The sequence below is a fragment of the Streptomyces sp. NPDC006487 genome (assembly GCF_042870555.1).
Taxonomy (GTDB): Bacteria; Actinomycetota; Actinomycetes; order Streptomycetales; family Streptomycetaceae; genus Streptomyces.
This window is the reverse complement of the sequence record NZ_JBIAHN010000004.1, coordinates 230,687-285,270: the sequence shown is the minus strand read 5'-3', so window position 1 is coordinate 285,270 and position 54,584 is coordinate 230,687. Positions and strand designations below refer to the sequence as shown.

The 54,584-nt window shown below is 72.5% G+C and carries 54 protein-coding genes (2 of these 54 running past the window's edge); 31 read left to right on the top strand and 23 right to left on the bottom strand.

The window, feature by feature from the left end:
- From ACFYM0_RS08750 to ACFYM0_RS08720, 7 genes are all read right to left on the bottom strand, one after another.
- A protein-coding gene (locus ACFYM0_RS08750; RefSeq protein WP_388498231.1) for a UDP binding domain-containing protein crosses the window boundary here: on the bottom strand, window positions 1-57 show its 5' portion. Its footprint begins 1,332 nt before the window's first position; only the first 57 of its 1,389 coding nucleotides appear in the window; the start codon lies at window positions 55-57; its stop codon lies off the left edge, out of view.
- Between the two features lie 89 nt (window positions 58-146).
- Window positions 147-812 (bottom strand): PIG-L deacetylase family protein, encoded by a 666-nt coding sequence (locus tag ACFYM0_RS08745; RefSeq protein WP_388498228.1) that lies wholly within the window; start codon window positions 810-812, stop codon window positions 147-149.
- Complete coding sequence (locus ACFYM0_RS08740) at window positions 809-2,236, bottom strand: pentapeptide repeat-containing protein (protein WP_388498225.1); 1,428 nt, start codon at window positions 2,234-2,236, stop codon at window positions 809-811. Before ACFYM0_RS08740 ends, ACFYM0_RS08745 begins: the two co-directional genes overlap by 4 nt.
- Window positions 2,233-3,075: a sugar phosphate isomerase/epimerase family protein gene (locus ACFYM0_RS08735; protein WP_388498223.1), complete on the bottom strand. Its 843-nt coding sequence runs from the start codon at window positions 3,073-3,075 to the stop codon at window positions 2,233-2,235. Before ACFYM0_RS08735 ends, ACFYM0_RS08740 begins: the two co-directional genes overlap by 4 nt.
- Entirely contained in the window at window positions 3,072-4,646 is a 1,575-nt protein-coding gene (locus tag ACFYM0_RS08730) for a class I adenylate-forming enzyme family protein (RefSeq protein WP_388498220.1), read from the bottom strand. Before ACFYM0_RS08730 ends, ACFYM0_RS08735 begins: the two co-directional genes overlap by 4 nt.
- The gene (locus ACFYM0_RS08725) at window positions 4,610-6,316 is read right to left on the bottom strand and encodes an amino acid--tRNA ligase-related protein (protein ID WP_388498217.1); all 1,707 of its coding nucleotides are present in this window, start codon (window positions 6,314-6,316) and stop codon (window positions 4,610-4,612) included. The genes ACFYM0_RS08730 and ACFYM0_RS08725 overlap by 37 nt, the downstream gene beginning before the upstream one ends.
- A complete protein-coding gene (locus ACFYM0_RS08720) occupies window positions 6,313-7,206 on the bottom strand; it encodes a hypothetical protein (protein ID WP_388498215.1) in 894 nt (297 codons plus the stop codon). The genes ACFYM0_RS08725 and ACFYM0_RS08720 overlap by 4 nt, the downstream gene beginning before the upstream one ends.
- Window positions 7,207-7,774: 568 nt before the next feature.
- Here ACFYM0_RS08720 and ACFYM0_RS08715 point away from each other — a divergent pair.
- The 7 genes from ACFYM0_RS08715 (at window position 7,775) to ACFYM0_RS08685 (ending at window position 15,128) form a co-directional block, all read left to right on the top strand.
- A complete protein-coding gene (locus tag ACFYM0_RS08715) occupies window positions 7,775-9,001 on the top strand; it encodes a M16 family metallopeptidase (RefSeq protein WP_388498213.1) in 1,227 nt (408 codons plus the stop codon).
- Window positions 8,998-9,906, top strand: coding sequence for a hypothetical protein (locus tag ACFYM0_RS08710; protein WP_388498210.1), 909 nt, complete (start codon window positions 8,998-9,000; stop codon window positions 9,904-9,906). Before ACFYM0_RS08715 ends, ACFYM0_RS08710 begins: the two co-directional genes overlap by 4 nt.
- A gap of 40 nt (window positions 9,907-9,946) precedes the next feature.
- A complete protein-coding gene (locus ACFYM0_RS08705) occupies window positions 9,947-11,137 on the top strand; it encodes a hypothetical protein (protein ID WP_388498207.1) in 1,191 nt (396 codons plus the stop codon).
- A gap of 5 nt (window positions 11,138-11,142) precedes the next feature.
- Window positions 11,143-12,081, top strand: coding sequence for an ABC transporter ATP-binding protein (locus tag ACFYM0_RS08700; protein WP_388498204.1), 939 nt, complete (start codon window positions 11,143-11,145; stop codon window positions 12,079-12,081).
- Window positions 12,078-12,839, top strand: coding sequence for an ABC transporter permease (locus ACFYM0_RS08695; protein ID WP_388498201.1), 762 nt, complete (start codon window positions 12,078-12,080; stop codon window positions 12,837-12,839). The genes ACFYM0_RS08700 and ACFYM0_RS08695 overlap by 4 nt, the downstream gene beginning before the upstream one ends.
- A gap of 103 nt (window positions 12,840-12,942) precedes the next feature.
- Complete coding sequence (locus ACFYM0_RS08690) at window positions 12,943-13,704, top strand: ABC transporter permease (RefSeq protein ID WP_388498199.1); 762 nt, start codon at window positions 12,943-12,945, stop codon at window positions 13,702-13,704.
- Between the two features lie 29 nt (window positions 13,705-13,733).
- Entirely contained in the window at window positions 13,734-15,128 is a 1,395-nt protein-coding gene (locus tag ACFYM0_RS08685) for a DUF6421 family protein (protein WP_388498196.1), read from the top strand.
- 62 nt (window positions 15,129-15,190) lie between these two features.
- On the opposite strand, the gene ACFYM0_RS08680 is transcribed toward ACFYM0_RS08685, so the two are convergent.
- Window positions 15,191-15,478, bottom strand: a complete 288-nt coding sequence (locus ACFYM0_RS08680) for a response regulator transcription factor (RefSeq protein ID WP_388498194.1) — start codon at window positions 15,476-15,478, stop codon at window positions 15,191-15,193.
- Window positions 15,479-15,761: 283 nt separating this feature from the next.
- Between ACFYM0_RS08680 and ACFYM0_RS08675 the strand changes: the two genes are divergently transcribed.
- Entirely contained in the window at window positions 15,762-16,205 is a 444-nt protein-coding gene (locus ACFYM0_RS08675; protein ID WP_388498191.1) for a hypothetical protein, read from the top strand.
- A gap of 58 nt (window positions 16,206-16,263) precedes the next feature.
- Here the strand turns inward: ACFYM0_RS08675 and ACFYM0_RS08670 are convergent, their stop codons facing one another.
- Window positions 16,264-17,337: a LuxR C-terminal-related transcriptional regulator gene (locus ACFYM0_RS08670; RefSeq protein WP_388498189.1), complete on the bottom strand. Its 1,074-nt coding sequence runs from the start codon at window positions 17,335-17,337 to the stop codon at window positions 16,264-16,266.
- A 162-nt stretch (window positions 17,338-17,499) separates the two neighbouring features.
- Between ACFYM0_RS08670 and ACFYM0_RS08665 the strand changes: the two genes are divergently transcribed.
- The 4 genes from ACFYM0_RS08665 to ACFYM0_RS08650 all read left to right on the top strand — a co-directional run bounded on the left by ACFYM0_RS08665 (window position 17,500) and on the right by ACFYM0_RS08650 (window position 21,888).
- Entirely contained in the window at window positions 17,500-17,673 is a 174-nt protein-coding gene (locus ACFYM0_RS08665; RefSeq protein WP_388498186.1) for a hypothetical protein, read from the top strand.
- A gap of 557 nt (window positions 17,674-18,230) precedes the next feature.
- Window positions 18,231-19,856: a peptidoglycan-binding protein gene (locus tag ACFYM0_RS08660; RefSeq protein ID WP_388498185.1), complete on the top strand. Its 1,626-nt coding sequence runs from the start codon at window positions 18,231-18,233 to the stop codon at window positions 19,854-19,856.
- Window positions 19,853-20,617, top strand: a complete 765-nt coding sequence (locus tag ACFYM0_RS08655; protein WP_388498182.1) for an ABC transporter ATP-binding protein — start codon at window positions 19,853-19,855, stop codon at window positions 20,615-20,617. The genes ACFYM0_RS08660 and ACFYM0_RS08655 overlap by 4 nt, the downstream gene beginning before the upstream one ends.
- Window positions 20,614-21,888 (top strand): ABC transporter permease, encoded by a 1,275-nt coding sequence (locus tag ACFYM0_RS08650; RefSeq protein ID WP_388498180.1) that lies wholly within the window; start codon window positions 20,614-20,616, stop codon window positions 21,886-21,888. The genes ACFYM0_RS08655 and ACFYM0_RS08650 overlap by 4 nt, the downstream gene beginning before the upstream one ends.
- Here ACFYM0_RS08650 and ACFYM0_RS08645 read toward each other — a convergent pair.
- Complete coding sequence (locus ACFYM0_RS08645; protein ID WP_388498177.1) at window positions 21,885-23,240, bottom strand: NAD(P)-binding domain-containing protein; 1,356 nt, start codon at window positions 23,238-23,240, stop codon at window positions 21,885-21,887. The two genes, ACFYM0_RS08650 and ACFYM0_RS08645, sit on opposite strands and share 4 nt — an antisense overlap.
- Before the next feature lie 167 nt (window positions 23,241-23,407).
- On the opposite strand from ACFYM0_RS08645, the gene ACFYM0_RS08640 reads away from it, so the two are divergent.
- The 3 genes from ACFYM0_RS08640 to ACFYM0_RS08630 all read left to right on the top strand — a co-directional run bounded on the left by ACFYM0_RS08640 (window position 23,408) and on the right by ACFYM0_RS08630 (window position 26,178).
- Window positions 23,408-23,773, top strand: a complete 366-nt coding sequence (locus tag ACFYM0_RS08640; RefSeq protein ID WP_388498174.1) for an ArsR/SmtB family transcription factor — start codon at window positions 23,408-23,410, stop codon at window positions 23,771-23,773.
- On the top strand, window positions 23,770-24,264 hold the full coding sequence (locus ACFYM0_RS08635) for a GNAT family N-acetyltransferase (RefSeq protein ID WP_388498171.1): 495 nt from the start codon (window positions 23,770-23,772) through the stop codon (window positions 24,262-24,264). The genes ACFYM0_RS08640 and ACFYM0_RS08635 overlap by 4 nt, the downstream gene beginning before the upstream one ends.
- A 318-nt stretch (window positions 24,265-24,582) precedes the next feature.
- Complete coding sequence (locus tag ACFYM0_RS08630; protein WP_388498168.1) at window positions 24,583-26,178, top strand: hypothetical protein; 1,596 nt, start codon at window positions 24,583-24,585, stop codon at window positions 26,176-26,178.
- A gap of 40 nt (window positions 26,179-26,218) precedes the next feature.
- On the opposite strand, the gene ACFYM0_RS08625 is transcribed toward ACFYM0_RS08630, so the two are convergent.
- Together ACFYM0_RS08625 and ACFYM0_RS08620 are read right to left on the bottom strand one after the other, a co-directional pair.
- Window positions 26,219-26,947 (bottom strand): tyrosine-protein phosphatase, encoded by a 729-nt coding sequence (locus ACFYM0_RS08625; protein ID WP_388498166.1) that lies wholly within the window; start codon window positions 26,945-26,947, stop codon window positions 26,219-26,221.
- A 64-nt stretch (window positions 26,948-27,011) separates the two neighbouring features.
- Window positions 27,012-28,787, bottom strand: a complete 1,776-nt coding sequence (locus tag ACFYM0_RS08620; protein ID WP_388498165.1) for a PucR family transcriptional regulator — start codon at window positions 28,785-28,787, stop codon at window positions 27,012-27,014.
- A gap of 268 nt (window positions 28,788-29,055) precedes the next feature.
- Between ACFYM0_RS08620 and ACFYM0_RS08615 the strand changes: the two genes are divergently transcribed.
- Window positions 29,056-29,313: a WhiB family transcriptional regulator gene (locus ACFYM0_RS08615; protein ID WP_388498163.1), complete on the top strand. Its 258-nt coding sequence runs from the start codon at window positions 29,056-29,058 to the stop codon at window positions 29,311-29,313.
- 21 nt (window positions 29,314-29,334) lie between these two features.
- Here the strand turns inward: ACFYM0_RS08615 and ACFYM0_RS08610 are convergent, their stop codons facing one another.
- The 3 genes from ACFYM0_RS08610 to ACFYM0_RS08600 form a co-directional block, all read right to left on the bottom strand.
- A complete protein-coding gene (locus tag ACFYM0_RS08610) occupies window positions 29,335-29,814 on the bottom strand; it encodes a RidA family protein (RefSeq protein WP_327253253.1) in 480 nt (159 codons plus the stop codon).
- Window positions 29,811-30,779 (bottom strand): zinc-binding dehydrogenase, encoded by a 969-nt coding sequence (locus ACFYM0_RS08605; RefSeq protein WP_388498160.1) that lies wholly within the window; start codon window positions 30,777-30,779, stop codon window positions 29,811-29,813. Before ACFYM0_RS08605 ends, ACFYM0_RS08610 begins: the two co-directional genes overlap by 4 nt.
- A 398-nt stretch (window positions 30,780-31,177) precedes the next feature.
- Complete coding sequence (locus ACFYM0_RS08600) at window positions 31,178-32,458, bottom strand: M6 family metalloprotease domain-containing protein (RefSeq protein ID WP_388498157.1); 1,281 nt, start codon at window positions 32,456-32,458, stop codon at window positions 31,178-31,180.
- Between the two features lie 274 nt (window positions 32,459-32,732).
- Between ACFYM0_RS08600 and ACFYM0_RS08595 the strand changes: the two genes are divergently transcribed.
- From ACFYM0_RS08595 to ACFYM0_RS08575, 5 genes are all read left to right on the top strand, one after another.
- Window positions 32,733-33,554: a TetR/AcrR family transcriptional regulator gene (locus ACFYM0_RS08595; protein ID WP_388498155.1), complete on the top strand. Its 822-nt coding sequence runs from the start codon at window positions 32,733-32,735 to the stop codon at window positions 33,552-33,554.
- A gap of 85 nt (window positions 33,555-33,639) precedes the next feature.
- Entirely contained in the window at window positions 33,640-35,175 is a 1,536-nt protein-coding gene (locus ACFYM0_RS08590; RefSeq protein ID WP_388498152.1) for an MFS transporter, read from the top strand.
- A 135-nt stretch (window positions 35,176-35,310) separates the two neighbouring features.
- Window positions 35,311-36,105, top strand: coding sequence for a dioxygenase (locus ACFYM0_RS08585; protein WP_388498149.1), 795 nt, complete (start codon window positions 35,311-35,313; stop codon window positions 36,103-36,105).
- Window positions 36,098-36,490, top strand: coding sequence for a hypothetical protein (locus tag ACFYM0_RS08580; protein ID WP_388498147.1), 393 nt, complete (start codon window positions 36,098-36,100; stop codon window positions 36,488-36,490). The genes ACFYM0_RS08585 and ACFYM0_RS08580 overlap by 8 nt, the downstream gene beginning before the upstream one ends.
- Before the next feature lie 535 nt (window positions 36,491-37,025).
- Entirely contained in the window at window positions 37,026-38,003 is a 978-nt protein-coding gene (locus tag ACFYM0_RS08575; protein ID WP_388498144.1) for an RNA polymerase sigma factor RpoD/SigA, read from the top strand.
- A gap of 251 nt (window positions 38,004-38,254) precedes the next feature.
- Here the strand turns inward: ACFYM0_RS08575 and ACFYM0_RS08570 are convergent, their stop codons facing one another.
- Window positions 38,255-39,220, bottom strand: a complete 966-nt coding sequence (locus ACFYM0_RS08570; protein WP_388498142.1) for a helix-turn-helix transcriptional regulator — start codon at window positions 39,218-39,220, stop codon at window positions 38,255-38,257.
- A gap of 248 nt (window positions 39,221-39,468) precedes the next feature.
- Between ACFYM0_RS08570 and ACFYM0_RS08565 the strand changes: the two genes are divergently transcribed.
- From ACFYM0_RS08565 to ACFYM0_RS08550, 4 genes are all read left to right on the top strand, one after another.
- The gene (locus tag ACFYM0_RS08565; protein WP_388498515.1) at window positions 39,469-40,872 is read left to right on the top strand and encodes an MFS transporter; all 1,404 of its coding nucleotides are present in this window, start codon (window positions 39,469-39,471) and stop codon (window positions 40,870-40,872) included.
- A gap of 143 nt (window positions 40,873-41,015) precedes the next feature.
- On the top strand, window positions 41,016-41,777 hold the full coding sequence (locus ACFYM0_RS08560) for a DeoR/GlpR family DNA-binding transcription regulator (protein WP_388498139.1): 762 nt from the start codon (window positions 41,016-41,018) through the stop codon (window positions 41,775-41,777).
- Window positions 41,774-42,727, top strand: a complete 954-nt coding sequence (pfkB, locus tag ACFYM0_RS08555; RefSeq protein WP_388498136.1) for a 1-phosphofructokinase — start codon at window positions 41,774-41,776, stop codon at window positions 42,725-42,727. Before ACFYM0_RS08560 ends, pfkB begins: the two co-directional genes overlap by 4 nt.
- Complete coding sequence (locus ACFYM0_RS08550; RefSeq protein WP_388498133.1) at window positions 42,724-44,877, top strand: fructose-specific PTS transporter subunit EIIC; 2,154 nt, start codon at window positions 42,724-42,726, stop codon at window positions 44,875-44,877. Before pfkB ends, ACFYM0_RS08550 begins: the two co-directional genes overlap by 4 nt.
- Window positions 44,878-44,889: 12 nt before the next feature.
- Here the strand turns inward: ACFYM0_RS08550 and ACFYM0_RS08545 are convergent, their stop codons facing one another.
- Window positions 44,890-45,660: a DUF6227 family protein gene (locus ACFYM0_RS08545; protein WP_388498131.1), complete on the bottom strand. Its 771-nt coding sequence runs from the start codon at window positions 45,658-45,660 to the stop codon at window positions 44,890-44,892.
- Between the two features lie 192 nt (window positions 45,661-45,852).
- Here ACFYM0_RS08545 and ACFYM0_RS08540 point away from each other — a divergent pair, with 192 nt between their 5' ends.
- Window positions 45,853-46,494, top strand: a complete 642-nt coding sequence (locus ACFYM0_RS08540; RefSeq protein ID WP_388498129.1) for a vitamin K epoxide reductase family protein — start codon at window positions 45,853-45,855, stop codon at window positions 46,492-46,494.
- Between the two features lie 151 nt (window positions 46,495-46,645).
- On the opposite strand, the gene ACFYM0_RS08535 is transcribed toward ACFYM0_RS08540, so the two are convergent.
- A complete protein-coding gene (locus ACFYM0_RS08535) occupies window positions 46,646-47,056 on the bottom strand; it encodes a rodlin (RefSeq protein WP_327306285.1) in 411 nt (136 codons plus the stop codon).
- A gap of 279 nt (window positions 47,057-47,335) precedes the next feature.
- Here ACFYM0_RS08535 and ACFYM0_RS08530 point away from each other — a divergent pair, with 279 nt between their 5' ends.
- Both ACFYM0_RS08530 and ACFYM0_RS08525 read left to right on the top strand, forming a co-directional pair.
- Window positions 47,336-47,878, top strand: coding sequence for a hypothetical protein (locus ACFYM0_RS08530; protein WP_388498126.1), 543 nt, complete (start codon window positions 47,336-47,338; stop codon window positions 47,876-47,878).
- Window positions 47,879-48,040: 162 nt separating this feature from the next.
- Entirely contained in the window at window positions 48,041-48,280 is a 240-nt protein-coding gene (locus ACFYM0_RS08525; protein WP_250737633.1) for a chaplin, read from the top strand.
- Window positions 48,281-48,365: 85 nt separating this feature from the next.
- Here the strand turns inward: ACFYM0_RS08525 and ACFYM0_RS08520 are convergent, their stop codons facing one another.
- From ACFYM0_RS08520 to ACFYM0_RS08500, 5 genes are all read right to left on the bottom strand, one after another.
- A complete protein-coding gene (locus tag ACFYM0_RS08520) occupies window positions 48,366-48,713 on the bottom strand; it encodes a hypothetical protein (protein ID WP_388498123.1) in 348 nt (115 codons plus the stop codon).
- 166 nt (window positions 48,714-48,879) lie between these two features.
- Entirely contained in the window at window positions 48,880-50,043 is a 1,164-nt protein-coding gene (locus ACFYM0_RS08515; RefSeq protein WP_388498120.1) for a chaplin, read from the bottom strand.
- Window positions 50,044-50,164: 121 nt separating this feature from the next.
- Window positions 50,165-50,398 (bottom strand): chaplin, encoded by a 234-nt coding sequence (locus ACFYM0_RS08510; protein ID WP_388498117.1) that lies wholly within the window; start codon window positions 50,396-50,398, stop codon window positions 50,165-50,167.
- A gap of 251 nt (window positions 50,399-50,649) precedes the next feature.
- Window positions 50,650-51,060 carry a rodlin gene (locus ACFYM0_RS08505; protein ID WP_112451357.1) on the bottom strand — a complete coding sequence of 137 codons (411 nt, stop codon included), beginning with the start codon at window positions 51,058-51,060 and terminating at the stop codon, window positions 50,650-50,652.
- 117 nt (window positions 51,061-51,177) lie between these two features.
- The gene (locus tag ACFYM0_RS08500) at window positions 51,178-51,432 is read right to left on the bottom strand and encodes a chaplin (protein WP_327253214.1); all 255 of its coding nucleotides are present in this window, start codon (window positions 51,430-51,432) and stop codon (window positions 51,178-51,180) included.
- 102 nt (window positions 51,433-51,534) lie between these two features.
- On the opposite strand from ACFYM0_RS08500, the gene ACFYM0_RS08495 reads away from it, so the two are divergent.
- The 3 genes in view from ACFYM0_RS08495 to ACFYM0_RS08485 are tightly spaced (at most 19 nt apart) and all read left to right on the top strand, a layout consistent with a single transcriptional unit that may run on beyond the window.
- Window positions 51,535-52,737, top strand: a complete 1,203-nt coding sequence (locus ACFYM0_RS08495) for a DUF3344 domain-containing protein (RefSeq protein WP_388498112.1) — start codon at window positions 51,535-51,537, stop codon at window positions 52,735-52,737.
- Window positions 52,738-52,756: 19 nt separating this feature from the next.
- Window positions 52,757-53,959, top strand: coding sequence for a glycosyltransferase (locus ACFYM0_RS08490; RefSeq protein WP_388498110.1), 1,203 nt, complete (start codon window positions 52,757-52,759; stop codon window positions 53,957-53,959).
- Window positions 53,956-54,584 carry the start of an exopolysaccharide biosynthesis polyprenyl glycosylphosphotransferase gene (locus ACFYM0_RS08485; RefSeq protein WP_388498107.1) on the top strand. It continues 961 nt past the right edge of the window, so only the first 629 of its 1,590 coding nucleotides appear in the window; the start codon lies at window positions 53,956-53,958; its stop codon lies off the right edge, out of view. The genes ACFYM0_RS08490 and ACFYM0_RS08485 overlap by 4 nt, the downstream gene beginning before the upstream one ends.

The window sequence follows — 54,584 nt, the reverse complement described above, 5'->3', positions numbered from 1 at the left end:
GGGAACGGTGCCGGGGCCGCCCCGGGTCGGCAGCTCCTCGATGGTCAGCATGGTCATAGCGGTGACTCCCTTGGTGTGAAGGGTCGGGCACTCGGAGCCGGGCACTCATGGCCGGGCACTCGGAGTCGGAACTCAGAGTCGGGAACTCAGAGGAGCGGACGGCCGGGGGTGAGGCAGTGGCGGACGAGACGCAGTCCTTCCGCCGCGGCCAGCCCCACGGCGGCCCCGCGGGCCCGGTCGAGGAGCTCGACCGCGTCGGGGTCCAGGGCGCGGAATCCCTGCCCGGGGTAGGCGTAGCAGGCCAGCGCGCGGAGCTTGCGGGGCAGCTGGGCAGCGGTGGGGACGTAGAGGGTGGGGACGAACTCCGCGTGGCGCACGGTGCGGTGCTCGTTCGGGCCGAACTGCAGCAGAGCGGTCCGCGGCCAGCGGCGCGACGACGCGATCGCCGCGCGGGCGACCCGGACGTGGTCGCCGTGCGAGTCGCCGTCCCAGTGGGTGAGCAGGGTGTCGGGCTCCATCTCGGCGACCAGGTCGTCGAGCAGGCCGACGGCTCGGTACTCGGGGATGTCCTCGACCTGGTCGTACCGGCCGTCCCCGAGCCAGTGCAGGCGGTGTCCGAGCGTCTGCGCGGCGGCCTCGGCGGCGGCGATCCGCCGGGCGCGCCGGTCGCGGTCCTGCGTGCTCGCGGTCTCGGACACCGTGAACAGGGCGACGGTGACCTCGTCCCCGCGCTCGGTGAGCTGGGCGATCGTGCCGCCGAGCGCGAGTTCGGCGTCGTCCGGGTGGGCCGCGACGATCAGTACGCGGGTCACGTGGAGCCCTTGCGGCCGGCTGCCAGAGCGGCGTCGAAGCCCTCCAGGAAAGCGGTGAACTCGGCCGCGGCCGGTCCGTCGGCGCGGTGCAGCGCCTCCGCCAGGCCCGGGCAGCGGTTGGCGAACACGGGGGCCCGGACCCCGGTGAGTACGGCGTCCCTGACCGGGACCTTGATCCAGGTGGACTGGTACATGTTCGCGCCGTCCAGGCGCGCCCCGCTGAGGTCGGACTGGCTGAACCGGCTGTAGGCGCAGTTGGCGTTGCGCAGGTCGGCCCCGCGCAGATCCGCGGCGAGGTACGCCTGGACGAGCGTGGCGCCCTCCAGGACCGCGCCGCGCAGGCTCATGGCACGCGGCGGGTCGCCGGTGATCATGGCGCGGTAGAGGTTCGCGTGGCGCAGGTTCGCGCGGGCCAGGTTGACGTCGCGGGCGGTCAGGCAGCGCCCGGTGAATCCGCTCAGGTCCGCGTCGGACAGGTCGCTCTCCACCAGGCGCAGGTTCTCGCCGTGCCCGCCGCGCAGGACGGCGCCGCGCAGGCTGCTGGAGCTGACGGACGCGCCGGTGAGGTGGGCCTCGGTCAACCGCGCGCCCGGCAGGTCGCAGCGGTGGAACCGGGCTCCGGTGAGATCGGCGCCGGTCAGTTCGGCGCCGGTCAGCACGACGTCGGCGAAGTCGGCGTCGCGGGCGGCCAGCGCTGCCGCGTGCACGGTGTCACCGCGGACCTCGGACAGGCGCAGCCCGGGGAGCGCGGCGCCGGCCAGGACCAGGCCGTCGGCAGCGGTGAGGCGCTGCAGGACCAGTCCCTGTCCGCTCGCGTTGCGCAGCGACGCCTCGCGCATCGACGACTTGGTGATGGTGAGCTGGTCCACCAGCGCACCGTCGAAGAAGGCGTCGTCCAGCAGGCACTCGTTGATCAGCGCGCCCTGGAGGTTGGTGGCGCGGGCGGACCCGTCGGAGAAGTCGCACTGGTAGAAGAAGGACGCGGCCAGGTGGGCTCCGTCCAGGTGGGTGCCGCGCATGCTGCACCCGTGGAAGAGGGTGCCGGTGGCGTCCCGCAGGCCGGTCAGGTCCGCACCGTCGAAGTTGCAGGTCTGCGCGGCCAGGGCGTGGACGTAGGCGGAACGCAGGCTCGCGTCCCGCAGGTTGGTGCGCTCCATGCCCGGGCAGACCATGGTGACCTCGGCGAGGTCGGCCGCCACGAGCAGGGTGCTGTGCAGGACCGCCCGGCTGAGCGTGGCCCGGCGCAGGTCGGCGCCGCTCAGGTCGAGACCGGTCAGATCGGCCTCGACCAGGTCCAGGCCCCGGCCGGTGGTGTCGATCAAGTGCTGGGTGATCTCCGACAGTTCCTTCAGGACCGTCGTCCGGTGCGCGTCCTTGCTCTGCGCCAGGCGGGTCATCAGCTCCAGATGCGTGCTGTTGCTCATACGGTTGCTCCTGCGTCGTGATGGTGGATCAGTTCTCTCAGCCAGGTGGCGGTGCCGTTGGCCTGAGGTGCGCCCGGGGCGGGCGGGCCGTGCTCCATGACCAGCACCGCCGGCCGGGTCAGGCGCAACAGGTCGGGCAGCAGCCCGGCCAGCCCGATGAAGCCGTCGGCTCTCGAACGGTCGGCGGTGGCGGGCTCGTGGCCGTGCCGGGGGTAGCGCTCGGCCGTGGTCTCGTACACGTGCATGCTGCGGACCCGGCTCCCGAAGGCGGACGCGAATCCGAGCGGTGTCCCCAGCTCCGCTCCGAGCAGGTGCGCATGGCCGAGGTCCAGGCAGAGGCCGAGGTCGCGGTGGGCGGCCAGGGCGCGCTGGTACTGCTCGGGGGTACGCATCAGCGGGTGCGCCGAGAGGTTCTCGACGAGGACGGGAACCCCGTAGCGACGGACCAGCGCGGCCGTGGCCGCCAGGAACTCCTGGCCCGCTTCCTCGAATCCGGCCTCGTGGAAGGGCGGGTAGGGGCTGGGGAAGTGCACCACGACGTGCAGGGCGTCCAGGTCCGCCGCGCACCGCACGGTGGCCTCCGTCAGCCGCAGCGCGGCCGCCGCCTGCCGCGGGTCGGGGCCGGTGGGCGCGAAGCGGCGCAGTGGTGTGCCGAGGTCGTACGGGACCGGGGTGTGCAGGGCGGGCCGGATGCCGTGGTCCGCGCAGAACCGTGCGATCCGGGGCAGCGCCGAGCCGGGGTAGCCGTAGAACTCGATCACGTCGGGCCGGTAGGCGAGCAGGGCTTCGAAGTCGTTGCGGTCGGCCAGGGCCGCGGTCGAGACGCCGAGCAGGGTCATCGGGTCACCTGCGGCTCGGCCGCCGGGATCGGGGCCGCGGTCCCCGCCGGGTGCATGGTCCCCGCCGGGCGCACGGTGTCCGCCAGGTGCGCGGCCTCCGCCAGGTGTGCGGCGGCGGCCCGGTCGGCCTTGCCGGTACGTCCCAGCGGAAGCTCCGCCACCAGGTGGACGCGCTCGGGCGCCTTGTACTCCTCCAGCCGCTCGCGGCCGTAGGCGCGCAGTTCGTCCTCGGTGGGGTTGCTGCCGACGGCGGGGACGAAGAGCAGGTGGACGCGCTCACCCAGCATCGGGTCCGGGACGCCGACGGCCAGGCAACCGCCGCAGTCCGGATGCCGGGAGTAGACGTTCTCCACCTCCAGCGGGGCGATCTTGACGCCACCGCGGGAGATCAACTGCTTCTTCCGTCCGACCAGTCGGACCAGGCCGTCGGCCTCGCGGACGGTGGCGAGATCGCCGGTGCGCAGCCAGCCGCCGGCGGTCGCCTCGGCCGTGGCCGACGGATCGTCCAGGTAGCCGGTCATCAGGTACGGGGTGCGCAGGCACAGTTCGCCCGTGACGCCGGGGGCCGCCGCGTCCAGGCCCTCGTCGGGGACGATCCGGAACTCCACCCCGGGGCCGGGCCGGCCGATGGTGCCCGCACCGGCCTCGTACTGATCCGGGGTGAGGATGAAGTCGGAGGTCGAGGTCTCGCTGAGCCCGTAGACGTCGGCGATGCCCGTGCCCGGAAGGGCCGCGCGCAGCCGCCGGCCGAGTCCCGCGGGCAGCGGTTCCCCGCCGGTGATCCACAGGGCCGGGGAGCCGGCCTCCCGGAGAGCCGTACGCAGGGACGGTCCCGTGCCGGGGGCGTCCAGTTCGCGGTTGATCAGCCGCAGCATGCTGGGCACCACGGCGATCCGCTGCACGGACCGCTCGGCCAGGCGCCGCAGGACGGATGCCGCGCCGAACTGCTCGACCAGCTCGAGGGTGCCGCCGGTGGCCAGGGTGAGCAGGGACGTCCACTGGCCGAAGGTGAAGTTGAGCTGCAGCACCTGCACGGCCCGGTCGCCGGAGCGGAACGGCAGCACCTGCGCGATGGCCCGCAGCTTGGCGGTGAACGCGCGGTGGGACAGGACGACGCCCTTGGGCCGACCGGTGGACCCTGAGGTGAAGGCCACCAGCGCCTGGTCGGCGTCGAGTTCGCGGGGCGCGGGGTGCGTCGGCAGGTCCAGGCGGCCGACCCGGTCGGCGGGGCGGTCCTGCTCCGGGCGCACCAGCAGGCGGGCGCCGGTGCGCAGCGCCGTTTCCCGCAGCACCGTCCGCGGCACTCCGTGGTGGACCGGGACGACGATTCCGCCGGCCCGCCAGATCGCGAGCTGGGCCGGGATGTCCGCGCAGCGGTTGCCGACCGAGAGCAGCACCGGCTCCCCCGACCGGTGGCCGGCGGCGGCCAGGCCGACGGACATCTCGGATGCCGTGGCCGCCAGTTCGGCGTAGGTCAGGGACTGCGTGCCGCTGGTGAGCGCGGTCTGCCCGGAGAACCGGTCGCAGGCCTCGGTCAGCAGGGTGTCGAGTCGCTGGTGGCTGGTGTCCACTCCGTTGCTTCCTTCCGGTCCGTGGTCGGGTGGGATGGGGATGGGGCTGTGGTTGGGGTGGGGGCTGTGGTTGCGGCGGGGGCGATGGGTGTGGCCGGGGCTGTGGGTGTGTCCGGGGCCGGTGCCGGGCGCACGATCGGATGGCACTGGTGATCGCGCAGCCGTCCGCCACCGCCGAGCGCGGTGATCAGGCGGTCCACCCCGAACATCAGTCCGCCCAGCGGCGGCAGTCCGTGTTCCAGAGCCGCCAGGAACTCCTCGTCCAGCTCGGTGACGCCGAGCTGCCGGCCCTCGCGGGCCAGCGCCTGCTCGGTGAAGCGGCGCCGCTGTTCCACCGGGTCCGTCAACTCGCTGCAGCCCTGTCCGACGTCGAGGCCGCCGATCACCAGGGTCCAGGCCTCCACCAGCGCGGGGTCCCGGCGGTGCGGGCGGGCCAGTATCGCGCCCTCCAGCGGGAAGTCGAGGACGAACGTCGGCTCGCGCAGGCCCGGTTCCACGAGCTTGCGGTAGAGCAGCACGGCCAGGGCGCCGGCCCCGGATCCCGGCGGGACGGGGAGGCCGTGGCGCTCGGCGTGCCCGGCCAGTTCGGCCTGCGAGGTGGCGCTGTCCACCGGCGTGCCCAGTACCCGGCCGAGCAGGTCGTGCAGCCGGTGCCGGGCGAAGACCGGGGCAGTGCTCCCCGGGCCGTTCAGGGCCACCGCCGCGGCGGCCACCAGCTGCTCGGCCAGATCGGCGGTGGCCAGGTAGTCGCTGTGGACCAGATAGGCCTCGCAGGCGCTGAACTCGGGGAAGTGCGTGGCGTCGACGCCTTCGTTGCGAAAGGACCGGCCGATCTCGAAGACCCGGTCCATCCCGCCGACCATCAGCCGCTTGAGATACATCTCGGCGGTGCCGCGCAGGTGTAGCGGTATGCCCCAGGCGTTCATCCGTGCGGTGAAGGGACGGGCGGTGCCGCCGTGCACCGGGTGCAGCAGCGGGGTGTCGGCCTCGGTGAACCCGCGGGCGTACAACTCCTCCCGCAGGACCCGCAGAACGGCGCCCCGGCGCCGGGTCCGGGCGGTCTCGGCCGGGTCGAGCATCATGCGCTGGTAGCGGTGCCGTGCGGTGGCCGGCCGGCCCGCCCCGGGGGCGGCCTCCGATCGGCCCGCCCCTGCTGAGCCCTCCGATCGGCCCGCTCGGGCTCCGCCCACGGGCCGGCCCGGCAGTGGGCGCAGGGCCTTGGAGGCCAGCCGGAAGTCCACCGCCTCGACGGCCAGGGCGCCGCTGCCCGTGGTGATCAGCTCGCCCTCGACGACCACCAGGTCGCCCAGGTCGACCGACGCACGCCAGCGGACGCGCGGCTCGGCCGCGGCACGGTCCCCCGGCAGGAGGATCTGGATCTCCTCGGACATGTCGCGCAGGGTCGCGAACTCCACGTCCCGGTGGTCCCGGCGGCTCATGATCCGGCCGGCCACGCTCACCCTGGCTCCCGTACGGATCCGTGGCGGGAGCCCCCCGTAGCGCCCTTGCAGGAGGTGGACGCGGTCGGCGACCGGCTGGGCCGCCGCGTAGAGGTCAACGCCCTCGGACAGCAGAGCGGCGCGCTTGGCCAGCCGGTCCCGGATCTGGCCGGAGCGTCGTTCCTGACCGTGCTGGGGGACGGCGGGCGCCGGCCGGGCCGAGCTGTTCATGCCGTCGCGAAGTCGGTCAGGCCGCCCGAGCGCACCTGTTCCGCGCGGCGAAGGGTGTCCTGGTCGAGCGTGCGAACCGGGGTGACGAGGCCCTGCGCCATCAGCGAGGCACGGTAGCGCCCGCACTCCTCGGCCGTCCCCACGGCCAGCGTGAAGTCGCGGTGGTGCAGTGCCGAGATGATCAGTTCCGTCGCCCGGGCGAAGTCGATCCCCGGCAGTGCCGTCAGCATCGCGCCGATCAGGTTGTCGAAGGACAGCTGATGGGGGGAAGCGGCGATGTACAGCGCGTGGTCCGCCGTGCCCACCGACTGCTCGCTGCAGAAGGGCTCCGGGTAGGCGGGACGCCAGAAGCAGGAGTCGGGGTCGTCCCACAGAGGCTGGATCAGCTTCCGCAGCCGGGCGATGTCGCGCCACTCCTCGGGGAGCAGCGTGCCCGGCGGATAGGCCTGCGGGACCGTCGAGTAGTCGCCGAAATCGGTGGTGAGCACGGCCGTGCAGGTCTCACAGCCGCGGCCGAAGACCGACAGCTGGAGTTCGAACTCGCCCAGGTGGTCCGGGGTGTGCAGGACGTTGGTGAACGGGCCGCGCCGGTAGCCGGCCCGCACCCGGGACTTGACCCGGTCGGCGCCGGTCAGCGCGTCCGGGCCCGTCACCAGCAGCATCTCCATCGGACGCGCGCCGTACCAGAGGTCCAGGGAGAGGTGTTCGAGCGGATGTTCCGTGCGACGGGTGTCGGCCCAGGCCCGCACGATCTCCTCCTCGCCCAGCAGCAGCCGGTGCCGGCAGACGACGGTGAGGCCCGCGTCCTGGGCCGCCTCGACGACCGCCTGTTCGAGATTCCGCTCGACCCCGTCCGGCTTGATCAGGAACAGGGAGTGCTGATCTGCCATTGAGCTCTCCTTCATGAGTACACGTGTGCCACGTGCGCCACGTGTGCGATGCGCCCCGGAAGTGCACGGTTGGACCGGGCCCGGCCGAGCGAAAATTGACGGCTACGGAATCCGACAATGCCGGGAATGGGGCTCCGCGTACATTGCCGAATTTGCGTGACACTCCCCTCGGGGACCGTTTTGGGGTGACCGTGAAATCGGGAACGAATTCACGTGACACGCGATCTCGTGACAGGCAGGAGCCGGGGAATTCGTTGACACCGTTCGGGTTTTCCGGTGAACTATTGAACGTGCCGCCGGGGAAACAATCCCGACGGGACGAGCACCGAATTATCCATTCCATCTCTTTTGAGGAGCCATCATGACTCGCAACCACCTGGTCGGCATGCGTCCGCGTCTGGACAAGGTCAACGTCCGCACCGGCAAGTAATTCGCAGCGCTGAGGGTGTCGTCGGGCATTCGCCCGGCGGCACCCTCGCCTGCTTGGACCCGCGGGGCCATACCCGCGGGGCCACACCCGCTTCCCCGTTCCCCCGTTTCTCCGTTTCTCCGCACGACGGGAATTCCCATGAACGCACCGCTGTCGCTCGACGTCCCCGTGGTGGTGAACCACGAACCCCGGCTGCGCACCACGAGCCTTTGCTTCGCGCTCGGATTCGGAGCGCGACACGATCCTCCCGGCAGTTCCGGCGTCGCCCACATGCTCGAACACCTGGTGATGTCGACGCCGTTTCCGGACGGCCTCTCCCTGTGCGAGCGGATCGAGCACCGCGGCGGCGAATGCAATGCCATGACCGGGCCCGAGTCGCTGGTGGTCCACGCCCAGGTCCTGAACGAGGACGCCGCCGAGGTGGCCGAGTGGATCTGCCGTGCGCTGCTGGACCTGCGCGTGGACCAGGAGCGGCTGGACACCGAGCGGCGGGTGGTCCTGCAGGAGCTTTCGGCGGCGGCCTCCGACGACGCGGACGCCGTCCAGGAGGCCTTCCTCGGCCGTCTCTTCGCCGGTCATCCGCTGGGCTCCCCGGTCGGCGGCCTGCCTGGGACGGTGTCCGGGCTGACCGTCGACTCGGTGCGGGACGCTCACGACCGCGCGCTGCGGACCGCTCCGTTCGCCGTGTCCAGCGTCGGCGGCCTGACCGAGGAGGCCCTGCGCGAGGCGCTGTCCGTGGCGGGGCTGGGCCGGATGGCGCGCGGTGCGGTACCGGATCCGGGCCTCGGTTCGACCGGTGGAGTGCCCGGTCCGCTGACCCCGGGTCTGGTGGAGCGGTGGCCCGACGAGTTCTGCTGGATGCTGGTCGGGGGGCGCGCTCCCCACGCCACCGATCCGCGCCGGCACGCCTCCGCGATCCTCGGATACCTGCTCGGTGGCAGTCCCGCGTCACCGCTGTACGACCGCTTCCGCAACCAGGACGCCCTGGCGTACTCGTTTCGCTCCTGGTCGCGCAGCTACAGCGATACGGGAGCCTGGCGGATGCTCGCGGGCTGCGAGCCGGACAACGCCCCCCGGCTGCTGGCCGCGTTCCGCGAGGTGCTGGACCAGGTGGCCGTCGACGGTCCGCAGGAGCAGGCTTTCCTGGCCGCCAAGCGCCAGGCGACCGTCGAGGCCGTCCGGGAGGCCGAGGCTCCGCTCGACCTGGCCATCGTGCTGGCCACCCAGCGGCTGCTGAGCGAGCGGGTCTGGGACGCGGACGAGGAGATCGCCGCCCTGAAGGCCGTGACGGCCGAGCAGGTTCGCGGCGCGGCGGCGGAACTGTCCGCGCAGCTGATCGCGGTGATCCGGCCGGAGGGTCGATGAACGGCGAGGCGGCAACCGTCACGGCCCCGCCCCCTCCCACGGTCCCTCCCGCGCCCACGGCCCCGCCCCCTCTCACTGCCGCCGGCTCCGCAGCCGCCGGTTTCACTGCCACCGACAGCTATCTCCGAGCCGCCGACGAGGTCGGCCTGCTGAGCCGCCTCGACGGCCTGCCCCTGGTGGCGGGCGAGTATCTGGAGCCCGCCAGCAGGGAGTTGCAGTGCCTGGTGGAGTACGCCGCCCCGGAACTGCTCGCCGACGCGCCCCGGCTGCTCGACACCCTCTTCAGCCGTCACCCCGACTGCACGGCTGCCGTGGTGCGGGTGCCGGCGCACCTCGCTCCCCACGCGCTCCTGCAGCCCCTGCTGACGTATCTGCGGCACGTCGCCGAGCCGCCGCCCACGCCCGGCGCCCGCCCGTCCGACGCCGTCGACATCCGCGATGCCGCCGACCCGGACCGGGACGCGGTGGGCCGATGGCTCTCGCAGGCGATCCGCGGGGCCTGCGCCGGCCGCGGTGCCACCGTCGACGAACTCGGGACCGAGGACTGCGTCCGCGGCCTGCTCACCGCGCCCGACCGGCGCTCGTACCTGGTCAGCGCCCCCGGACAGGTGGACCCGGTGGGTCACGCGACGATCCTCACCGACGCGTACGACGACGTCAGCGGCACCGGCTTCGTGGAACTGGTGGACATCCTGGTCGAGGACGGCGGCCTGCGCCGGTCCGCGACCGACCGCCTGGTGGCCGCCTGCGCCCGCACCGCGGCCGAGCTCGGCCTGCCGCTCATCGGCCACGTCTCGCACCCCCGTGACCCCGACGGCGCGGATCCGGCCGCCACGATCGTGGCCGCGCTGTGCCGCAAGGGCTGGACCCCGACCCATCTCTACCGCTACGCCGCGCGCCCGTGATCGAGTCCGCGGCCGGCGCCCAGGCTTCGAGGAGCTCCCGATGACCCCTGATCCGCGCTCGTCCTTTCAGATCGACCTCGACCTGCTCTACGAGCTCCTCGACGTCGACCGCAGCCTGCCCGTGCGCCGGCTCCTGCAGGCCGCCCGGCTGGTACGCGGTGTGCTCGCCCCGCTCGTCCTGTCGCTGGCCGTCCGCGAGGGCACCCCGATGGGCAGCGGCTCGCGCGGCGAGCTGGAACGCCTGCACCGGCGGATCGACACCTACGCACGCCTGACCGAGGAGATCGCGCGGGTGCCCGGCGCCCGCGTGGTCAAGGGCCCGTCCCTCGCCCGCTACTACCCCGAAGGCGTGCTGCGGCCGCTCGGCGATCTCGACGTGGTCACCTCCACCGAAGCCGCCCTGTGGCAGGTGCTGGCGCTCGTCACGGACCGCCACCACAGCGACGAGGCCGAACTGACCGAGCTGTACGCGGACGGGCAGCGGCACGTGTTCGCGGGCGTGTGGTGGACCGGTGAGGATCCGCTGCTGGACCCCAACCACTGCGTCGACATCACCACCTTCGCCTTCCACGGCCAGCCGGGCCTGGTCCCGCTGCGCGCCGCGCTGCCGGAGGACCAGGCCCACGCCGACGTGCTCTCCCTCGCGGAGGAGCGCTTCCAGCGCCCGTTCACCGTCAAGGACATCCTCGACCTGGTCTTCGTCATGACCTCGCCCGCGGCCCCGTGCAGCAGCGGCCTGATCGCCGCCGCAACGGAGTTCGCGCTCGCACCCGAGCTGCTCGAACTGTGCGAACGGGTGCGTGCCTGTCCGCGGCTCGCCGCCACCTTGCCGTCCGAACTCGTCGACGGTCTGCGCGCACCGGCCGAGGCCGAGAGGCTGCGCCGCGCCGAACGGCCCGGCGCTCTCCCGCAGGCCGGCGCTCCCCAACAGGCCGGCGGTCCGCAGCAGTCCCCGGCCCCGGTCCCGGCCGACGCCTCACCCGCACCGCGCTACGGAATGCTGCTGGCCACCCCGCTGCGGCGCGGCGAGGGCGACAGCTGCACCGAGCACCGCTGGAGCGGGGGCGCCATCACCCGCACGCCGATCGCGGACTTCCTGATGGTCCCCGGCGAGCTCGTCGACCCGGACAGCTACGAATCCGCCCTCACCGAGCTGAGCACGCTCACTCCCTGGCCGCTGCGCCCCGACGACCGCCGCCCGGCGTGGCCGCACTCCGACAGGGGGGTCTGAGCCCGATGGCCGTACTCGACATCCGCGATCTCAGCCGGACCTACCGCAGCAGGCGGGGCCGCGAGGTCACCGCGCTCGACCAGGTCACCTTCCAGGTCGAGCAGGGTGAGGTCCTCGGCCTGCTCGGACCGAACGGGGCCGGGAAGACCACTCTGTCCCGCATCCTCACCACCCTGCTGGTGCCGACCTCGGGCAGCGCCCGGGTCGCCGGCTTCGACGTCGTCCGCCAGCCGCGCGAGGTGCGCAGCAGGATCGGCCTGGTCCTCGGCGGTGACCGAGGCCTGTACGGACGTCTGACGGCGCGCCAGAACCTGCGCTACTGGGCCGCGCTGCAGGGGCTGGGCACCCGGGCCGCCCGCAGTCGCGCCGACGAGCTGCTGGAGCTCCTGGGGCTGTCCGGCCGCGCCGACGACCGGGTCGAGACCTTCTCCCGGGGCATGGTGCAGCGGGTCCACCTGGCCCGTGCACTCCTCGGCGAGCCGACCGTACTGATCATGGACGAGCCGACCAACGGCATGGATCCGCACGCCGCGACCGGTTTCCGCGAGCTGGTCCGGACGCTGAAGGACCGCGGCACCACCGTGGTGCTCACCACGCACGACATGCAGGAGGCCCAGGCGCTGTGCTCGCGGGTGGCGCTGATCGACCACGGCCGGATCCTGCGGATCGGCTCCGCCACCGAACTGCTCGCCGACATCGGCGCCTCCCGCACGCTGACGGCCCGGGGCGTGCCCGCCGAGACCGCCGCGCGCATCGCGGCGCTCCCGGGCGGCGCGGCCACCGACGCCGAGGGCAACCTGACGGCCCACCCGGCCGACGAGGACACCCTGTCCCGGGCGCTGGTGCTGCTCGTCCAGGTCAGGGCGTCCTCGATCGCGGTCACCGCGCCCAGTCTCAGCGAGGTCTACCGCAGCATCATCGAGGACCGGGAGTTCGCGCTGTGATCCTCCCCTACGCCCGAGCACAGGGGGTGATCATCGCCCGCTCTCCCGGCATGCTCGCCACCCTGGCCGTGATCCCGCTGTACTCGCTCGTCTTCTTCCACTTCCTGCAGCGCCATCACCGCGAGGACCTCGCCACCACGGTGGCGCTGACCTCCTTCGTGATGAGCCTGTGGGCGCACTCCGTCTTCGTCGCCTCCGGGGTCGTCGACGACGACCGGTCGGACGGCACGCTGGAGTTGTCGCTGCTCAACCCCGGGCGCTACCTCACCTCGCTGATCGTGCGGATCGCCACCACCACCGTGCTCGCCCTGGCGGCCCTGGCCGAGGTCGTCCTGATCGGGCGCAGCGTGTTCGGAATGGACGTGGCGCTGCACAACCCGGGACTCGCCGTGCTGGTCGTGGTCCTGCTGGCCGCCGGCTGTACGAGCAGCGCGCTGCTGGTCAGCGGGCTCATGATCATGGTCCGCGGAGCGCGGACCCTGCAGAACTCGCTCACCTATCCGTTCTACCTGCTGGGCGGGCTCATCCTGCCCGCCTCTCAACTGCCGTTCCCGTTCCGGGATCTGGCCAAGGTCTTCTTCCTCTCCTGGGGCACCGGACTGCTCCGCAGCGCCGCTGCCGGCGGTCCGGTCACCCAACTGCCGGAGCGGCTGGGCATGCTGTGCGCCCTGATCCTGCTGCAGGGCCTGCTGGGCGTACTGGTCCTGCGCCGCGTCCTGACGTCCATCCGCAGCGGAAGGGTGATCCTGCATGACTAGCCAGACGGGGGCGCCCCCCGCTCCCCTCCCGACACCCCTCCCGACCCCCCTCCCGACTCCGCACCCCGTCCCTCGCCGCACCGTCGGGGCGACCCTCCGGCTGATGGGCTACGGGGCTCTCGCCAGCTATCAGGACTACCGCGCCATGTTCGGCTGGCGCTCATGGCTGGGCGGCTGGCTGGTCAGGCTGCTGTGCCAGGTGCTCTTCTTCGCGAGTCTGGGGCAGCTGCTCGGCTCCCCGGGATCCCAGGGCTACCTCGCCCTGGGCAACGCCGTCGTGCTCGGCCCGCTGGGCGCGCTCGGCGTGGTCTCCTCGACCGTCGGCGAGCGCCGCTCGGGGACCCTGCAGTTCCTGCTGCTCAGCCGTACCCCGCCGTTCCTCGCGCTGGCCTCGCGCGGCCTGCACTGGGTCGCCGACGGCCTGATCACCTCGACGATCGCGCTGCTGGTGATGAACCTGCTGCTCCCGGTCCACCTGCACTGGGCGGCACTGCCCGCCATCATCGGCGTGACCGCACTGATGACCCTCGGCACCTACTCCGTCGCCCTGTGCCTCTCCGGTATCAGTCTGCGGATGCCGGAGTCCCGGATGTACCTGACGGTCGGCACCACCATCGTCCTGATGCTGGTGGGCGGGGTGAGCACGCCGGTGCCGCAGAACGGTCTCCCGGCGGTGCTCGCCCAGCTGCTGCCGGTCAGCCACGGCCTGGAGGCCGTACGGCAGTTGGCCCAGGGCGGCGCACTGCCGCTGCCGCTCGTCCTCGGCGAGCTGCTGGTCGCCGCCGGCTGGGCGGCGGCGGGATTCCTGGTGCTCACCCAGGGCCTGCGGCACACCGTCCGCTCCGGCACGCTCACCCTTCGCTGAACCCCCGCCACGAGAACAGGAGTCGAAACATGAGCACACTGACCCACCCGCGAACGCGCGCCCCCGGGAGCATCACGGGCCACCCCGCCTGGACGGTGCTCAAGAACGCGGTGGAGTCCGTCCGGCCCTGGCACCGGAAGGACGGCTCCATCGACTTCTCCGCCGACGGCGCCCCCTCCCCGGCCGAGCTGCGGGCCACGGTCGGCCGGATGGGCGAGGCGGTGGGCGAGCTGACCGCACTGCTCCCGCACGACGCCGCCTACCACCGCGCGCTCGCCGTAGATCTGAACCGTTGGGCCGACAGCGGCTTCGGGGCACCGGATTTCCTCGACTCGCTCATGGCCTTCGACCCGGCCGGCGACCGCCGGGACGGGCGGGAACACCTGGCGCTCTTCCCGATGCGCAGTCAGAACGCCCGCGCCGTGGTGAGGTTCGAGGCCTTGGCGATGCGGCTGGTGTGGCCGGACTGGCTGGCCGAACTGGAACGCACCACGTTCGGAAATCCGGCCTTCGTGACGCTCGCCTTCGAGGACTACACCCCCGAATACCGGGGGAACAACGCCATATTCTTCGCCGAGAGCATCGCGGTGCGCACGCCCCCGGAGCGCTACCCGTGGGGCGGTGTGTTCTGCGACCGGGAGTCCGCCCGGTTCCGCGTGGTGGCGGCGGAGGCCGTCCGGGTCCTCGGGATCGACCTGCCCGACGAGGCCGCCCGGCTGTTGGCGGACCAGGAGCTGGCGCAGCAGACCTTCGCCCTCTGGGACCTCGTCCACGACCGCACCCACAACCTCGGCCCGTTGCCGTACGACCTGTTCATGGTCAAGAAGCGGGCGCCGTTCTGGATGTACGCCCTGGAGGAGCTCCGCTGCGACCTGACCGCCTTCGGCGCGGCGGTGCGGCTCGCCGCCGATGGCGCCGACGGGCCGCTGCGCGAGGTGGGCCGCCGCATGCAGTACGCCGTCCTGTTCGAGCGACTGTTCCGCTTCCCGGTCACCAGCGACCGGGTCCGCAACTACGACAGTCTGGCCGGACAGCTGCTCTTCGCCCATCTGCGCCGCCACGGGGTCGTGCAGTGGCTGGAGGGCACCCTGCGGATCGCGTGGGAGCGGGTGCCCGAGGTGGTGGCGCTCCTGCTCGCCCAGGTCGAGCAGCTCTACCACGACGGCGTCGACCGCCCCCGGCTGGTCCACTGGCTGGCCGGATACGACCTGGTCACCGCGCTGGTCCCGCCGCACCCGGGGTCACGCTGGGCCAAGGGGCCCGACGCGCTCGATTTCGGGCTGCCGCTCCCGCAGCTCTGCGACGAGGTGCTGCCCGACGAGTTCCCCCTCGGCATGTTCCACGAGCACCTCGCGAAGCGGCTGCGCGGCGCGATCACCGCGTCGCGCGGCCTCTCCAGCCGGACGCCGGTACCCCCTGCCTGACCGCGCGGGTGGCGGGCCGGGTGCTGCTCCTCGCACCCGGCCCGGCCGCGCCGGAGCGGATGTCACTGGCTCTGCACCGAGGCCGATGCGCCGTGCGCGGGCACTGCCGTACGCCGCTGATGGGGTGCCGTCCGGCTGGCGTAGCCCTGCTGCAGGGCCAGTACGACGAGTTGGGTGCGGTTGGCCGTTCCCGTCTTGACGCGCAGCCGACGCAGGTAGGTGTCGACCGTGTGCGGGCTGATCCCCAACTGACGGGCGATGGCGCAGTAGGTGCCGCCGCCGATGAGCAGGCCGAGGACATCCGTTTCACGGTCGCTGAACTGGGGAGATGTGGCGAGTGGGTCGGTCATGGTGGGTTCCTTCGTCCGGGCGTCGCGGCTCGAGGCGGCCATCTCGTTGGTGGACGGTGCCGGCTCCTTCACCCAGCCTGGCCACTCCGACGCCCGCCCTCCACCCCCCACGGGCCTCAGCAAGGTGCCTGGCAGCAAAACGAGGCAGGAGCAAACCGGCCCCAACCGGACCATCTCACCCCGGCGGGCGGCCGCGGGGCACCGGAATCACGTGACTGTCGCGGACCGGATCGGTGCCGCAGTCTGGTCACGGCCCCGACACGAGAACAGCAGGAGGACGGACATGCCGACCAGCGGCAGCGGAGCCCGCCACGTGAAGGAGCTCGCACTCTTCCTCTCGGTCTACCGGGACGCCGGCCCGGCAATCCTCTGGCCCGAGCACGATCACCCGAGCTCCCACCCGGAGGCCACCGCAGCCGATCTCGCCGTGCTGGAAGCCGAACTGTCCACCGCACTCGGCACCTCGGTACGCATCACCCACGACGCACCCGACGCACCACGGCAGACCCGCCAAGGCCCCGACTCCACCCACACCCTCGTCCAGCAGCTGTCGGGCGGCGGCGACTGGACGCTCCACCCGGGAACGGGGAACGACACCCCGACAGCCCCGTTCCACTGCCGCCTGCGAGCAGGAGAACTGCTCTACGTACCCCCCGGACGCGCATGGACGGCCGACCTCTCGGCCTCCGCGCGCTATCTACTGATCCACATCGAGCCGGCCGCCTGACCCCGGCCGCCTGACCCCGGCCAACCGACCCCGGCCGCCCGAGCCCGGGCGACCGGACTCAAGCCTCCGTAGACGTGCACCCGGCCCCGGCCCCGTCCGCCACGGGAGCGCAGATCTCCCCGGCATCCAGCAGCCCCCGCTGTACGGCGGCCACACCCGCCTGGAAGCGGCTCTCCGCACCCAACTGCTCCATGATGTCGGCGATATGGCGCCGCGCCGTACGCAGCGACATGCCGAGACGGCGGGCGACCGCCTCGTCCTTCAACCCGGCGGCGAGCAGCCGCAGGATGGTCTGGTCGATCTCCTGGGCAACCTCGCCGAAGCCCTGACTGGCCGCGTCCGCGAACGGCGTGGCGTGCGTCCAGGTCTGCTCGAAGACATCGGCGAGATAGCACGCCACCGAAGGCTCGCTGATGGCCACCGCACCACGCGAGCCGTCGTTCAGCGGAAGGAAGGCCAACTCCCGGTCGAAGACGATGAGCCGGCCGAAGAGCTCGTGCGCGGTCCGGTACTGCGCCCCGAACTCCGAAGCCGCCGCGACATACGCCTGACTCGGACCGTTGAAACGCGCAGTGTGGTGATACAGGGTGCGCATCCGCACACCACGCTCCAGGATCGCCCGGTCGCGGGCCAGGGCCTCGCCCATCGCCTCGACCACCCGGCTGCCACCCCCCGGCTGGCTGGAGAGCACCTCCTCCGTGCACCGCTCGGAAGCCTGCGTGAGAGCGACCCGTACCTCCAGCATGTTGCCGATCAGCCGAAACTGGCCGTTGCCCCGCTTGGCGTGGCGGAGGTACTCCACGGAGAAGTGGTCCAGCTCCTTCTGGGCACGGTCGAGCTCCTCCTCGACCTGCCGGATCCGCGACCGCACGGGGGCGGCCAGCTCCGCACGGGCGACATCGGGCGACACGGCGAAACCCTCCGCCGGATCCCGGGGGTCGCGCCGGATCAGCTGGGAAGCGGTGAGCCGGGCGAGAGCCTGCCGCACCTCCTCCTCCCGCAGACCCAGACCGGCCGCCACCGCGGGTTCGTCCAGACGTCCCTGCTCCAGGACCCACCCGTAGACAGCCGTATCGGCCTTCCCCCAGCCATCCGGGACCGCAGATAGATCACCATCGCGGCTAATGTCCATTGATGTCCCCTCCTCGCCTTGCTGCCACGCACCTTGCTGAAGGGGGTGACCAATTGCTGTCAGGATAGGCGGTGGGAAAGACTTCACCCGAAAGCAGGAAAACGGCGAGCAACCAGACTTACCTCGCACCGAGTTCTCTCAATACATCCCCTGGAGAAGTCCATGACCCGCATTGCCCGCATAGTGACCATCGCAGCTTCTGTCGCCGCCCTGCTGTCGCCGGTCGCGGTCGAGGCCTACCAGGAGGCCACCCACGGGCAGACGCGCTTGGGTGCGGACGCCGAGCCGACCGACACCTCCTGGGGCTGGGGCGGCGTTCCGGTCAAACTGCAGTAGAAGCCACCTGAGCAGCCACGACCGGGTGCCCGAAGGCACCGGCCGCTGCGGCCCGCGGCCCCGCGAGACGGGCGAGGGGCTCCTGCCGCCCGCAGTCAATTGCCGCCGGGTAATGAAATGGTGAAATCTCGCGCGAGAATTCACCGGGCAACCCGGTATCGAATAGCCGTGGCCGGAAACCGCCACGGAGCGGTCTTACCGGCGGTACCCCCGGTAAGCCTCGCCGGAGCCGCTCCCGGCGGTGGTGTTTCCGGTCACGGACGGGTGGCGAACCGGCCGTCGGGCAGTTTCCGGAGCCGACCGCGATCGACAGGTCTGGCCGGAATTCTGCGTAGCGGTTGCGTCCGGGCTTCCATGTCGGCGTCCACCCCTCCGCAACTGTGCCTGAGTGCCGTTAGGTTGATCTGCCTGCGGTCTAGGGTGGCCGTGATCGCACGATGTCCCGGGAGGTCCGCTGTGCCGTTTCGACGGGGTTCGTCCGTAGTCGCCCCACGGCCGGGCCGGGCGGTTCCTCTGCCGGGACCGGCGGAGGGCTTCGCCGCCGTGCAGAGTGCCGGATGACGGACGGCATACGGGACCTGGCACCGGCCGAACTCGCCGCGCCTGCGGAGGAGCTCGAGCAGGTCGAGAAGCCCGAGCAGGTCGGGGAGGCCGAGCAGGTCGAGAAGCCCGAGCAGGCCAAGGAGGCCGGCGACGCCGAGCCCTCCGCCGAGCCCTCCGCCGGGCTGTCCCGGCGGCGTGCCTGGGTGGCCGCCGTGGCGGTGGGAGCCGTGCTGCTCTCCGCCGCCGGTGTCGGCGCCTCGCTGGTGATCAAGTCGCCGGCGCAGGCCGCGGCCGAGGCGGGCCCGCCGCCCTTGGACGTACTCGTCGCACGGGTGGAGAAGCGCGTGCTGCGCGACACCCTCGTCGTGCGCGGTACGGTCACCTCCGCCCAGGCCGTCCAGGTCACCCCGGTGGTCGCGGGCGGGGAAGGTTCCGGCCCTCCCGTGGTCACCAAGGTCGCCGTGGGGCAGGGGGATCCCGTCGTGGCGGGCAAGGTGCTCCTGGAGGTGTCCGGGCGCCCCGTCTTCGCCCTGCCCGGTGCGCTGCCGGTGTACAGGGACCTGAAGCCGGGTGCCACCGGTGACGACGTGAAGCAGCTCCAGAAGGCCCTCGCCGGGCTCGGCCACGGCACGGGATCCGACAAGGCGGGCACCTTCGGCGCGGGGACCAAGGCCGCGCTCGGCTCGTTCTACAAGTCGATCGGCTACGACCCGCTGCCCGCGGTGGCCGACGGCGGCGAGGCCGTCAACGGCGCCGAGGACGCGGTCACCACTGCCGAACGGTCCCTGGAGGACGTCAAGGCCGCCGCCAGGTCCGGTACGGGTGGCACCGGTACGGCCGGTGGCAAGGGGGATCCGGGCGCCACCGGCGGCAAGGGCGCCGGCCAGGATGCCGCCCGCTCCGTGGCCCGCGCCCGGGAGGACCTGGCCAAGGCCCGCGAGCGCCTCGCCGCGGCCCGCGCGGCGGCCGGCCCCATGGTCCCGGCCGGCGAGGTCGTCTTCCTGGAGTCCTTCCCCGCGCGCGCCGACTCCGTCGGCGTCCGCCCGGGTTCCGCTGTCAGCGGCGCCGTGATGACCCTGTCCGCCGGTGCGCTCGTCGTACGCGGGCAGCTCGCCGAGCACCAGAAGGGCCTGGTCCGCGCCGGCCAGAAGGTCGAGATCCTCTCCGAGGTCAGCGGGGTCACGGCGGCCGCCGAGGTGTTGTCGGTCGCGGACACCGTGTCGGTGCCGCCCGCGCCGAACGGCGGTCAGGGGGAGGGGCAGGGCCAGCAGGCTCCCGCCCCCAGTGGTCCGAGCGGGTACGAGATGCTCGTCCGCCCCCTCGCCGCACTGGACGCCAAACTCGCGGGTCAGGACGTACGGCTCACCGTGGAGGCCGCCGCGACCGACGGGAACGCACTGGTCGTTCCGGTGACCGCCGTCTCCGCCGGAACCGACGGCCGCACCAGTGTCACCGTCGTGGACGGTACGGGGGCCCAGCGCCGGGTCGAGATCCGGCCCGGCACGACCGGCGACGGCTACGTGGAGATCCGGCCCACCGGGGACGGCGTGATCGCGGACGGCGACTCGGTCGTCATCGGAGTCGAACCGGGCGTCGCGGACGAGCAGCCGGGCGGCGGCAAGAGCGGCGGCGGATCATGACCAAGGCCGCCGCTGAGCCCGTCAGCGAGCCCGTCAGCGAGCCCGTCCGCGAGGTCGTGGCCGAGACTGTGCCCGAGGCCGCGCCGCCCGTCATCGAGTTCCGGCAGGTGGGCCTCACGTACCCGGGCCCGCCGCCGGTGGCCGCCTTCAAGCCGTGCGATCTCACCATCCAGCGCGGGGAGTTCGTCACCGTCGTCGGCCCCTCGGGCTCCGGCAAGTCGACCTTCCTGAACATCGCGGGCCTGCTCGACGCACCCACCACGGGCCGCTACCTCATCGACGGCATCGACACCGGCGCGCTCGGGGACGGCGACAGGACCGCCCTGCGCGGCCGCCGCATCGGATTCGTCTTCCAGTCCTTCCACTTGCTGCCGCACCGTTCGGCCCTGGAGAACGTCGCCCTCGCCATGCTCTACAACGGAGTACCCCGCAAGGAGCGCCCCGCCCGCGCGCGGGAGGCCCTCACCCGGGTGGGGCTCGCCCACCGCCTCGACGCGCCGCCCTCCCGGCTGTCCGGCGGCGAACGCCAGCGGGTGGCCATCGCCCGGGCCCTGGTCGCCCGGCCGTCGCTGCTGCTGTGCGACGAACCCACCGGGAACCTCGACTCCGTCAACGCCGACACCGTGCTGGCCCTCCTCGACGAGCTCCACGCCGACGGGATGACCGTCCTCGTCATCACCCACGACCAGGAGGTCGCCGCGCACGGCGGGCGCACCGTCGCGATCCGCGACGGCATTCTGCGCGAACAGGCCCCCGTATGAACCCGCCCCGGCTCCGGCGGCTCCTGCGGCGACGGTCCCGCTCCGCCGTCCGTGTCGAGCCCTCCCGCTTCACCGCCCGCGACAACGTCTCGGAGGCCCTCGCCGGGGTCCTGCAGCGCCCGGCCCGCTCGGCGCTGACGGCGCTCGGAACGGTCCTCGGCGTCGGCACCTTCGTCGCGGTCCTCGGCCTGACCGCCACCACCTCGTCCCAGATCGACGGCCGCTTCAACCTGCTCACCGCCACCGAGGTGACCGTCGAGGACATCGCCCGGAACAAGGACCCCTTCGCCGGCCCCGGTTTCCCGGCCGACGCGGACCTCCGCGTCGGGCGCCTGGGCGGGGTCCGGCACGCGGGCGTCTTCTACACGGTCCGGCTCGATGCGACCGCCGGCAGGGTCCGTTCCGCCCCGGTCGGCGGGCGCGGCGGCGGGGGCGACAACACCGAGGTGGTCGCGGCCTCCCCCGGCGCCTTGCAGGCCGCCGTCCCCACGTTGGCCCAGGGCCGCCTCTACGACGAGTACCACTCCCGTACGCGGCAACGCGTGGCCGTCCTCGGCTCGTCCGTCGCCGCACGCCTCGGCATCACCACCCTCGACACCCGTCCGGCCGTCTTCATCGGCTCCGAGCCCTTCGCCGTGATCGGGATCATCGAGGACGTGCAGCGCAAGTCCGACCTCCTCCTCTCGGTCGCGGTGCCCCGCACCACCGCCGAGGAGATCTGGGGCCCGCCCGAGGGCGACGGCACGACCATGCTGATCGCGACCGACATCGGCGCCGCCCGGCAGGTCGCCCGGCTCGCCCCCACCGCACTGCGCCCCGACCACCCCGAGTACCTGAAGTCCGTACCGCCGCCGGACCCGCGGACGCTGCGCAGCGGGGTCACCTCCGACCTGGAACAGCTCTTCCTGATCCTGGCCGGGATCTGCCTGGTCATCGGGGCCGTCGGCATCGCCAACACCACCCTGGTCGCCGTCCTGGAACGCACCGGCGAGATCGGCCTGCGACGCGCGCTCGGCGCCCGGGGCCGCCACATCACCACGCAATTCCTCGCCGAATCAGGTGTCCTGGGTGCGCTGGGCGGACTCGTCGGCACGTCCCTGGGCACCCTCACCGTCGTCGGCGTCGCCGTCGTCCGCGACTGGACCCCCGTCGTGCACCCCGGCACCGTCGCGGTCGCTCCGCTCCTCGGACTGCTGACGGGAGTCCTGGCCGGCCTCTACCCCGCCTGGCGCGCCGCCCGCATCGAGCCGGCGGAGGCACTGCGGCGTTAACAGGCGGAGGAGGGGGCGCCGATGGTGAGGGCGGCCGGGGTGGAACAGCCGCCGCCGCCCGTTTCCCCGGTGGAGGCTGCCGGGGGCTGGTCGAAGAGTCCGGCTCCGCCGCAGACTCCGGTCTCCGGGAGGGTCAGCTCGACGCGTCCGGCCGACTCTTGGTCGCCCGCGAGGGCTGCGGCGATGGAGCGGACCTGCTCGTATCCGGTCATGGCCAGGAACGTGGGGGCGCGGCCGTAGGACTTCATGCCGGCGAGGTAGACGTCCTTCTCCGGATGGGAGAGCTCACCCGCACCGTGCGGGTAAACGGTGCCGCAGGAGTGCTGGTTGGGGTCGATGAGCGGGGCCAGCGCGACGGGGGCCTGGAGGCGTTCGTCGAGGCCGAGGCGCAGCTCGCCGAGGAAGGCGAGGTCGGGGCGGAAGCCGGTCAGGACGATGACCTCGTCGACCGCGTCCAGGCGGCGGCCGTCCTCGCCGACGAGGATCAGCCGGCCGTCGGAGTCCCGCTCGACGGCTTCGGTGCGGAAGCCGGTGACCGCGTCGGCGTGGCCGCCGTCGACCGCGGCCTTGGCGGCGAGGCCGAGGGCGCCGCGGGCGGGGAGCTGGTCCGCGGCGCCGCCGCCGAAGGTCGAGCCGGAGATGCCGCGGCGCAGGATCCAGGAGGCATGGGTGCCGGCCTCCTCCTTCGCGAGGGCGGCGAGCTGGGCGAGCGCCGTGAAGGCGGAGGCTCCGGAGCCGATCACGGCGGTGCGCTTGCCGGCGTAGCGGGCGCGCACGGCCGGGTCCCCGAGGTCCGGGACCCGGTAGGTGACGCGGTCGCCCGCGGCGCGCTCGCCGAGGGCGGGGAGGCCGCCGGCGCCGGCCGGGCTCGGGGTGGACCAGGTGCCGGAGGCGTCGATGACGGCGCGGGCGAAGACGCGGGCGTCGGTGCCGTCGGGCGCGGTGTGGTGGATGACGAAGGGCTGGGCCTCGCGGTCGGTGTCGACGATGCGGTCGCGGCCGGTGCGCGAGACTCCGGTGACGGTGGCCCCGTAGCGGACCCGCTCGCCGAGGGCGTCGGCCAGGGGCTGGAGGTAGAGCTCGGCCCAGTCCCCGCCGGAGGGGTAGGCGGCGGGGTCGGGCCTGGTCCAGCCGGTGGGGGCGAGGAGCTTCTCGGCGGCCGGGTCGACGATCTCGGCCCAGGCGGAGAAGAGGCGTACGTGGGCCCATGCGCGGACGGCGGAGGCGGCGGAGGGGCCCGCTTCCAGTACGAGGGGCTCGATGTCCCGCTCGACGAGCCGGGCCGCGGCCGCGAGGCCGATCGGGCCGGCTCCGATCACGACGACGGGCAGGGCTTCGGTGGATGCGTTCATGAGAGCTCCCCTGACTGCTTCTTCTGGCTGTTTCTGCACTTGCTGCTTCTGCACTTGCCCGGCTTGCTGATTCGACGTTCGTCGATGTCTAGGCGCCTCCAGGTTGGCACCTTGTATCGACGTTCGTCAACATAGACATCCATCTATTGTCTGGGGATGATGAGGGCATGTCCCCCTCGAAGGTGTCGCCCCTGCCGGAGCCGGACGCCGTAGCGGCGTGCTGCCCGCCCCTGTCGGAGCGCCCGCTGACGGCCGAGGAGGCCGAGCGGACCGCGGTGGTGTTCAAGGCCCTGGGTGATCCGGTGCGCCTGCGGCTGTTCTCAGCCGTCGCCTCGCACGAGGGCGGAGAGGCGTGCGTGTGCGACATCTCGGACGTGGGGGTTTCGCAGCCGACGGTCTCGCACCACCTGAAGAAGCTCAAGGACGCCGGCCTGCTCTCCTCCGAGCGGCGCGGCACCTGGGTCTACTACCGCGTGGAGCCCTCCGTCCTCGCCGCCATGGGCGCCCTGCTGACCCGGGCGGGGTCGGCGTGAGCATCCGTATCGAGCCGCTCACCCGGGCGCACGCGGACGAGGTCCTGGCGATCTACCGGGCCGGGATCGGCGAGGGGAACGCCACCTTCGAGACCGAAGCCCCCACCTGGGAGGCCTTCGACGCGGCGAGGCTGCCCGAACACCGCTTCGCCGCGGTCGACCCGGACGGGAAACTGCTCGGCTGGGTGGCCGCGTCCAAGGTCTCGGACCGGTGCGCGTACGCGGGCGTGGTCGAGCACTCCGTCTACGTCCACCCCGGCGCCCGGGGCCGCGGCGTCGCCCGCGCCCTGCTCGACGCGCTGATCGCCTCGACCGAGGCGGCGGGCATCTGGACGATCCAGTCCGGGATCTTCCCCGAGAATTCTGCGAGCCTGGCCCTGCACCAGCGGGCCGGCTTCCGGGTCATCGGCACCCGTCAGCGCATCGGCCGCCACCACGGCGTGTGGCGCGACGTCGTCCTGCTGGAGCGCCGCAGCCCGCGGATCGGCTGAAGGCCGGGCCGCCGGCCCGTCCGTCCGCCGCGTCAGGCGGAGGCCGGCTCGGCGTCCGTCGTGCCGCGCCCGAAGACGACCGCGACCAGCGCCAGGCCCGCGACCGCGCCCACTCCGTGTCAACGATCCCGGCCTCGCGCAGCACCTTCAGGTGGTTGGAGAGAGCCTCCGCTGTGCTGTGCGGAACTGTGATCGCCCGCATGTCCCGGACTGTCTCCTTTGTCGGAGCGCCCTGGTGGTCTAATGGGCACCTTGCCGCCGACGGGATCCAAAAACCCCCGGCGGAACCGGAATTGGCAGCTCGCGGGGGACCTCCGGATGAATGGCCAGAAGCGGCAGCCGCCGCCCGCGGGGCTCCCGCGCCGGCGCAGATGGGTCGTCGGGGTGGCGGCCGGGTCCGTGCTGCTCTCCGGTGTCGGGGTGGCGGTCGCGCAGGTGATCAAGCCGCCGCCGCAGGCCGCCGCCGACTCCGCGGGCCCTGCGGCGGGCGTGCTGACGGCCCCCGTGGAGCAACGGGTGCTGGTCGCCTCGGTGATCGTGCGCGGGACCGTCACCGCACGGCAGTCCGTGGACGTGACCCCGGTGGGCGCAGCCCCCGGCGCGGCCGGTGCCGTCGTCACGAAGCTGCCGGTCGCCGTGGGGAGCCGGGTCGAGGAGGGCCGGGTGCTGCTGGAGGTTTCCGGGCGCCCGGTCATCGCGCTACGGGGCACCCTCCCGGCGTACCGGGACCTCAAGCCCGGATCCGAGGGCGGCGACGTGGCCCAGTTGCAGCAAGCGCTCGCCCGGCTGGGCCACGCCACGGGCGCGGACGGGGCCGGGCGTTTCGGGGAGGGTACGAAGGCGGCGCTGTCGGCGCTCTACGCCTCCGTCGGCTACGACCCGCTGCCCGCTCTGCCCGACGGGAACGCCTCGGTGGCCGACGCGCGCACGGCGGTGACCTCGGCGGAGCGCGCCGTGGAGGACGCGCGGGATGCCGTGGACCGGGCCGGGAAGGCCGCCCCGGCTTCACCGACGGCCTCTCCGTCCCCCTCTCCGTCCCCCTCTCCGTCCCCCTCTCCGTCCCCCTCTCCGTCCGTCTCCCCGTCCGTCTCTCCGGGCCCTCGCGCCACCGATCCGCGGGCGGTCGACGGCAAGGGATCCGGTGCCGACCCCGACCCCGACCCCACCCCCGGTCCCGAGGTCGACCCGACCGAGCTGCGCAAGCAAGTCGAGCGCGCACAAGCGGACTTGGCCACTGCGCGGGCCCGCCTGGTGGAGGCTCTGGCGGCAGTCGGCCCGATGGCGCCCGTCGCGGAGGTGGTCTTCCTGGCGGGCTTCCCCGCCCGGGTGGACTCGATCGCCTCCAAGGTCGGGGCGCAGGTGTCCGGCAAGGTGCTGACCGTGTCGGCCGGGGACCTCGTGGTCAACGGCCATCTCCGGGAGTATCAGAGGGCTTTGGTACGGCCGGGGCGGCAGGTGGAGATCGCGTCCGAGGTCACCGGCGTGACGGCGGCGGCCTCGGTGGCATCGGTCGCCGACACACGGGGGCAGGAGCGGACCGCCCCCGGCCCGGGGCAACCATCGGGTCAGCAACCACCCGCACCCAACGGCTACTTGATGGTCATCCAGCCCGAGGCGCCGCTGGATCCCGGGCTGGCCGGGCAGGACGTACGCCTGACGATCGAGGCGGCGTCGACGGGCGGCGAGGTCCTGGTGGTTCCGGTCTCGGCGGTCTCGGCCGCCGCGGACGGCGGGACATACGTGACCGTACTGGAGGCGGACGGCGTCCGCCGCCGGGTGCGGGTGACCACCGGCACTACGGGCGGCGGCGACGTCGAGGTCAGGCCCGCCGGGGGCGACCGTCTGGCCGAGGGCGAACGTGCCGTCGTGGGCGTGCGCGGCGGGCCGAACGGGTCGTCCGGACGGGCCGGCTGAACGGGATCGGCCGACGGGGCCCGAGGCGGGCCGCCCGGGCTCACCGCGTCAGGAACCGGGCCCGCAGCCGCTCCGTCGTGGCCGGGGTGATGCCGACCTCGTCCGTGAGGTAGGAGTGGACCGAGCCGTAGCGGGTGGCGAGATCGGCCAGGGTCAGGCTCAGGACCTCGGCGGGCGCCCGCCCGTACGAGGGCCAGCGCATCGTGCGGCCCGGGTGGGCGGCGTGCCAGTCGGCCGTCAGGCGGGCGGTCGCCAGCTCGGTCAGGGCGAAGTCCGCGAGGATCTGCTCCTCGTCCACGCCGAGGAGGGTCAGGACGAGCGCGGCGATCAGGCCGGTGCGGTCCTTGCCGGAGGTGCAGTGGAAGACCGCCGGGCCCGGGCCTTCGGCGAGCAGCTCGATCGCGCCGCGGATCTCCGCCACCCCGTCCTCGGCGACCTCGGCGAACCGGTCCGCGAGGAACCGCCACGGGTCGGTGTCCGGGTCGATCTCCGCCTGGTCGTACGGCCGGTGCTCGATGCTGTGGTTGGCGTACGTGAACCGCTCGGGCTCCGGTATCCGGCCCTTCGCCTCGATCTCCCAGGGGTAGCGCAGGTCGATGACCGTCCGCACGCCGAGCTCCAGGAACCGCTCCCAGTCGGCGCCCGCGAGCTTGCCGAGCGAGTCCGCCCGGTAGAGGGCGCCCCACACGACGGTGGAGCCGTCCTGTGTGCGATAGCCGCCCAGATCACGGAAGTTGTGCAGTCGCTCGAACTCGATGTGCCGGGTCATGCGCGGATCCCCTCGGTCTCGTGCCGATGATCTTTCTGTGGATCGAGAGGCTACTCCGGCCGGCTCAGCACATCCGCAGGGCCGCCGCGAAGTCCATCTTGTCCTCCAGCCGGCTCAGGTTGCGCCCGGTCAGCGCCTCGATGCGGCTGATCCGGTAGCGCAGCGAGTTCACGTGCAGGTGCAGTGCCTCTCCGCAGCGCGCCCAGGAGCCGTCGTGTTCCAGGAAGGACCGCAGGGTGGGCACCAGGTCGGAGCGGTAGCGCCGGTCGTAGTCGGTCAGCGGGGCCAGCAGCCTGCGGCTGAACTCCCGCCGGACCTCGGCCGGGATCAGCGGCAGCAGCGACATGACGTGCGCGGCGAGGTCGTCCGGCCCGCAGGCGGCGACCGCTTCCGAAGGTGCCGCGACCTGCCGGGCGTTACGTGCCTGCGCGAGCGCGTGCCGCAACTCCGCGGCCCCGCCCACCGGGTCGCTGACGCCGAAGGCCAGCCGCTCCCCGGCCCGCAGCCCGCGCGGCAGCGAGCCGCCGGCGACCCGTACGACCGCGTCGGGGGTCAGCCGCCCGTCCGCCCCGACGAGCACGAAGGCGACGGCCTCGGCCCCGTCCCCGGCCGCCGTGACGGCCATCCGCGGTCCGGCGTCCGGCCCCAGGCAGCGCGGATGCAGCAGGACCTCCTCCAGCAGGTCGCGCACGGACGCCGCCACGGGAAACCCGTGCACCCCCTTCGGGTCCAGCCGGGCCGACACGGCCTGCCAGCGGAGCCGGCCTCCGGGGCCTCCGGGGCCTCCCTGGTCCTCCGCGCCGTCCGCGCCGACGGCCCCCGTGGCCCCCGTGGCCCCCGCGGCCTCCGCCGTGAGCCGGGCCGCCGCCTCTTCCTCCTCGAGCAGCGCCTGCCCGCCCTCCCCGGCGGCGGCCGAGCCGACCAGCGCCAGCAGGCGTTCGGCGGCGCGCCGCCGCATCGTACGGTCGGTGTCGCGGCCGGCGCGCTCCACCGCGACGAGCCGCGCGAGCCGGTCCAGGAGGTCGACGCGTTCGTCGTTCCAGTCGGCGCTGTCGGCCTCGACGGCGATCAGCCAGTCGGTCAGCGCCGCACCGGGAGCGGCGTCTCCCTCCGGGGTTCCGGAGCGGACCGGGAACAGGGAGAAGGCCGTCCCGCGCGCGACCGTACGGTGCGGGGCCCGCTCGCCCGCCCGTTCGGCGGCAAGGAACCGCCCGGCCAGAGCCGAGGCCGTCTTCTCCGGCAGCGGAGGGCGCGCTCCCGCGATCTGCCGGCCGGTCGGGGAAAGGATGTGCGCGCGCAGGTCCAGCTCGGCCAGCAGCAGTTCGAGCAGGGCGTCGGCCCCCGCCCCGGCCTGACGGTCGGTGCTGAAGCGCCGGTGCCGGTCCACGAGCGCGGCGAGGCCGCCGATCCGCTCCTCGGTCCGGCCCCGTGCCACGTACTCGGTGACCGAGGCGAACGGCACCTCCACGCCCACCGCGAGCAGCGGCAGTCCGTACCGGGCGCAGGCCTCCACCAGATCGTCGGGGACGTGGCCGAACCGCGCCTCGCCCGCGCCCAGTGCCACGGCGCCCGCCTCCACGAGGACGCGGACGAACGCGTCGGACGGGTCCGCCGTCGTGTCGTGCCGGTCGTGCCGGTGCTGCCGGTGCCAGGCCAGTCCGGACAGCACCAGGTCGCCGGGGGACACGAACCGCCCCGGGTCGGGCAGGTCGATGGTCACCGTGCCCAGCACGGGCCGGTCGAGGTCCCGTTCGCCGCCGGGCAGGCGCAGCAGGCGCAGCAGACACAGGTCCGCAGGCGCCTGGGCCTCTTCGGACGACAGCAGATCACGCAGCCTCATGGCCCCAGCCTGCCATGCGCCGACACGCTCACCTTTCCGCTCTCGCCCCGCTGAACCGCAGGTCAGGCCTTTACGTTGGGGTAATTCCACGGAAATCGGGGTGAGTCCGAGGGCCCCGGTTCATGGGATCGGTGACTGCCTGACACCCCGTCCGGGGACCGCAGTACGGCCGATCGGCACTCCCGGCTGGTGCCGAACGGCTCTCATCCCGGCCGCCCGCCGCTGCCAGCCTGGAAGGCAGGCAGCGACGCGAAGGAGAATGCCGGCCATGGGCACCACGCTTCCGCGGCCCTCCCGGGACAACGACTGGTGGAGGAGGGCCCTGTGCACCTCCGACGAGGAGTGCGCCGAACTCTTCTACTCCGAGGCCTCGGGCTCAGCCGCCCGGGCCAAGCGGATCTGCTTCTCCTGCCCGGTCCGCGGAGCCTGCCTGGAGCACGCCCAGGAGATCGGTGAGTTCTCGGGCATCTGGGGCGGACTCACCGGTCACGAGCGCCGCGCCCGCACACGGTACGGCCGCCCCTGACGGGCGCAGCCCGGAAGCCTCCTAGAGCCCCATCGGAGCGTGCAGTTCGACGAGGATCTCCACCTCGACGGGGGAGTCGAGAGGCAGCACGCTCACGCCGACCGCGCTGCGGGCGTGGATGCCCGCGTCACCGAAGGCGGTGCCCAGCAGCTCGCTCGCGCCGTTGAGCACGCCGGGCTGTCCCGTGAAGTGCGGGTCGCTGGCCACGAAGCCGACCACCTTGACCACGCGCTTCACGGCGGAGAGGTCCCCGGCGACGGAGGTGATGGCGGCCAGCGCGTTGAGCGCGCACTGCTGCGCCAGCTCCTTGGCCTGCTCCGGGGTGACCTCGGCGCCGACCTTCCCGGTGAGGGGGAGGGCGCCGTCGACCATCGGCAGCTGGCCCGAGGTGTACACGTAGTGCCCGCTCTGTACGGCGGGTACGTAGACGGCGACCGGCGCGGGCGTCGGCGGCAGCTTCAGGCCGGCGGCGGCGAGGCGCTCTTCGGGGGTGCTGGTCATGGGCGGATCTCCTTGAGGTCGCTGCTGTCGCTGTCGCTGTCGCTGTCGCTGTCGCTGTCGCTGTTGCTTTCGCTTCCGCTCTCGCCGGCCGGCCGCGGAAAGATGATCACCGGCTTGATCATGCCCGGCTCCTTGGCGGCGAGCCGCCCGAAGGCCTCCCCGACCCGGTCGAACGGGAACTCGTGCGTGGTGATCACCGTCGGGTCCACCAGCCCGTCCCCGATCAGGTGCAGGGCCCGCGCGAGCCGCGCCCCGCTGCTCTGCGGCGGCCGGCAGCGGGCGTACGTGATCTTCCCGCTCCCGGACAGCCCCCCGCGGGCGGCCCTCGCGGCGGCGGGCGCGGCCGTCGCCATGATCGCGCGGTCGGCGCCGGCGCCGCCGGTCAGCTCCAGGATCCGCTCGGTGGTGTCCTCGTAGGCCGGGTCGATCACCACGTCGGCCCCGAACCGCAGGGCGAGGCGCTGGCGCTTCATCTCCGGCTCGACGGCGATGACGCGGGCCCCGCGCAGCCGGCCAGCCGCGATGGTCGCGCCGAGCCCGACCGCGCCCTGGCCGAAGACGACGACGCTGCCGCCCGGGGGCGGCCCGGACTCTTCGGCGGCGGCGAAGCCGGTGGGGAGCGCGCCCGCCGCGTAGAGGGCCTGGTGGTCGGAGATGGTGTCGGGGAGCGGGACCAGTCCGGCCCCGGCCGCCGGGGCCCGGAAGAACTCGGCGAGCCGCCCGTGGCCCTCGACGCCGACGCGCCGGCCGACGTAGGAGGGGCAGACCCCGGGGCCGACGGCCTCGACGACGCCGACGGCCTCGTGGCCGAGCCCGGTGGGCGCCCCGGCGGCGATGTGCCCGTCCCAGGCGCAGATGAGCGCGGCCGTGGTGCGCACGAGGACCTCGCCCGCCCCGGGGTGGGGGACGGGCCGTTCCAGCACGGTGGGCGGCTCGCCGGTGCGGCGCAGCGCGAAGGCCTTCACGGGTTTCCTTAACTCGGCGTCACACGGCTAGGTCGTCTCTTTCGGATCTTGCCGGTCAGGCCCGCGTCGTCCGGTGCCGTGCCTCGCCGTGCTGCCGGGTCTCCCGCGTACTGGACGTACTCGGGTGACCCGGCAGTGCGGCGAGGTGCGGTGCCGGGCGGCGCGGGCCAGGCAAGATCCGAAAGAGACGGCCTAGTTCCCAACCATGCGGGCACGGATCCGGCCCGGCGGGGGGTCGTAGGTCGGAACCTGGCGGGCCGACGGTCAGCACTTCCTTCTGCCGCTCGGCCCGTCCCGGCCATCCGGTCCGGGTTCGGTCCGGCTCCGGCCCGGCCCGGCCCGGTCCGTTCCGGGGCCGGGTCCGGGCCGCCGTGCCCGTCGCGTTCCACCCGCGGCGCTCAAGGCCGGGTGACCCGGACCTGATAGCTGCCGTTGCGCAGCTCGCCCACGACCGAGACGCTGATGCCCGACTTCTCGTCGGTGAAGGTCTCGCCCGGCCGGAACGGCGCGTCCGAGAGCTCCGCGTGCACGTTGGACCGCCGGGTGCAGCCGCCGCTCGCGGAGGAGCTGTCGGAGACGGTGACGGGCCCGCGGCCGGTGTCCACCTCGGAGTCCACCCTGTAGATGAGCACTCCGGGCTTGCAGACGGCCTCGTCGTTCCCGGCGCGGGTGCGCACCTCCACCGCGTACCCGGCGCTCTCCGAGACGGGGATGAAGGCCAGCTTGGTGCCGCCCTCCACGGCCAGCGGGCTCAGCACGTGGTCGCTGACCCCGGACTTCCCGGCGCAGCTGATCTGGTTGCTGTCGAGCCAGCCCAGCTTCCACTTGTGCCAGCCCAGCAAGTCGTTGTTGGCGCCCCAGTCCTCGCTCATGATGTCCCAGTGCCCCACCGTGCCGCCGCCGTCGGCGGTGTAGAGGTCGGGCAGGCCGAAGACGTGCCCGTTCTCGTGGGGGAGCACCCGGTAGCCGGTCTCCCGGTAGGAGCCGGAGCCGTCGTCCTGGCGGCTGTAGACGAAGGACGTGTTGGCGAGCGGGACGCCGTCGGCCATCGGGGCCTCGCCGTTGCCGGAGAAGGTGACGGAGAGGACGGTGTCGAGGGCGGAGGGCCCGGCGTTCGGGGTGACCAGGATGTTTATCAGGTCATACCGGGAGAAATCGACCTCGGCGTCGGAGGTTTTGATGATGTGCTCGACGAGCTGGCGGTAGCCGGGCTCGTACGCGGAACCCCGCTCGATCCCGTACGCCGCGAACGGCATCGGCATCCGCAGCCAGTTCTTTATCGGGGCCTCGGCCCGGTAGGTCAGCCGCCCGTAGGAGCTGATGCGAAACCAGTCGGACGTCTGGGGGAAGAACTCCGCCATCCGGTCGGCCGCCGTGCCCTCGCCCTTGGCGTCGGGGAAGTCGATCATCAGGTTCAGTGCCCGGACCTCGCCGGTCGAGCGCGAGTATCCCGGTGCGGTCGGCAGTCCCTCGGACATCTGCACGCCCATCGCGCCGGAGATCCGGCAGGGCGCGAGCATCGACTCGGCGCTGGTCGCGCCCACCGGCCCGGCCGCCGAATGGCTGCGACTGGATATGCCCGCGCTCGCCGTCGCCGTGATGCCGAGGGCCAGCGCGGTGATTCCCGCGTACACGCTGGTGCGGCTTGGCTTGCGTATCCGGTGGCGCGTCTGCGGCATGGAGATCGGCCTTCGGGTCCGCGGCAGCCGGCCGGGTCCGGACTGCGCTCTGTGGGCTCACCCTCCGACGGCCGGGGCGGGCTCGCGCGCCGGGAGAGGCCAAACGGGATCGAAAGGCCCGGAGTCATGTGACCCACGTCACACGGGAGAGTGAAATAAGCGGGGACCCTCTCCCCGTTTGAACCAGAGCCCCCACGAACCGGGGAGCCGCTCCCCGTTTCGGCGGGAGTGCGCATCACCCGCCACGTACACATCACCCGCCAGGGAGCCGTCCATGAAGAGCCCCGCCACCACCGATCCGGCGGCCCTGCCCGTGCCGGGCCCGGAGGTCGATCTCGACCTCACGGCTCCGGCCGCGGGTGCCGTGGGTACGGGTACGGGTGCGTGTGTGGGTGCGGGCGTGGCCGCGGCCGTGCGTGCGGCGGCGGGCAAGGTCAAGGCGGCGGGCAAGCGTGCCCGTACCGGCGCGGACGCGGTACCGCGTCCGCGCGCCGACGCCGTCCGCAACCGGGAGCGCATCCTGTCCGCCGCCCGCGACGTGCTCGTGGAGTTCGGCCCCGCCGCCCCCCTCGACGAGATCGCCCGCCGGGCCGGAGTCGGCAACGCCACGCTCTACCGGCACTTCCCCGACCGGCCCGCCCTGATCCACCACGTCGTGCTCTTCGGTCTGGACCGGGTGGCCGCCCTGGCCGTGGACTCCCTCGCCGAGGAGCCGGACGCCTTCGCCGCCCTGTGCCGCTTCACGCACGCGGCGGCGGACGAGCGGATCGGAGCCCTGTGCCCCGTACTCTCCAGCGACTTCGACCACGATCACCCCGAACTGCTCGTCTCCCGCGAGACCTTGGAGGAAGCCGTCGAGGCCCTGCTGGCCGCCGGCCGATCCTCCGGACTCGTGCGCACGGACGTCGGCGTCGGCGACCTGATGATCGCGCTCTCCCAGCTCAGCCGCCCGCTTCCCGGTGCCGGCTGCTTCGACGCGGACGTGTTCGTCCACCGTCATCTCCAGCTCTTCCTCGACGGGTTGAGGGCCCCTGCCCGGTCCGAACTGCCGGGCTCGGCGACCACGCTGGCGGACCTGAGGCGGAAAGCCATGTGACGCCCCGGAGTCGCGCCCTTTAGCGCCGAAAAAGCGCCCTGATCATCTCTTTTCAGTCATCTCGCACCGCGAAGTGGGTACCCCCATGTCAAAAACAGCCGCGAACCCGCCGCTGTCCGTCACCGCAGCCGATCCCAGTCGCTGGAAGGCCCTGGTCTTCATCGCGCTGGCGCAGCTGATGGTCGTCCTCGACGCCACCATCGTGAACATCGCGCTGCCGTCCGCCCAGACCGACCTCGGCATCTCGGACGGCAACCGCCAGTGGGTCATCACCGCGTACGCGCTGGCCTTTGGCGGACTGCTCCTCTTCGGCGGCCGCATCGCCGACAAGTGGGGCCGCAAGAACGCCTTCATCGTCGGCCTCGTCGGCTTCGCCCTGGCCTCCGCGCTGGGCGGCGCCGCACAGGGCGAGGCCATGATGCTGGGCGCCCGCGCCCTGCAGGGCGCCTTCGGTGCACTGCTCGCGCCCGCCGCGCTCTCGCTGCTGGCCGTCATGTTCACCGACGCCAAGGAGCGCGCCAAGGCCTTCGGCATCTACGGTGCGATCGCCGGTGGCGGTGGCGCCGTGGGCCTGATCCTCGGCGGCGTCCTCACCGAGTACCTGAACTGGCGCTGGACCTTCTTCGTCAACATCCCGTTCGCGATCGTCGCCGCCGTCGGCGCCTGGATGATCATCCGCGAGCCGGCCGGCGGCCGTAACCGCGCACCGCTCGACATCCCCGGCGTCCTGCTGTCCACGACCGGTCTCGTCGCCCTCGTCTACGGGTTCACCCGCGCCGAGTCGGCCGGCTGGTCGGACGGCCTCACCGTCGGCATGTTCATCGCTTCCGTGCTCCTGCTCGGCGCGTTCGTCTTCGTCGAGTCCCGTACGGCCCACCCGCTGCTCCCGCTGCGCGTCCTGCTGGAGCGCAACCGCGGCGGCGTCTACCTCTCGCTGGGCCTCGCCGTCATCGCGATGTTCGGTCTGTTCCTCTTCCTCACCTACTACCTGCAGGTCGTCAAGGGCTTCTCGCCCGTCACGACCGGTTTCGCCTTCCTCCCGATGATCGTGGGCATGATCGCCGGCTCCACGCAGATCGGTGCCCGTCTGATGACGCGGGTCCCGCCGCGCCTGCTGATGGGCCCGGGCTTCATGGTCGCCGCCAGCGGCATGCTGCTGCTGACGCAGCTCGAGGTCGGCTCCTCCTACCCGGCGCTGATCCTGCCGGCGCAGCTGCTGCTGGGCCTCGGCATGGGTACGGCGTTCATGCCCGCCATGTCCCTGGCCACGTACGGGGTGAACCCGGCCGACGCCGGTGTCGCCTCCGCGATGGTCAACACCTCGCAGCAGGTGGGCGGCGCGATCGGCACCGCCCTGCTGAACACGATCGCCGCCTCCGCGACGACCGCGTACCTGACCGACCACGCGGCCGAGGCCGCGGCGGGCGGCCCGGCGGCGAAGCTGATCCAGGCCCAGGCCATGGTGGAGGGCTACTCCTCCGCGATCTGGTGGGCGGTCGGCATCCTGGTCGCCAGCTCCCTCATAGCCCTGACGCTCATCACCACGGGCAAGCCGGGCGCGGGCGACCCGGTCGCCGAGGGCGCGGACGCCGACGTGAAGATCCCGGTGATCGCCCACTGACCCGGTACTCCACACGAGGGGGCGGGCACCGCTCCCGGGTACGGGAATGACTGACGACCCCGCATCGTTCAAATTTGAACTATGCGGGGTTAGTCTTTGTGTGGCGGCCCGCCGTGACGATTCCAGGAGCTCCCGATGCCGACGCCCGAAGCCATGACCCCCACCCGGATGCCGGCGCTGTACCTGAGCCACGGAGCCCCGCCCCTCGCGGACGACCCGCTCTGGCCCGCCGAGTTGGCCGCCTGGTCCGCCGGCCTGCTCCGCCCCCGCGCGATCCTGATGGTCTCCGCCCACTGGGAGGAGGCCCCGCTCGCCCTCGGAGCCACCGAACAGGTCCCGCTCGTCTACGACTTCTGGGGCTTCCCCGAGCACTACTACCAGGTCCGCTACGACGCTCCGGGCGCCCCCGGACTGGCCGCGGCGGTCCGCGCACTCCTCAAGGCCCCGGGCACCCCCGTCCAGGACATCCCCGACCGGGGCCTGGACCACGGCGCGTACGTCCCGCTGGTGGAGATGTTCCCCGGGGCCGACATACCGGTGCTCCAGATATCCATGCCGACCCTCGATCCGCGCCGCCTGATGGAGATCGGCCGCAAGCTGGCCCCCCTGCGCGACGAGGGCGTCCTCATCGTCGGCAGCGGCTTCTTCACCCACAACCTGGCCGCCCTGCGCCACACCGGCCCCGGCGTCCCGTCGTGGTCCGCCGAATTCGACGCCTGGGGCCAGGAGGCACTGGCCGCCGCCGACATCGACGCCCTGCTGGACTTCGAAGCCAAGTCCCCGGCGGGCCGCCTGGCCCACCCGCGCACGGAGCACTTCGCCCCCCTGTTCGTCACCCTGGGCGCCGCGGAATCCGACCTCGCCACCCCCGCCACCCCGGTCTCGGGCTTCTGGATGGGCCTCTCGAAGCGGTCCCTGCAATTTGGCTGACCCCGAGCGGCTCTGGTGCCCCAGCGGCTCGGCGTACGCACCGGAGTCGCTGGTCCTCGCGGTCCGCGACGGCCTCGACGGCCCGCCGCTCTACCTCCCGGCACCCCGCCCGGCGGCCGAGGCCCTGGCCGAGCTCGCCGACGGGGTGGAGCCGCGCCGCCTGCTGCGCCTGGCCTCCCACTGCGTCCCGCACTGCCTCAACCGCGCGGGGGAGTCGTGCACCCTGGCCACCCGCCTGACGGCGACCGCGAGCCCACCGGCCCCGCTCCCGCCCTGCCACCTCCGCCCGCGCTGCAGGTGGTGGATCCAGTCGGGCCCACCCGCCTGCCGCGCCTGCCCCCAGGTCTCCACCCGCCCTGGTCAGGGGGCGCGGGAGGCCCGGTGACGTCCTCGCCGATGGTGAACCCCTTGGCGGGCCCGCTCGGGGTGGTGGCCGTGGCGCCGTAGCGCGCCCGGAGCTCATCGCCGTAGACGGCCTGGTCCGGATCCGGGGGAGAGCGGTCAGACGAGTAGGTCATCCCCGGCCGAGGCAACCAGACGCCGCCGAGCGTCGTCTCCTGAGGTGGGAGTGCAGCCTGGGGCGGCGCTGTTCCAGGGCGCAAACGCCCGTGTCAAGTGTGACGGTGGTCTCATCGACGCCCTGGTGGTGCGGGTCCGTGAGTCCTCTGGAACCGGCCGCCATTCCTGTCCTGACCTGCACCTCTTCGAGCTCCGGCGGCACCGTCGATCCTCCCGTTCCGGGGGGTGGCGGGGCAGGATACTGCAAGATCTCGAAAAACAGGGAGCAACGTGGGAATTCTGTCCCGATTCCAGTCGTTGTTTCCTTCGGAAGCGGGCACTCGGGAGAGTGTCCGGGCAGCCGCACCAGGGCAGCCGAACCACCGCACCACCGCGACCGAACTCATCGCAAGGGAGCACGCATGGCAACCCGCGCCGTCGCCCGTCGTCAGTCCACGAGCAGCGCTCGCGCTGTGGGCGGGGAGATCGCAGACCGCGACCTGGTCGGCATGTACCTGGACGAGATCGCGCGCACCCCGCTGCTCGACGCGGCCAAGGAGGTCGAGCTCTCGCAGATCATCGAGGCGGGCGTGTACGCCCAGCAGATCCTCGACGGCGCGATAGAGCGCAAGGGCAAGAAGCCCTCCCGGGAGGAGCTCGAGTTCCTGGCCGCCGAGGGCGAGCGCGCCAAGGAAGTCTTCATCCGCTCCAACCTCCGCCTGGTCGTCGCCGTGGCCCGCCGCTACCCGCGCAGCGGTCTGCCGCTCCTCGACCTCATCCAGGAGGGCAACGCCGGCCTGGTCCGCGCCGTGGAGAAGTTCGACTACGCCAAGGGCTTCAAGTTCTCCACTTACGCCACGTGGTGGATCCGCCAGGCGATCACCCGCTCCATCGCCGACCAGTCCCGCACCATCCGCCTGCCCGTTCACCTGGTGGAGGAGCTCGGCCGGATCCGCCGGGTGCAGCGCGAGTTCAACCGCGAGAACGGCCGGGACCCGGAGCACGCGGAGATCGCCGCCGAGCTGGACACCACGGAGAAGCGCGTCGGCGACGTCCTGGACTGGGCGCGCGACCCGGTCAGCCTGAACATGGGTGTGGACGAGGACGGCGACACGCAGTTCGGCGACCTGCTCGAAGACACCTCGGCCATTTCCCCGGAGCAGTCCGTCCTCTCCCTCCTGCGCAGCGAGGAGCTGGAGGACCTGCTGGGCAAGCTGGACCAGCGAACCGCGTCGATCATCAAGATGCGTTACGGCATTGACGACGGCCGAGAGCGTACGCTGACAGAAGTCGGCAAGCAGCACGGCCTGACCCGCGAGCGGATCCGCCAGATCGAGAAGCACGCGCTGCTCGAACTGAAGAAGATGGCCCGCGACACCGGCTTCGACGCGGTGGCCTGACCGGCCCCGAGAAGAAGCCCCCCCCATACGAGCCCCCGGCGCCTATCCCCCCCAGGCGCCGGGGGCTCCCCTTTGCCCTTCAGGCCGATTCCCCCCTCCGCCCCGATCCCGCCCCTCCGGTGTTCGAGGCGCCTCTCCGCCCCCACCACCCCGATCCCGCCCTTCCGGCGCTTGAGGAGCGGGGTCTGGGGCGGAGCCCCAGGGACCGGTGGAAGGGTGGGGAGGGGACAGCCCCGCAGGGCCGGCCCCCACTACGGCCCCGCCGCCTCCGCCAGCCGCGCACCCAGCGACCGAGCCGCCTCCACCAGGAACTCCGGCCCGTGCACGGTGAACGGCACCCCCGCCAGCGCCATCCGCGCCACCAGCCACTCCGGCGAGTCCGCCGACTCGAACCGCACCCGCACCCCGGCCCCGGAACCGGAGCCACCCCCGGCCAAAGGCACCGCGAACTCCCGCGCCCACTCCGGCAACCCCGCCGCTCCCGCGAAGGTGACCTCGACCGTGTACGTCGACTCCCGCCCCCGCAGCCCCCGCCGCACGAAGTCCACCGCGTCCATCGGCAGCTCCCGCCCCACGAACCTCGCCCCCGTCGCGTACGGCTCGCTCACCCGGTCCACCCTGAAGGTCCGCCAGTCCCCGCGCTCCATGTCGTAGGCCACGAGGTACCACCGGCTCCCGGTGCTGACCAGCCGGTACGGCTCCACCAGCCGCCGCGAGGCCACCCCGTCCCGGGCCCGGTACGCGAACCGCAGCCGCTCCGGCCCCGCCACCGCCGAGGCGATCGCCGTCAGCGTCCGCGGATCCACGCTCGCCCCGTCGCCCCGCGTCACCGCGACCGTCGCCGACTGCAGGGCGCCCACCCGCCGCCGCAGCCGCCCCGGCAGGACCTGTTCCAGCTTCGCGAGGGCGCGTACGGAGGCCTCCTCCACGCCCTCGATCGCGTGCCCGGCCCCCGCCCGCAGCCCCACGGCGATCGCGACGGCCTCCTCGTCGTCCAGGACGAGCGGCGGCATCGCGGCGCCCGCCACCAGCCGGTAGCCGCCCTCCGCGCCCAGCGTGGCCTCCACCGGGTACCCCAGCTCCCGCAGCCGGTCGATATCGCGCCGGATCGTACGGGCGCTCACGCGAAGCCGCTCGGCCAGCTCGCTGCCGGGCCACTCGCGCGGGGTCTGGAGCAGGGAGAGCAGGGAGAGGAGGCGGGCCGGGGTGTCGGTCATGGTTCAAAGGTGCCAGCCAAATAGGACACCAACTGACCTACATGCCGTCTAGGTTTCTCTTCATGAGCACCGAGACGACCCAGTCATCGCCCGAAGGAAAGAACGGGCCCGTACAAGAAGAGCGGACCGACCCTCCCGCAGAGACCACCTCGATCAGCAAGGCCGGCGACGCCGGAGACGCGAGCGCGACGGGCGGCGAGCCCAAGGCCCCCGCCGACCGGCGCCGCTGGATCGCGCTCGCCATCGTGATGACCGCCGCCTTCATGGACCTGGTCGACGTCACGATCGTCAACATCGCGATACCCCGGATGCGCGAGGACCTCGGCGCCTCCACCAGCGCCATCCAGTGGATCACCGCCGGCTACGCGCTCGCCTTCGCCGCCGGCCTGATCACCGGCGGCCGTCTCGGTGACATCTACGGCCGCAAGCGCCTCTTCCTCATCGGCATATCCGGCTTCACCGCGGCTTCGCTGCTCTGCGGTCTGGCCCCCAATCCCGACGTGCTCGTCGCCTCCCGCATCCTCCAGGGCGGCATGGCGGCCATGATGGTCCCGCAGGTGCTCGCGATCATCCACGTCACCTTCCCGCCGCACGAGCGCGGCAAGGTCTTCGGCCTGTTCGGCGCGATCATCGGCCTCGGTGCCGTCTCGGGCCCGATGCTCGGCGCACTGCTCACCGAGTGGAACATCGCCGGTCTCGAATGGCGCCCGATCTTCCTGATCAACCTGCCCGTCGGCATCGCGGGCGTGATCCTGGGCCGCAAGTTCATCGCCGAGTCCAAGGCCCCCAAGGCGCTGCGCCTGGACCTGGTCGGAGTCGTGCTCGCGACCCTCGCCCTGGTCATGCTGATCTTCCCGCTCACCCACGGCCGCGAGAACGACTGGCCCGTGTGGGGCTTCGTCTGCATGATCGCCTCGCCGCTGGTCTTCGGTGCTTTCATCGCGTACGAGAAGTACAAGATCCAGAAGGACGGCTCCCCGCTCGTCGAGCTCTCCCTCTTCAAGGTCAAGAGCTTCGCGGGCGGTATCGCGGTCCAGCTGACCTTCGGCCTCGCGACCGGCATCTTCTTCCTGGTGTGGACGCTCTACATGCAGATGGGCCTCGGCTGGAGCGCCCTGAAGGCCGGCTCCACGGGCATCCCGTTCTCGATCGCCGTCTCGGCCGCCGCGGGTGTGTCCGTACAGAAGCTCGTACCGCGCTTCGGCCGCAAGGTGCTCCAGGCCGGCGCGCTGATCATGGCCGCGGGCGTGCTCCTCTACATCTGGGAGTCGGACCGCTACGGCATGGCCATCCACTCCTGGCAGATGGCCGCCCCGCTGATCGTCATGGGCGTCGGCATGGGCCTGATCATCGCGCCGCTGACCGACACCGTGCTCTCCGAAGTACCGCGCGAGCACGCCGGTTCGGCGTCCGGACTGATCAACACCACCGGCCAGATGGGCAACGCGCTGGGCCTCGGCCTGACGTCCGTCGTCTACTTCGGCTTCATCGAGGACGACCGGGTCTTCGGGCCGCCGTACGTCGACGCGTTCCACAACGCCATGTGGTGGGTCGTGGCCGTCCTGGTCGTGATCTTCTCCGTGATGTTCATGCTGCCGCGCAAGGCCGTCCCCATGGCCGAGCGCGAGGGCGGCACGGAGCACGCCGGCTAGTACGGCGCTCCGGCGCACCTCACTGACGACGGGCATGTCCGCTTCTGTTGGCGGGTATGCCCGTTTGTTTTGTTTTCGGGCGCAAACGGGCGTACGATCCAAACGAACCCACAGAGTCGGGCATCGAACGGATCTGAAACCACATGTACGCACCGGAGCGCCAGCAGGAGATCCTCCGCCTCGCCCGTGAGGCGGGCCGGGTCGACGTCCTGTCCCTGGCCGACCAGTTCCAGGTCACGGCGGAGACCGTGCGCCGCGACCTCAAGGCCCTGGACCGGGCCGGGCTCGTACGCCGGGTGCACGGCGGTGCCATACCGGCCGGCCGCCTCGACTTCGAGCCGGACCTCACCGAGCGCGAGGTCACCGCGGCCGACGAGAAGGACCGCATCGCGGCCGCAGCCCTCGCCGAACTCCCCGACGGCGGCAGCATCGTCCTCGACGCGGGCAGTACGGTGGGCCGCCTCGCGGCGGCCATTCCGGTCGACACCGCGCTCACCGTGGTCACGCACGCGCTGCCCGTCGCCGCCCGGCTCGCCGACCACACCGGCATCGACCTCCACCTCGTGGGGGGCCGGGTCCGGCACCGCACCCGCGCGGCGGTCGACGCGTGGGCCCTGAGGGCGTACGCCGAGATCCGCGCCGACGTCCTCTTCCTCGCGACGAACGGCTTCACCGCCGAGGGCGGCCTGACCACCCCCGACCTCGCCGAGGCGGCCGTCAAGCGGGCCGCGATGGCCGCCGCCCGCCGTGTCGTCCTCCTCGCCGACTCCGCGAAGGCGGGCCAGGAACACTTCGCCCGCTTCGGCTCCTTCGCCGACGTCGACCTCCTCATCACGGACCCGGGGCTCGACCCCGCTCAGAAGGCGGCGATCGAGGCCGCCGGTACGGAAGTTGTGCTCGTATGATCCTCACCGTCACCCCCAATCCCTCCCTCGACCGGACCTACGAGGTCCCCTCGCTGGACCGCGGCGGGGTGCTCCGCGCGAGCGGAGACCGGGTGGACCCCGGGGGCAAGGGCGTGAACGTCTCCCGCGCGGTGGCCGCGGCGGGCGTCCGTACGACGGCGGTCCTGCCGCTCGGCGGCACACCGGGCACGATGATCGCCGAACTCCTCGGCGCCCAGGGCGTCGACGTCACGGCGGTCTCCATCGCGGGCCAGACCCGCTCCAACATCTCCCTCGCCGAACCGGACGGCACCCTCACCAAGATCAACGCCGCCGGCCCGGCCCTGACCGCCGCGGAATCCGCGCTCCTCCTGGAAACGGTCCGCACCTGCTCGGGCGGCGCCGCCTGGATCGCCTGCTGCGGCAGCCTCCCGCGGGGCCTCGGTCCCGAGTGGTACGCCGACATCGTGACCCGGGCCCACGCCGCGGGCACCCGCATCGCCCTGGACACCTCCGGCCCGGCGCTGCTCGCGGCCCTCCCGGCCCGCCCGGACGTGATCAAGCCGAACGCCTCGGAGCTCGCGGCGGCGGTGGGGCGGCCCCTGGCCACCCTCGGCGACGTGCTGAAGGCCGCGGAGGAGCTGCGGTCGCTGGGCGCGGGAGCGGTCCTGGCCTCCCTCGGCGCGGACGGCCAGCTCCTGGTCTCCGGGGAGGGCGCCTACTACGGCACCGCGGCCGTCTCCTCGGTCCGCAGCAACGTCGGCGCGGGCGACGCCTCCCTCGCGGGCTTCCTGATCGCGGGAGGTACGGGGCCCGCGGCCCTGGCCTCCGCCCTGGCCCACGGCGCCGCCGCGGTCCAGCTTCCCGGCAGCGCCATGCCGGCCCCTGCGGACCTGCGTCCCGACGCGGTCCATGTCACCCAGGACCTGCCCCTGGACCTTCCCCTGTCCGAAATGAGCGACGAGCGATGAGCGAGATGATCACCCCCGAACTGGTCGACCTCGACCTGTCCGCCGAGTCCAAGGAGGGGGCGGCACGTGCCCTCGCCGAACGGATGGTGACGCTGGGCCGGGTCACCGACCTGGACGGCTTCCTGGCCGACGTCGCGGCGCGCGAGGCCCAGATGCCGACCGGCCTGGAGGGCGGCATAGGCATCCCCCACTGCCGCTCCGCCCACGTGACGGCCCCCACCCTGGCCTTCGGCCGCTCTCCCTCGGGCATCGACTTCGGTGCCCCGGACGGCCCGGCGGACCTGATCTTCCTGATAGCCGCCCCCGCCGGCGCGGACGATGCCCACCTGTCCATCCTCTCCGGCCTGGCCCGCCGCCTGATGCGGTCGGACTTCGTCGGGGCCCTGCGCGGGGCGGCCACCCCGGCGGAAGCCGCGGCCCTGATCGCGGGCGAGCCCGCGGTTGCCGCCGCCGAGTCCGGGGCCGCTGCGCGGAGCTCTTGCCCCACCCCGGCACATCCGGCCTCGCCGGCGCCGAACTCGGCCCCTCCGGCGTTCGATGAGCGGGGGTCCGGGGGCGGAGCCCCCGAAGGGGTCCGGGGCGAAGCCCCCCACGCGGCGGAGCCGCAAAGGGCCGCACAGCCCGGAAGGGGCGGGGCGGGGGAAAACCCCGCAGGGCAGCAGCCGTTCCGGATCGTGGCCGTCACCTCCTGCCCCACGGGCATAGCCCACACCTACATGGCGGCGGAGCCCCTCCAACAGGCCGCCGCCGAGGCGGGAATCGACCTCCAGGTCGAGACCCAGGGCTCGGCCGGCTTCACCAAGCTCACCCCCGAAGCCATCGCCGCCGCCGACGCGGCAGTCTTCGCCCACGACGTCCCGGTCAGGGAAAGGGCCCGCTTCGCCGGAAAGCCCACCGTCGACGTGGGCGTCAAGGCGGGCATCAACCGCCCGGCGGAACTCCTTCAGGAGGCCCGCGACAAGGCCGCCCGGGGCGAGGTCTCGACGACCACCGCGACCCCGGTCGAAGAGGCCGGCGAAGACCAGGACGGCTACGGCGCGAAGCTCCGTACCTGGCTGATGTCCGGCGTCAGCTACATGGTCCCCTTCGTCGCCGCCGGCGGCCTCCTCATCGCCCTTGCCTTCGCCATCGGCGGGTACGAGATCAACACCGCCCCCTCAGTCGCCGAGCACTTCGTGTGGACCGAGGCCGCCAGCTGGGCCGCGCTGCTCTTCCAGACCGGCGGCCTCGCCTTCGGTTTCCTGGTCCCCGTCCTCGCCGGCTACATCGCCTACGGCATGGCCGACCGGCCCGGTCTCGTCCCCGGCTTCGTGGGCGGCGCCGTGGCCCTCACCATCAACGCCGGCTTCCTCGGCGGCCTGATCGCCGGCCTCATCGCGGGCGGCACCGTCCTAGCCGTCCAGCGGCTGAAGATCCCGACCGCCCTGCGCGGGATCATGCCGGTGGTGGTCCTGCCGCTGATCGGCTCCGCCGTCACCGCGTTCCTGATGTTCCTGGTCGTCGGCAAGCCCGTCGCCTCGCTCCAGCAGGCCCTCACCGACTGGCTGTCGGGCCTCTCCGGCGCCAACGCGATCATCCTCGGCGTCATCCTCGGCCTGATGATGTGCTTCGACCTCGGCGGCCCGCTCAACAAGGTGGCCTACGCCTTCGCCATCGGCGGCCTCGCCACCCCCAACGAGGGCAGCCTCAAGGTCATGGCCGCCGTGATGGCCGCCGGCATGGTGCCGCCGCTGGCGATGGCGCTGGCCACCACGGTCCGCGGCCGGCTCTTCTCCAAGACCGAGCGCGAGAACGGCAAGGCCGCCTGGTTCCTGGGCGCCTCCTTCATCAGCGAGGGCGCCATCCCGTTCGCCGCGGCCGACCCGCTGCGCGTGATCCCGGCCTCCATGGTGGGCGGCGCGGTCACCGGAGCCCTCTCGATGGCCTTCGAGTGCACCCTGAGGGCCCCGCACGGCGGTATCTTCGTCATCCCGCTGATCGGCAACCCGCTGCTCTACCTGATCGCCATCGCCGCCGGTACGGCCACCAGCGCCGGCCTGGTCGTCCTCCTCAAGGGAATGCGCAAGCAGGAGGAGACCCCGCCGCAGCAGGCAGGGACCGCCGGAGCGGAACCCCTGCCGGACCCGGCGAAGGTCACCGTCGCCGCCTGACCGCCGTCCCCGTCACCTCACCCGTGCGCGGAGCTCCATGGCTCCGCGCGCGGCCGTCTCGGTCTCGTAGACCTCGCACATGTGGCGCCCGTCCGGCGTCACCGTGTGCTCGACCTCCCACAGGCTGAACTCGCTCCCGTCCAGCAGGACGAAGGAGTGCTCGTACAGGCTGAAGCCCGCGTCCCGTCCGTCCGCCAGGCACTGCCGGGTGCCGAACACCTGAGTGATCTGGTGCGCGTAGGCAGACCGCAGCAGCAGGGCCACCTGCTCGCCCGGCCGGTCCGGGTTCTCCGCGCGGCGCAGCACCCGGCGGGCGTGGTCCGCCGACTCCTCCACCGCGTACTCGCGGTGCCGCTGGGCCGGGGTCGGATTGGTGAACAGCGCGCTCAGCACGGCGATGTCGCTGTCCGGCTCCTCCTCCACCGTCACCTCCACGAGCTCCCGCGCCACCTGCGAGGGGACCTCGCCGAAGAGCCGGGCCGCCGCGAGGCAGGTCTCCGCCTTGCTCGCGAAGACCTCGTACCGTATCGAGAGATCCGCGTCCTGACGGTGCGCCAGCTCCCACAGGACCACGGAATCGCCGTCCGACAGCAGGTAGGCGTGCCGGTGTATCTCCCGCCAGGATCCCGCCGCCGCACTGCGGCGGGTGGTGTGGAGCGAGGACCTGTGGGCGAGCGCCGTGCCCAGCCGCTCGACCAATGAGTCCGGCAGGTCGAAGGAGTTGAGGGCGCGGCCCAGGAGTCGCTCGAGGTGCGCCTCGGTTGTCTCGTGTGGATCGCTCAAGGTGGGTCTCCAGGCCGTCGCAGCTTGTCACTTCGCGGAAGCTCAACGTAGCCCCTGGGTCTGACATCACGTCCGGGGTTCGGTAAAACGTCCGGGAAGCGTCAGGGGTTCCAGCCACCCCTTCAGGTCAACCTCCATGTCGATGAGCATGGTTGGGCCGGATAGCGGGCACAAGGGCGGGAGCATGACCGTATGGCAACAAATACCGTGGGCGTCCCCCGCCAGCAGGGCAGGCCCCACAACCGCAAGGACGCAGAACCGATCGCAGCACCCCGCGCGCTGGCCTGGCTGCTGCTGCTCACCGGAGCCGCCGGAGTGCTGGCCGCCTGGGTCATCACCCTGGACAAGTTCCTGCTGCTGGAGAACCCGGACTTCAAGCCGGCCTGCAGTCTCAATCCGGTGGTCTCCTGCGGCAGCGTGATGAAGAGCGAGCAGGCGGCGGCCTTCGGCTTCCCGAACCCGATGCTCGGGCTGGTCGCCTACGGGGCGGTCGTGTGTGTCGGCGCCGGCCTGCTGGCCGGGGCCCGCTACCGCGGCTGGTTCTGGCTCGGTCTGGGAGCCGGCATGCTCTTCGGCGTCGGGTTCTGCTCCTGGCTCATGGTCCAGTCGCTCTACGAGATCAACGCGCTCTGCCTGTGGTGCTGCCTGACCTGGCTGGCCACCCTGCTGATGTTCTGGGCGGTCACCGCCCACACTGTCCGCACGGGGATCCTCCCCGCGCCCGCGCCGGTACGGAACTTCTTCGCCGACTTCGGCTGGGCCCCGCCCGCCCTGCACACAGGCGTGATCGGGATGCTGATCCTGACCCGGTGGTGGGATTTCTGGACCGGCTGAGGTCACCGGACGACGTGCGAGGGCCCCGGCAGCTGGACGCTGCCGGGGCCCTCGTCACTTCACGACTTCACACCGCTTCTTCGAACGCGTCGCTCCACGGGCGCTGTGTATGCGGACCACGGGGTCCCGGAACGGAGATCGGGAGCGGAGATCAGCTGCCCTGGGAGACGTTGCCCGAGAGGACCGGGATGTTGTCCAGGATGTGCGAGAGCGGCTCGTCACCCTTGGCCTGGGTGGAGTTCTCGGTGCACTGCTGGTTCTGCGGGTTGGACAGGACGTTGATGTCCTGGACACCGATGTTGAGCAGCGCGACCAGCGACTGGGCGTTGACCTTGGCCGGCAGGCCGATGCAGGGCTTGTTCAGGGTGCCCTGGACGACGCCGAGCTGCGGGCTCATGTCACCGTGCGTCTTCTGGTTGCCGTACGCCTGGACGGCACCGTTCCCGTTCACGGTGTTGATCCCGTTGTCGTTGCCGATCGCCATGGCGGGGGCGGCAGCAGCAGCGCCCGCGCCGACGGCGGCGGCGGTGACCGCGGCGGCAGTCATGATCTTCTTGAGCATTTTGATCCTTTTGTCGCACGAGTGCCCGCTAGTGGAGCGCCCTGATCAACTGCCTTCGTGAAGGGTTGGTTCCGCTGCTTCACTCAAACGGCCTGTCCGGGGGCAGGTTTTCCCCGGGTGGGGTGAGCCGCCCCCGGACGCGTGCGCGAAGCCCGTACGCACCCCGCAGCGGGGTGCGGGCCCCGCGCTCGTGTTGCGCTCCGTGGAACCCGTTCGCACGGTGGGTAAGGAAGCGGATCGCTCGGGTCCGCTTCTGAGCGACCACCAGAAGGAACACCCATGCACCGCACCAAGGCCTCCCGCATCCGCGTCCTCGTCCCGTCGGCCCTGGCGGTCGTCATACTCACCGGCGCGGCAGCCCCCGCGGGCGCCGCGGAAGGTGCCGGAGCCGCCGCGGGCCGAGTGGCGGCGGCCCAGGAAGAGATCAACGAGAGGGTGGCGGCGGCGGGTCCCGTCGAAGACGCACTCGCCGCGGTCTCCAAGATCCTGGCGGACCTGACCAAGAGCCTGGGCACCCTGCTCCCGGGGATCAAGATCCCCGAGATCAAACTGCCCGCGCTCCCGACCCTGCCGCAGCTCCCCGCGATCCCCGGGCTGCCGGACCTGCAGCTCCCGGCGCTCCCGGCGGTTCCGGCCGTCCCGGCGGTTCCGGAGATCCCCGACGTCCCGATTCCCGACGTCCCGATCCCCGAGGTACCGGCGCTCCCGGTCTCGGCACCCGCGGCCCCGCCCGCGGGTGCGGTGCCGGCCGTGCCGGCGGCACCCGGCACACCGACGGGCCTGGTCCCGAAGTTCCCGTCGTTCGCGGAGTTCCTTCCCTAGGAACCGGGAGCGGGATCCGTACGCGGATCCGCACGCGGTTACGACTATTGGGCTGAACAGGTCTGATCGCGTGCGGAACCGTGTCGTCTGGGAAGGTGGACCGTTTCGCTCGATGTGAGCCCCGGAATCGGGGCAGAACATCGAAGAGAAGGTGCACTTCCCATGAACACTGCCAAGAAGGCCGCCCTGGTCCTGGCCACCGCTGGTCTCGCTGCGGCCGGTGCCGCCGGCTCCGCAATGGCCGACTCCAAGGCCGAGGGTGCGGCCGTGGGTTCCCCCGGTGTCCTCTCGGGCAACCTGGGACAGGTCCCGGTCCACGTTCCCGTCAACGTCTGCGGCAACTCCGTGAACGTGATCGGCGCGCTGAACCCGGCGTTCGGCAACGTCTGCGTCAACGACTGACGTTCGACGCAACACACGACTGTGGGCGCCACCGGCGAGGCCGGGGGCGCCCACAGTCGTGTCGGCAGCGGAACGGACGGGCCCGTCAGTGCTTGGAGCCGCCGTTGAGCTTCACTCCGCCGAGCAGCGGCGAGGCCTGGGTGGCCCCGTTGGCGAGGCTCATCACCTCGGCCGGAGCGTCGTTGCGCACCTCGTTGACCTTCTGGACGGTGGTCACGACCTTCCCGACGCTCTCGCCCTGCTCGGCCAGCCCGTTGCCCACGGTCTGCGGCAGCGCCGCCGAGACGGGGTTCACCGAGTCGGTGACCGCCGTCAGCCCGCTCGTCAGGCTCATGGGGACGGCCGGCGCCTCGGTGGCGGCAAAGGCGGGAGAGGCGGCGCCGAGGGCGGCGACGGAGCCGACGACGACTGCGGCGACCTTGGAGAGCTTCATTGTCAGAATCCTTTTCCAGGGGTGACCAGTGGCGACCGTCGCGCCACTTTCGACCTGGTTAACGATTCCCCGCCGCCACGGAAACGCAGAACCGAACACGGCAACGGCCGGAGAATCCGACAAGGGACTCTCCGGCCGATATTTCTTCCGATTACCGGTATTGCCGTCAGGCGGCGTTACGGGACCTGCGGTACAGAATGGCGCCGCCCAGAATGAGGGCCGAGGCCAGGGCCGCGGCTCCGGCGGGCTGTCCGGCGCCGGTCGCCGCCAGTTCCTGCCGTACGGGGGCCGCGGCGACGGGGACGGCCTCGGGTGCGGGTGCCGGCGCGGGAACCGGTGCCGGGGCGGGTGCCGGGGCGGGCGGTGCCGGGGGAAGCTCGACCGGCAGGTCACCGGCGGGGGCCGCCGGAGGCTGGTCGGCCGGGGGTACTACGGGCGCGGGCGCCGGGTGCTCCCCGACCTGGCTGCCGTGCGGGGGCATCGGCGCGGGAGCCTCGTCCACGACGGGGGCCGGGGCGGGCAGCGTGTGCGGAGCCTCTTCCACTACGGGAGCCGGCGCGGGGGCCGGCGCCGGAAGCGGCTGCGGGGCCTCCTCGACCGGTGCCGGTGCCGGCACGGGCTCGGGCTGCGGTGCGGGCGCCTCCTCTACGGGAGCGGGCGCGGGCGCCGGAGCGGGAGCCGGGTGCTCCGCCTCGGGCGCGGGCAGCGGCTGCGGCGCGGGGGGCGCGTGCTGCGGTGCCGGGGCCGGGGGGTGCTCGGCCTGCGGCGCCGGCTCGTGCTGCGGCCGCGGCTCGGGCCTCTCCGGGGCGGGGTGGTCGTCGCACTCCTCCTCGCCGGAGTCGCCTGACTCTCCGTAGCCGCCCTGCTGCCCGGAACCGTGGTCCTCGTGGCCGCCCTGCTGCTCGGGCCCGCGGTCGCCGTAGCCGCCCTGCTCGTGGCGGTCCTCGCGCTCCTCGCGCCGGTCGCGCTCGTCGTGCCGGTCGTGCTGGTCGTGCTGGTTGACGTAGTGCCGGACCTGTTCCGCCTGCTGCGGGCTGAGGTAGCGCTCGTAGTCGTGCCCGGCGTCGGAGCCCGTCGTGGTGGCGCAGTTGTTGCCCATGGCGGGGTTGAGGCCCGCCCCGGCGTCCACGGTGTTGCCGCACACGTTCGGCGAGAAGGTGATCGGTACCGAGACGCTGTTGCCGGCCAGCACGCCCGGTGAATGGGAGGCCTCGGCCATCGCCCCGGGTTGCGCGTAGGCCGCGCCGGTCGCGATCGACAGCAGACTGGACGCGGCGGCCGCGGTGAGCACCCCCTTGCCCAGTACCTGTCGGCTCAGTACCTGTCGCATGGGTCCTTCCCTGTCTACCGGCCCAGCGGCCGGTGCTGAATCGAAGGTGGCCTCGGAGTGCACCGCCGTGCACTCCGAGGCCACCCCGAGGAGGTCTGCCCTTGCGGGCACAGGCGCTTCGTCAGGCGTTGACGCAGGTGTTGCCGAACGAGGGGTTCAGCAGGGCGATCACGTTGACGGTGTTGCCGCAGACGTTGACCGGGACGTGGACCGGGACCTGGAGCACGTTGCCGGAGAGGACGCCCGGGGAGCCGACAGCCTTGCCGTCCGCCGCCGAGTCGGCCATGGCGGGGGAGGCGGCACCGGCGGCCATGAGAATGCCGGCGGCCAGCACCACTGCCTTCTTGTACGTCATTTGTTTTCGTTTCCTTCCCGCAGAGGTCTATCCGCTGCAGAATTAACAACGAGTGGGTGCGGGAAAAGAAACCGGGGATTTTTGCGCGCCTCCGGCCAATTCACTCAGATGCTCGTTCGTCCGGAATTGTTGCCGGATTCTTCTGGTTGCTTCAGGGTCCTTATTCGGGTCCCGACATGCGGCGGGGCCGCCGCGACCCGAAGGTGCGACGGCCCCACTGGCGCGGTGCTGTGTCAGCTGGCGCGGCGCTGTCAGCTGCCGGCGGAGGCGTTGCCGGACAGGACCGGGATGTTGCTGAGGATGTGCGAGAGAGCCTCGTCGCCCTTGGCCTGGGTGGAGTTCTCGGTGCACTGCTGGTTCTGCGGGCTGGACAGGACCGGGATGTCCTGGACGCCGACGTTGACCAGAGCCAGGACGGACTGGACGTTGGCCTTGGCGGGCAGGGCGATGCAGGGCTTGTTGAACGAGCCCTGGATGAGCGCCATCTGCGGGCTCATGTTGCCGTAGGTGGCCTGGTTGCCGTAGATCTGCGAGGCCCCGTTGCCGTTCACGGTGTTGATGCCGTGGTCGTTGCCGATGGCCATGGCCTGCGGGGCCATGGCGGCACCCAGACCGACGAACGAGGCGGCAACCGCTGCGCCGGCCGCAAACTTCTTGATCATGATGGTCCCTTATTTGCAGGATTGCCCGGTACTCAAGCACTCGGATCAACGGCGCAACCGCGGTTTGGGTTGCGTGTCTTCACTCGGATGCCGAAGTTTCGGGCGGCACGGTTGACGTCAGGCGTTGACGCAGGTGTTGCCGAACGAGGGGTTCAGCAGGGCGATCACGTTCACCGTGTTGCCGCAGACGTTCACCGGGACGTGGACCGGGACCTGGAGCAGGTTCCCGCTCAGGACGCCGGGGGACTCGCCGGTGAAGCCGTTCGCCGTCGCGCCGTCGCCGCCGTGCGCGGAGGCGAGGCCCGCGCCGCCCATCAGCAGCGCGGTGCTCGCGACCGCCAGGGTGGTGCCGCGCACCAGCCTCTTCTTCATCTCCGTTTTTCCTTTCTGTTCGAACAATGGTGCAACCCATAACGACCCGCCCGTCTCCAGGGTGCGTGTTATCGCCCAAAAGGCCGTACGGGCGAGTCCGGCGTGATTTCCCTCCTGACTTCTGACAAAGTTCACTCCTGTTTTGTCCCCTTGATCGAAAATGGAGACAGGGTCATGGGTTCCTCCCGCAGAATCCTCGGCACGCTCGGTCTGCTGTCCTGCCTCACGCTTTCGGTGAACGCGCCCCTTGCCGGCGCGTCGGCAGGTGCCGTCGCCCCGCCGGGCGCGCGGGGTCCGCTGGTCAAGGAGGCGCCCCGGGTGCCGTTCACCCAGCGTTACCAGGCCGTGCAGCACGGCGGCCTGGTCCGGGCCTCGAACTCGTCCATCGGCTGCCGCAAGGAGGAGTCCGAGCAGGCCGAGCCGTGTGCCGCCGTCAACAAGGGCGCGGCCGGGACCAACGGCGACTACGAGATGTTCTACGACGAGGTCGACAAGGATCCGGACACCTACAACTCCACCCGGGCCGAGCTCAAGGTCCCGGCGGGCGCGAAGGTCTCGTACGCCCGGCTGTACTGGGGCGGGAACCTGCGGGTCGGCGAGCAGAAGCCGCCGGAGGACAACGGCCGGGTGCTCGTCGCCGAGCCGGGCGGCGCGTACAAGGAGGTGCTGGCCGATACGGCGATCGGGCACCGCAGCGACGCGGCCGGCGATGCCTACCAGGCCTCCGCCGACGTGACCCCGCTGGTCCGCAAGGGCGGCGCCGGGATGTGGACGGTGGCCCAGCTGAACGTCGCCATGGGGCACTCGGCCATGGGTGCCTGGGGCGGCTGGACGCTGGTGGTGGCCTACGAGCACCCGCAGGAGCCGGTGCGCAGGGTCTCGATCTGGGACGGCTTCGAAGGGCTGGCCGCGGGGGCCGGCGAGGCGGCGGGCGAGACGGTGGAGCTCACCGGTCTGGACGCCGCGCCCGGCGCGCAGGGGCGGGCCGGGGTGGTCGCGTACGACGGGGACCGCGGAACCCTCGGGGATTCACTCACGGTGACCGCCGACAGCGGGCGCCGGATCAGTCTCAGCGACGGAGAAAATCCTTTTAATGATGTTATGAATTCCACGATCACGGAATTCGGGGATCACTCGTTCGTGCGACAGCCCGAACATATGAATAACCTCGGATATGACGCGGACGTGTTCGATCTGAGCCCCGCCCTGTCCGGTGGCGCCCGCAGCCTGACCTTCGGGTTCACAGGCGAAAACCAGGGTCATTTCCTCGGTGTGCTCTTCGTTCAGACAGACGCGCGCCGCTGAACGCAGGAGACCACTCCACGTGCCGACACAACCTCCCTCTCCTTCCCCCTCCCCTTCCCGGCCTCCGGTCGTCCTCCACCTCGTCCAGCCGGTCGAGGGCGGTGTCGCCCGCGTCGTCGTCGACCTCGTACGCGCCCAGTCCGCGGCCGGCCTGCGGACCTACGTCGGCTGCCCGCGCGGCGGACAGCTCGCGGATGCCGCCCGCGAGGCCGGGGCCGAGGTGCTCACCTGGCGTGCCGGGCGGGCTCCCGGGCCGGGCCTGGCCGCCGAAGTGCTCGGCGCGCGCCGCCTGATCGGCCGGGTCCGGCCCGACGTCCTGCACGCCCACAGCGCCAAGGCCGGACTCGCCGGGCGGCTCGCCGTGCGCGGGGCCGTCCCGACCGTCTTCCAGCCGCACGCCTGGTCCTTCGACGCCGTGGGCGGGGCCACCGCCGCGCTCGCGCTGCGCTGGGAGCGCTTCGGGGCCCGTTGGGCCGACCGGGTGCTCTGCGTCAGCGAGGCCGAACGCCGCACCGGCGAGTCCGAGGGGATCGCCGCCCGCTGGTCGGTGATCCGCAACGGAGTCGACCTCCGTCACTTCCGCCCCGGCGGCCCGGACCCGGTCCAGGACAAGGCCCGGGCCCGCGCCGAACTTCCGCTGCCCGCAGCCTTCCAGGGAGACGGGCCGCTCGCCGTCTGCGTCGGCCGGCTCTGCCAGCAGAAGGGGCAGGACGTGCTGCTGCGTGCCTGGCCGGAGCTGCTCGGAGCCGTTCCCGGGGCCCGTCTCGTGCTCGTCGGGGACGGCCCCGACATGGAACGGCTGCGCCGCGGGGCCCCGCCCTCGGTCCACTTCGCGGGGGCCGCCTTCGACATCCGGCCGTGGCTTCGGGCCGCCGATCTCGTTGTACTGCCGTCGCGGTGGGAAGGCATGGCGCTCGCCCCGCTCGAAGCCATGGCCTGTGGACGACCGGTTCTGGTCTCCGACGTCAGCGGTGCCAGGGAGAGCCTCCCGCCCGGCCAGGGACGGCTGTGTCTGGTGGAACCGGAGGACCCGACGGCGCTGGCCAAGGCCCTGGGCGGGCTGCTCGCCGAGCCGCGGCTGCTCGCCGCACTCGGGGAGCAGGCGGAGCGGCACGCGCGGATGGAATTCGACGTGCGGCGCACCACGGACGCGGTCACCGGTCTGTATCACGAACTGCTGGGCAGGCCCCGGCCCTTGAACCAGGAGCGCATCAGCCGATGACGATGGACAGCGCACCCGCCCGGCACACCGGGCCGGGCGGTACGGGGCCCGCCGGCGGCATCACCGGCACCGCCGGCACGGCCACCGGCACCACCGGCGCCGCCGGTGCGATCAGTACGGCCACCCCTACCGCCTCCAGCGCCGGCGTCACCGCCGTCCGCCGTTCCGTGACCGCCATCCACCCCCCGCGCGGCCCCAAGGCCGACCGCGCCCGGGCCACCGTACGGCCGGGGCGGGTGCGCCGCCGGGACGGGATCGCCCCGCTGCTGGCCGCCGATGCCTTCGCCGCCGCGGCGACCGTGGCGGCGCTGCCCGGAGCGGAGCTGCCCCTCGGGGCGGCCGCTCCCCTCGCCCTGGCCCTGGTCGCCCTGCACGCCCAGGCCGGGCTCTACCGGCCGCGGCTTGCCCCCTCCGCGCTCCTCGAACTGCCCGCGCTCGCCGGACGGGCCGCCGCCCTGTGGTGCGCGGCCGCCGCCGTGCTGGCCGCCGCCGCCCCGGGCGATGCCCTGGGCTGGAGCACGCTGCTCGGCGCCGTCTGCGTCCAGGTCGTACTGGCGTGCGCGGGGCGCGGAGTCGTCAACCAGCTCCGCCGCCGCACCCGCGCCCGCCGCCCCGCCTCCGCCCT

Excerpts from the sequence above, each read along its gene's own strand:
- ACFYM0_RS08640 (WP_388498174.1), top strand. The coding sequence starts at position 23,408 with ATGTCCCCCTCGAAGGTGTCGCCCCTGCCGGAGCCGGACGCCGTAGCG.
- ACFYM0_RS08590 (WP_388498152.1), top strand. The coding sequence starts at position 33,640 with ATGTCAAAAACAGCCGCGAACCCGCCGCTGTCCGTCACCGCAGCCGAT.
- ACFYM0_RS08670 (WP_388498189.1), bottom strand. The coding sequence starts at position 17,337 with ATGGACATTAGCCGCGATGGTGATCTATCTGCGGTCCCGGATGGCTGG.
- ACFYM0_RS08615 (WP_388498163.1), top strand. The coding sequence starts at position 29,056 with ATGGGCACCACGCTTCCGCGGCCCTCCCGGGACAACGACTGGTGGAGG.
- ACFYM0_RS08585 (WP_388498149.1), top strand. The coding sequence starts at position 35,311 with ATGCCGACGCCCGAAGCCATGACCCCCACCCGGATGCCGGCGCTGTAC.
- ACFYM0_RS08675 (WP_388498191.1), top strand. The coding sequence starts at position 15,762 with ATGCCGACCAGCGGCAGCGGAGCCCGCCACGTGAAGGAGCTCGCACTC.
- ACFYM0_RS08715 (WP_388498213.1), top strand. The coding sequence starts at position 7,775 with ATGAACGCACCGCTGTCGCTCGACGTCCCCGTGGTGGTGAACCACGAA.
- ACFYM0_RS08710 (WP_388498210.1), top strand. The coding sequence starts at position 8,998 with ATGAACGGCGAGGCGGCAACCGTCACGGCCCCGCCCCCTCCCACGGTC.
- ACFYM0_RS08665 (WP_388498186.1), top strand. The coding sequence starts at position 17,500 with ATGACCCGCATTGCCCGCATAGTGACCATCGCAGCTTCTGTCGCCGCC.
- ACFYM0_RS08690 (WP_388498199.1), top strand. The coding sequence starts at position 12,943 with ATGGGCTACGGGGCTCTCGCCAGCTATCAGGACTACCGCGCCATGTTC.
- ACFYM0_RS08540 (WP_388498129.1), top strand. The coding sequence starts at position 45,853 with ATGGCAACAAATACCGTGGGCGTCCCCCGCCAGCAGGGCAGGCCCCAC.
- ACFYM0_RS08500 (WP_327253214.1), bottom strand. The coding sequence starts at position 51,432 with ATGAAGAAGAGGCTGGTGCGCGGCACCACCCTGGCGGTCGCGAGCACC.
- ACFYM0_RS08705 (WP_388498207.1), top strand. The coding sequence starts at position 9,947 with ATGACCCCTGATCCGCGCTCGTCCTTTCAGATCGACCTCGACCTGCTC.
- ACFYM0_RS08525 (WP_250737633.1), top strand. The coding sequence starts at position 48,041 with ATGAACACTGCCAAGAAGGCCGCCCTGGTCCTGGCCACCGCTGGTCTC.
- ACFYM0_RS08560 (WP_388498139.1), top strand. The coding sequence starts at position 41,016 with ATGTACGCACCGGAGCGCCAGCAGGAGATCCTCCGCCTCGCCCGTGAG.
- ACFYM0_RS08520 (WP_388498123.1), bottom strand. The coding sequence starts at position 48,713 with ATGAAGCTCTCCAAGGTCGCCGCAGTCGTCGTCGGCTCCGTCGCCGCC.
- ACFYM0_RS08610 (WP_327253253.1), bottom strand. The coding sequence starts at position 29,814 with ATGACCAGCACCCCCGAAGAGCGCCTCGCCGCCGCCGGCCTGAAGCTG.
- ACFYM0_RS08575 (WP_388498144.1), top strand. The coding sequence starts at position 37,026 with ATGGCAACCCGCGCCGTCGCCCGTCGTCAGTCCACGAGCAGCGCTCGC.
- ACFYM0_RS08595 (WP_388498155.1), top strand. The coding sequence starts at position 32,733 with ATGAAGAGCCCCGCCACCACCGATCCGGCGGCCCTGCCCGTGCCGGGC.
- ACFYM0_RS08735 (WP_388498223.1), bottom strand. The coding sequence starts at position 3,075 with ATGACCCTGCTCGGCGTCTCGACCGCGGCCCTGGCCGACCGCAACGAC.
- ACFYM0_RS08720 (WP_388498215.1), bottom strand. The coding sequence starts at position 7,206 with ATGGCAGATCAGCACTCCCTGTTCCTGATCAAGCCGGACGGGGTCGAG.
- ACFYM0_RS08625 (WP_388498166.1), bottom strand. The coding sequence starts at position 26,947 with ATGACCCGGCACATCGAGTTCGAGCGACTGCACAACTTCCGTGATCTG.
- ACFYM0_RS08620 (WP_388498165.1), bottom strand. The coding sequence starts at position 28,787 with ATGAGGCTGCGTGATCTGCTGTCGTCCGAAGAGGCCCAGGCGCCTGCG.
- ACFYM0_RS08565 (WP_388498515.1), top strand. The coding sequence starts at position 39,469 with ATGACCGCCGCCTTCATGGACCTGGTCGACGTCACGATCGTCAACATC.
- ACFYM0_RS08655 (WP_388498182.1), top strand. The coding sequence starts at position 19,853 with ATGACCAAGGCCGCCGCTGAGCCCGTCAGCGAGCCCGTCAGCGAGCCC.
- pfkB (WP_388498136.1), top strand. The coding sequence starts at position 41,774 with ATGATCCTCACCGTCACCCCCAATCCCTCCCTCGACCGGACCTACGAG.
- ACFYM0_RS08645 (WP_388498177.1), bottom strand. The coding sequence starts at position 23,240 with ATGAACGCATCCACCGAAGCCCTGCCCGTCGTCGTGATCGGAGCCGGC.
- ACFYM0_RS08650 (WP_388498180.1), top strand. The coding sequence starts at position 20,614 with ATGAACCCGCCCCGGCTCCGGCGGCTCCTGCGGCGACGGTCCCGCTCC.
- ACFYM0_RS08550 (WP_388498133.1), top strand. The coding sequence starts at position 42,724 with ATGAGCGAGATGATCACCCCCGAACTGGTCGACCTCGACCTGTCCGCC.
- ACFYM0_RS08570 (WP_388498142.1), bottom strand. The coding sequence starts at position 39,220 with ATGACCGACACCCCGGCCCGCCTCCTCTCCCTGCTCTCCCTGCTCCAG.
- ACFYM0_RS08725 (WP_388498217.1), bottom strand. The coding sequence starts at position 6,316 with ATGAACAGCTCGGCCCGGCCGGCGCCCGCCGTCCCCCAGCACGGTCAG.
- ACFYM0_RS08680 (WP_388498194.1), bottom strand. The coding sequence starts at position 15,478 with ATGACCGACCCACTCGCCACATCTCCCCAGTTCAGCGACCGTGAAACG.
- ACFYM0_RS08600 (WP_388498157.1), bottom strand. The coding sequence starts at position 32,458 with ATGCCGCAGACGCGCCACCGGATACGCAAGCCAAGCCGCACCAGCGTG.
- ACFYM0_RS08510 (WP_388498117.1), bottom strand. The coding sequence starts at position 50,398 with ATGACGTACAAGAAGGCAGTGGTGCTGGCCGCCGGCATTCTCATGGCC.
- ACFYM0_RS08700 (WP_388498204.1), top strand. The coding sequence starts at position 11,143 with ATGGCCGTACTCGACATCCGCGATCTCAGCCGGACCTACCGCAGCAGG.
- ACFYM0_RS08740 (WP_388498225.1), bottom strand. The coding sequence starts at position 2,236 with ATGAGCAACAGCACGCATCTGGAGCTGATGACCCGCCTGGCGCAGAGC.
- ACFYM0_RS08505 (WP_112451357.1), bottom strand. The coding sequence starts at position 51,060 with ATGATCAAGAAGTTTGCGGCCGGCGCAGCGGTTGCCGCCTCGTTCGTC.
- ACFYM0_RS08530 (WP_388498126.1), top strand. The coding sequence starts at position 47,336 with ATGCACCGCACCAAGGCCTCCCGCATCCGCGTCCTCGTCCCGTCGGCC.
- ACFYM0_RS08685 (WP_388498196.1), top strand. The coding sequence starts at position 13,734 with ATGAGCACACTGACCCACCCGCGAACGCGCGCCCCCGGGAGCATCACG.
- ACFYM0_RS08630 (WP_388498168.1), top strand. The coding sequence starts at position 24,583 with ATGAATGGCCAGAAGCGGCAGCCGCCGCCCGCGGGGCTCCCGCGCCGG.
- ACFYM0_RS08515 (WP_388498120.1), bottom strand. The coding sequence starts at position 50,043 with ATGCGACAGGTACTGAGCCGACAGGTACTGGGCAAGGGGGTGCTCACC.
- ACFYM0_RS08660 (WP_388498185.1), top strand. The coding sequence starts at position 18,231 with ATGACGGACGGCATACGGGACCTGGCACCGGCCGAACTCGCCGCGCCT.
- ACFYM0_RS08535 (WP_327306285.1), bottom strand. The coding sequence starts at position 47,056 with ATGCTCAAGAAGATCATGACTGCCGCCGCGGTCACCGCCGCCGCCGTC.